Origin of the sequence: Micromonospora sp. NPDC049275 (assembly GCF_043197115.1) — a bacterium.
Classification (GTDB): Bacteria; Actinomycetota; Actinomycetes; order Mycobacteriales; family Micromonosporaceae; genus Micromonospora.
On record NZ_JBICSN010000007.1, the window covers coordinates 285,172 to 327,319 of the forward strand.

Here is a 42,148-nt window from a genome sequence, read left to right on the forward strand (position 1 = left end):
GGAACCCGTGGTCGATGAGCATGCGCTTACGGGAGGCGTCACCCTCGTACATGCCGCCGATCTGCGGGATCGTCACGTGCGACTCGTCGACCACCGTGAGGAAGTCGTCCGGGAAGTAGTCGAGCAGGGCGTGCGGCGGGCTGCCGGGCAGCCGCCCGTCCATGTGCATCGAGTAGTTCTCGATGCCGGAGCAGAAACCCACCTGCCGCATCATCTCGATGTCGTACGTGGTGCGCATCCGCAGCCGCTGCGCCTCCAGCAGCTTGCCCTGCCGCTCCAGCTCGGCCAGCCGCTCGGCCAGCTCCACCTCGATGTCGCGGATCGCCCGCTCCATCCGCTCCGGACCTGCCGCGTAGTGCGTCGCCGGGAAGATCACCAACTGGTCGACCTCACGGACCACGTCACCTGTCAACGGGTTGAGGTAGTAGAGCTTCTCCACCTCGTCGCCGAACAGCTCGATGCGGACCGCCAACTCCTCGTACGCCGGAATGATCTCCAACGTGTCGCCGCGGACCCGGAAGGTGCCCCGCTGGAAGGCCATGTCGTTGCGGGTGTACTGGATGTCGACGAGCCGGCGCAGCAGTTGGTCGCGGTCGAGATCCTGCCCGACCTCGACCCGGACCGCCCGGTTGAGGTATTCCTCCGGGGTGCCCAGACCGTAGATGGCCGAGACGGTCGCCACCACGATCACGTCGCGGCGGGTGAGCAGCGACATCGTCGCCGAGTGCCGCAGCCGCTCGACCTCCTCGTTGATCGAGGAGTCCTTCTCGATGTAGGTGTCGGTCTGCGGAATGTACGCCTCGGGCTGGTAGTAGTCGTAGTACGAGACGAAGTATTCGACCGCGTTGTGCGGCAGCAGCTCGCTGAACTCCTTGGCCAGCTGCGCGCAGAGCGTCTTGTTGGGGGCGAGCACCAGCGTGGGGCGCTGCAGCCGCTCGATCAGCCACGCGGTGGTGGCGCTCTTGCCGGTGCCGGTCGCGCCGAGGAGCACCGTGTTGCGGTCGCCGCGCCGCACCCGGCGCTCAAGGTCGTCGATGGCGGCCGGCTGGTCGCCGGCCGGCTGGAATTCACTGACGACCTGGAAGCGGCCGTCGAGCCGGGGAATGTCGAGCGCCATGACCTCAACGGTACGCCGCAGGTCCGACAGGTTCGGTCGTCGCGCAGGGTGTGTGATCGGCTTCAATATTCCCATTGTGTGGCCCATGTCACCGGGACTACCCTCTCCATGTAGGCCGCTCGCGGCGGCCGACCGGGCCGGAGGCCAGGCCATCATCAGGCCGGCCGCGCCCGGCACAGCGGTCGCAGCACCCGGCTCGTCCGGCGTGCGCACCCGTGTGGTCGCGCTCGAGGCGCAGACCGGCCGCCGCGAGCGCCCCTGCCGCCCCCGCCGCTCCGCCCTCAGCTCGGCGCCCCTCGGCTCGTCCTGCCTCGGCTCGTCACCCGCTGCCGTCCCGCCCGTTTCACATCCGTGGACACCTCCCCGGCACCGGCGCGCGGCCCCTCCCCCGACACCACAGGCGCCGGCGGCCCCGCTCCCGACCCTGGCGGGCGCACGCTCGAGATGGACGCCAACGACAGCCCCGGCCGCTCCCGGGCGAGCCGTCGTCGGCGTACGGTGCTGCTGCTGCTCGCCCTGACCGCTGTGACGTCCGCCACGGCGCTGGTGATCGGGCTGCTGAGCTGGGCTCCCGACCCGCCCGCGCCGGCCCGGCCGCTGACCGTGCCGGAGGCCGAGCGGCTGGCCGCCATGCGGGTCACCAACCTTCGGGACCTGCGCGCCGGCGTCCATGTCACGGCCGGCGCCGGCGCCTCCCGTACCGACCTGGTGGGTTGGGTGGACTGGTCGCGGGCCCTTCTCTACCTGGATGTGGGCGGGCCGGGGGCGGGCGCCGAGCGGGGCCTGCTGCAGAGGGCCGGTCCGGTGCTGGTCACCCGACCGGACCCGGCGGCCGTGCCCACCCCGGCCGCGCCACCGCTGGTGCCACCGGCGGACCGCTGGCGGCTGCGCCACCTGACACCCGGCGCGGGGCTGGCGCCGGTCCTCGACCTGCTTCTCGGCCTCGCCGCCGACCGCCCCGACCCCGCGCTGGACGGCGGCGACGCCCGCTGGGTCGCCTCGGACGTGGTGGCGGCAGGGCCGGTGGACGTCCTCCAGGCGCCGCTGCCCACCGCGAGCCCACCCGCCGCCGGCAGCCCGGCACCGGTCAGCACGGCGGCGACCGGTCGGGACGGGCCGACCAGCTACTGGCTCGACCGGGACGGCCGACTGCACAAGCTCGTGACCCGGTTGCCCGGCGTCGGCCCGGTCACGGTGCTCCTCAACCGGGTCGACCGCCCCACGCTGCGCCCGGTCGACGCGCTCGGCGGCCGCCCCGGACTGCCGCGCGCGCTCACGGACGCCGAGCAGCGCCGGCTGGACCGGCTGCCCGCCCGGCTGCGCGGCCAGCGCGGTGCCACGCTGACGCTTACCGCCCCGGTGGGCACGGACACCAACCTGCGGGGCGCCGGCTGGTTGAGCTGGGCCGCCGGCACCGCGTACGTGGCTGTCGCCGACCTGGGCGTACCGGATCGCCGGACCCTGCTGCGCCGCGACGCCGGCGGTCTGTACCGAACGGATCTGCCGGCCGAGACCGGTGGCGGCGGCACCGCCGAGAGTCCCGGCCGGCCGCCGTTTCCGGTCCCGGCCGGGTCGTGGCGGCCCACCCGGTCCGCCCGCGACGACCTCGACCTACTGGTCGACGCCGCGGTGGCCGCCGCCGGGCCGGTGCGGCAGAGCGGCGCGGCCGTGCGGGTACGTGAGGACCTCGCCGCCGGACGGACAGTGGACGTCGTGGAGCTCCGCACGGCCGACGCGCGGCTGCGCTACTGGATCGACCGGGACGGTTCGCTGCGCCGGGTCGAGCTGCGCACCGCCCCCGGCGCGTGGGCGCAGGTGGACCTCAGTCCCACCGTGGTGCCCCGCCTCGGCCCTCCGCCGCGCGCCACCCCACCGAGCAGCGCGCCCCGGCGCTGACCACGCCTTCCCGCCCGGTGGGCAGGGGGCCTCAGGGCCGCCAGCCGGTCCGCGCGGCCCACTGCTCGGCGCGCAGGTACTCCTCGTCGAACCAGGGGTCGCGGGCCGTGCCGGAGTCGCCGACGGGCGGCGCAGCGTCGACCAGATCCCGCTTGAACAGCAGGTACGCGGCTCGCTGATCCGGATCGGCGCGCAGGTGGTCCCGCATCAGCAGCGCGTACCGCCAACCCGGCGACTCGGCCTCCCGCACGTGCAGGCGGACCGGGCGACCCGGGTCGGCGCTGCCGTGCAGCCGCTTCTCCCACCGACCCCGACCGGCCGGGCGCGGATCGTCCCACCAGTGCCCCGGCACCCGGGGAAACCCCGCGTTCGCCAGCCGGTCGGCCAGCGGCCCGTCGGCGTCGGCGAGGCGGGGCACGGCGATCTGCACGTCGATGACGTCGGCAGCGGCGAGACCGGGCACCGCTGTCGCACCGATGTGGTCGATCCGCAGGTCCGCCGGTGCCAGCGCGTGACGGATCCGGGCGGCCAGCCGCGCGTACTGCTCGGACCGGCCCGGATCGGCCTCCACCTCGTCGCCGCGGCCGAACGGCGGCACGACCCGGCGCTGCCGCAGGTTGTGCTCGTAGGGCTGCAGCCGCTGCCGCCACAGCGTGTCCACCGCGGCGTGCAACGCCACCAGACTTCCGTCATTTGTCAGCACCACATCCGCCGCGGCGCGCCGACGGGCGTCGTCGGCCTGCGCGGCGATCCGCCGCTCCGCCTCCGCGCGATCCATCCCCCGGTCGCGCGTCAGCCGCTCCAACCGGGTCGCCACGGCCGTCTGCACCACGACCACCAGGTGGTACGTCGGGGCGAGCCCCACCTCCACCAGCAGCGGTACGTCGTTGACCACGATCGCGTCCGGGGCCGCCGCGGCGATCAGCTCGGCCGTACGCGCCCGCACCCGGGGATGGGTGATCGCCTCCAGCCGACGGCGGGCGGCCTCGTCGGAGAACACCACCGCCCCCAACGCGGCGCGATCCAGCGCGCCGTCGGCGTCCAGCACCTTCTCGGAGAAGGCGGCGACGATCTCCGCGAGGCCCTCCGTGCCCGGCGCGACGACCTCCCGGGCAACCTGGTCCGCGTCCACGAGCACCGCACCCAACTCCACCAGCCGCGCGGCCACCGCGCTCTTGCCCGACCCGATCCCGCCGGTCAAACCCACCCTCAGCACCCGACCAGTCAACCGGATCATGCGCCTCCCCGCCAAACCCGCGCGCCGCCCGCCCGCAGCTCACCCACCGCCCACCTGTCGCTCGCAGGCGCGGAGCGCGGAGCGCCGGGCGCGGGGCGCGAGGGCTGGCGCGGGGCGCGGGGACTGGCGCGGGGCGCGGAGCGCGGGGCGCGGGTATGGCGAGGGCCCCGCCCCCGGCGATCGTGAGATCGCGGGGACGGGGCCCGTCGTCGTTCAGCGGATCACTTGCCGCCGGCGAGCTTCTCCCGCAGAGCGGCGAGCGCCTCGTCGGTGGCCAGGGTGCCGGCCGGCTCCTCGGCCTGCCGGCTCGGGGCCGGGCTGGACGAGGAGGTGGTGCCGCCACTCGCGGCCGGAACGGCCGGAGTCGGGTTGGCAGCGGCCTCGGCGTCGGCGGCGCGAGAGGTCTGCACCTGCTTGGTGTGGGCCTCCCAACGCTGACGGGCCTCGGCGTACTGGTTCTCCCAGGTCTCGCGCTGCTTGTCGTACCCCTCGAGCCACTCGCCCGTCTCCGGGTCGAAGCCCTCCGGGTAGATGTAGTTGCCCTCGGCGTCGTACGTCGCGGCCATGCCGTAGAGGGTCGGGTCGAAGTGCTCCTCGCCCTCGACGAAGCCCTCGTTGGCCTGCTTGAGCGACAGCGAGATCCGGCGGCGCTCCAGGTCGATGTCGATGACCTTGACCATGACCTCGGAGCCGACCTGGACGACCTGCTCCGGGATCTCCACGTGGCGCTCGGCCAGCTCGGAGATGTGGACCAGGCCCTCGATGCCGTCGTCCACCCGGACGAACGCACCGAACGGCACCAGCTTGGTGACCTTACCCGGCACGATCTGCTGGATCGCGTGGGTGCGGGCGAACTGCCGCCACGGGTCTTCCTGGGTCGCCTTCAGCGACAGCGAGACGCGCTCGCGGTCCAGGTCGACGTCCAGGACCTCGACCTCGACCTCCTGGCCGACCTCGACAACCTCGGACGGGTGGTCGATGTGCTTCCAGGACAGCTCGGAGACGTGCACCAGACCGTCGACGCCGCCGAGGTCCACGAAGGCGCCGAAGTTGACGATCGAGGACACGACGCCCTTGCGGACCTGGCCCTTCTGCAGCTTGTTGAGGAACTCGGTACGCACCTCGGACTGCGTCTGCTCCAGCCAGGCCCGGCGGGACAGGACCACGTTGTTGCGGTTCTTGTCCAGCTCGATGATCTTGGCCTCGAGCTCACGCCCGACGTACGGCTGCAGGTCACGCACGCGCCGCATCTCGACCAGGGACGCGGGCAGGAAGCCGCGCAGCCCGATGTCGAGGATGAGGCCACCCTTGACCACCTCGATGACCGAGCCGCGGACGACACCGTCCTCGTCCTTGATCTTCTCGATCGTGCCCCAGGCCCGCTCGTACTGCGCCCGCTTCTTGGAGAGGATCAGACGACCCTCCTTGTCCTCCTTCTGGAGGACCAGGGCCTCGATGTGGTCACCAACCGTCACAACCTCGGCGGGGTCCACGTCGTGCTTGATCGACAACTCCCGAGAGGGGATGACACCCTCGGTCTTGTAGCCGATGTCGAGCAGGACCTCGTCCCGATCGACCTTGACGACGGTGCCTTCGACAATGTCGCCGTCGTTGAAGTACTTGATGGTCTCGTCGATCGCGGCGAGGAATGCCTCCTCGGAACCGAGATCGTCGTGGGTGACCCGGGTGGCGCTCGAGGGGGCCTCGATGCTGCTCGTCATGTGGGCGGTTGCTCCGGTCGGATGGGTTGTCACAGCAGGCTGGTGTCGCGGTGACCTGTTCGCGCCAGCGGATCCGTCGCCGGGCACACCGAACGATCACCTACTGGGATCATGATGTGCTCCGTCGACCGCGCACCTGCTCCCTGCCGAGACACACGATCCGCGAGCGCATCGTCTAGCCTACCGTGCGCATTACCACAGCGTGCAAGCCCTCCCGACTCGTCGCCGTGTGATGCCCTGCGAAAGCCGAACAATCGCCCGGAAACGACCCCTCCTGTCTCGTACGTCACAGCGGCCCCAGCAACCACCTGGCGCCCCGCGCGCTTGATCGCCTCGATCTCCTGGAAACCGGCGTGTCCCGACGGCCCGGACACCGCGACTTCAGGGAAACCGAGTCGATCGAGCCGCGCCGCCGTCCCCAACCGGATGACCGGGGCCTAGCGTGAGCGCGTGGATGACGACAGCCGGGTGACCCGGCGCCGGGTGGGTGACGCCGAGGCCCGGCGGGCCAACCGCGGCTGGTGGGACACGGACGCCGACGACTACCAGGCCGAGCACGGGCGGTTCCTCGGCGACGTGGACTTCGTCTGGTGCCCGGAGGGGCTGCGGGAGGCCGACGTCCACCTGCTCGGCGACGTGTCGGGGCGGCGGGTGCTGGAGGTCGGTTGCGGCGCCGCGGCCGCCGCCCGCTGGCTCGCCACCCAGGGCGCGCGGCCGGTCGCCTTCGACCTGTCCGCCGGCATGTTGCGGCACGCGGCACAGGCCGCCGACCGCACCGGGGTACGCGTACCGCTGGTGCAGGCCGACGCGCTCGCCCTGCCGTTCGCCGACCGTTCGTTCGACGTGGCCTGCACGGCGTTCGGCGCGATCCCGTTCGTGGACGACTCGGCGGCCCTGCTCGCCGAGGTGCACCGGGTGCTGCGTCCGGGCGGCCGGTGGGTGTTCTCGGTGACCCACCCGATGCGCTGGATCTTCCTCGACGATCCCGGCGAGGGCGGTCTGACGGCCGTGCACTCGTACTTCGACCGCTCCCCCTACGTCGAGCAGGACGACACCGGCGTCGCCACCTACGTCGAGCAGCACCGGACCCTCGGTGACCGCATCCGCGAACTGGTAGGCGCCGGGTTCCGGCTGCTCGACCTGGTGGAGCCGGAGTGGCCGGAGGGGCACGAGGGGATCTGGGGGCAGTGGAGCCCGCTGCGCGGACGACTGTTCCCCGGCACCGCCATCTTCGTCACCGAGAAGCCGGCCCGGTGAGCGCGTCGCACCCGCGGTCCGACGTGCGAGCCATCGATCGCCGGTAGGCTCAGGCCCATGAGCGCCGAGCCCATCCCGACATCACCTGGCCCCTGGTGTCCGGATCCGATGCGGCAGCAGCGTGCCGACTACACGCTGGAGGACCTGCTCACCCTGCCGGACGACGCCCCCCGCGTCGAACTCGTCGACGGAGTTATCCAGGTGACACCCTCCCCCACCCTGGGCCACCAGAACATCTCCAGCCTGCTGTGGCTCTGGCTGCACAGCCACGCACCGCAGTACCTCGGGGCCGCCCAAGCCATCGGTGTCAGGCTCAGCCACAACACGAGCCGACAGCCCGACGTGCTGTTGCACCGCGCCGGTGTCGCGTCCGTCAATTCCATCCTGCGAGCAGAGGACGTCGTGCTCGCCGTGGAGATCGTCTCACCCGGGACGCGACGGATCGACAGGTTCGCGAAGCCCGGCGAGTACGCCGCCGCCGGCATTCCGTTCTACTGGCGGATCGAGCAGGACCCGGTGCACGTGTACGCGTACCGGATCGGCGACCGGGTCGGGCCGGGCGGTGAGCGGCAGTACGAGCTGGTCATCGACGGCGGCGACGTCATCGAGCTGGCCGAACCGTTCGACATCAAGCTGCCCGTCTCCGAGATCACCCCGTAGCCGTTTCGCCTCGGCGGTGTCGGGTAGCCGAGGAGCATGGCCGAGCAGAGGTTCCACAAGGGCGACCATGTCTCCTGGTCGGCCCACGGCAGCCGCGCGTACGGCGTGGTGCGGGAGGAGATCACCGACCGGACGCGGATCCGCGGGCGGGCCGTGAACGCTGCCCCCGACGATCCGCAGTACCGGGTCCGCAGTGACGGTACGGGCCGCGACGTGGCCCACCGACCCGAGGCGCTGCGTCATGAGCAGAGGTGACGAGCAGGGCCGGGACACCTACCGGGAGTTCACCGAGGCCGTGAACATGAAGCCCGGCGAGCTGTCGTCCTGGCTGGAGACCGACGAGTCGAAGCAGGTCGGTTGGCACAAGGGTGGTCGTTCCGGCGGCGGCGAGTCCGTCGGGCACGAGTCCGGCCGGAAGATCATCAACCTGTTGCGCCGCAAGCGCGCCGACCTGTCCGAGGGCGACTACAAGCACATGCGCAAGGTGGTCGGCTACGTCCGCCGGCACATGGCCCAGCGCCCCTCCGGCGACGTCCGCGACACCAAGTGGCGCTGGTCCCTCATGAACTGGGGCCACGACCCCCTGAAGTAGCAGACGATTCGCGCAGGATCCGCGCAACACCGGTGAAGTCGCTGCCTCAGAACGCCCCGACGCAGCACTTTCCCCGAGGTCGCGCCGATCCTGGAGGGGTGCACCCCCACCAGGCCGACGGCCACGACCAGGACGACCAGGTCAGGGGTTCCGGGGCAGCCCGACCCACGCAGGGATCAAGCCTGACCGCCCGGAGTGGGTCGGGCTGCCCCGGAACCCCCCACACCGCAACCACCGCAGGACGACCCGGAACCCCCACACCGCACCCGAGAAATCAGTGGTCAGCAGAATTCCAGTCCCGGCCCAGACCGACCGACACCTCCAGCGGCACGGACAGCGGGTACGCCCCACCCATCTCGCGCCGCACCAACGCCTCCAACGCCTCCCGCTCACCCGGGGCGACCTCGAAGACCAGTTCGTCGTGCACCTGCAACAGCATGCGGGAGCGCAGGCCGGCGTCGCCGAGGGCGGTGTCGACGTGCAGCATCGCCACCTTGATGATGTCGGCGGCCGACCCCTGGATGGGGGCGTTGAGAGCCATCCGCTCGGCGATGTCGCGGCGCTGCCGGTTGTCGCTCACCAGGTCGGGCAGGTAGCGGCGGCGACCCAGGATCGTCGAGGTGTAGCCGTCCTGACGGGCCTTGGCGACGACCTGGTGCAGGTAGTCGCGCACTCCGCCGAAGCCGGCGAAGTAGTTCTCCATCAGGCCGCGCGCCTCTTCGGTGCCGATGCTGAGCTGCTGGGACAGGCCGAACGCGCTGAGCCCGTACGCCAGGCCGTAGTTCATCGCCTTGATCTTGCGCCGCTGGTCCGGGGTGACCTCGTCGACCGGCACGCCGAAGACCGACGAGGCGGTGGCGGCGTGGAAGTCGGCTCCGGAGTTGAACGCCTCGATCAGCGCGTCGTCCGACGACAGGTGCGCCATGATCCGCATTTCGATCTGGCTGTAGTCGGCGGTGAGCAGGCACTCGTACCCCTCGCCCACCACGAAGGCCCGCCGGATGCGCCGGCCCTCCTCGGTGCGGATCGGGATGTTCTGCAGGTTGGGCTCGGTCGAGGAGAGCCGCCCGGTGGCCGCCACCGTCTGGTTGAAGGTGGTGTGGATCCGGCCGTCGTCGGAGACGGACTTGAGCAGGCCGTCCACCGTGGACTTGAGCTTGGCGACGTCGCGGTGGCGCAGCAGGTGGGCCAGCACCGGGTGCGGATTTTGCGCGTAGAGCCACTGGAGGGCGTCGGCGTCGGTGGTGTAGCCGGTCTTGATCTTTTTGGTCTTCGGTAGACCCAGCTCGGTGAAGAGGATCTCCTGGAGCTGCTTGGGCGAGCCGAGGTTGAACTCTCGGCCCACCGCCTCGTACGCGCCCTGCGCGGCGGTCTTGACCTCGCCGGCGAAGTGCGCCTCCAACTCCTGGAGGTAGTCGTTGTCGGCGGCGATGCCGGTGCGCTCCATGCCGGCGAGCACCCGCATCAGCGGCAGCTCCACCCCGGCCATCAGCCGCGCGGACTGCTCACCGTCGCGGGACAGCTCGGCGTCGATCGCGTCGGCGAGGTCGAGGGTGGCGCGGGCCTGGAGCATGAGGTTCTGCTCGGCCACGCCCTCGTCGCCCAGCCCGTCGAGGGTGAGCTGGCCGGTCTCCGGCGCGTCGACCCGCAGCTCGCGGTGCAGGTAGCGCAGGGCCAGGTCGGTCAGGTCGTAGGACCGCTGGTCGGGGCGGGCCAGGTACGCGGCGATCTGCGTGTCGCGGACGATGCCGGCCAGCTCCCAGCCGTGTGCGGCGCAGGCCAGCACCGCCGGCTTGCTGTCGTGCAGCACCTTGGGCCGCTGCGCGTCGGCAAGCCAACCGGCGAGGGCGCCCTCGTCGGTGGCGTCGAGCCCGGTCGGGTCGACCCAGGCGGCCGCGCCACCCGCGCTGGCCAGCGCCAGCCCGGTGATCGAAGCGGTGTGCCGGCGGTTGGGGCCGGTGTCGAGCTTGACGGCGAGCCCGACCGAGGTGCCGGTCGGGGCGTGGGTGCCCAGCCAGGTGGCGAGCCCTCCCGGCTCGGTGAGCACCTCACCGGTGAGGTCGAAGCCCGACTCGGCCTCCGGCTCGACGGCCTCCAGGTACTGGTAGAGGCGGTCGCGCAGGATGCGGAACTCCAGGGTGTCGAAGACCTGGTGGACCGCCTCCCGGTCCCAGCCACCCCAGCGGGTGTCCTCCGGGCGCAGCGGGAGCTCCAGGTCGGAGACGAGGCGGTTGATCTCGTAGTTGCGAATCACGTCGGCGAGCCGCTCGCGCAGGCTGTCACCGGCCTTGCCCTTGATCTCGTCGGCGCGGGCGATCACGCCCTCCACCCCGCCGTACGTGGTGATCCACTTGGCGGCGGTCTTCGGGCCGACGCCCGGAATGCCGGGCAGGTTGTCACTTGTCTCGCCGACAAGCGCGGCGAGGTCCCGGTACTGCTGTGGGCCGACGCCGTACTTCGCCTCGATCGCCGCCGGGTCCATCCGGGCCAGGTCGGAGACGCCCTTGCGCGGGTAGAGGACGGTGATCTGGTCGTCGACCAACTGGAACGCGTCGCGGTCGCCGCTGCTGATCAGCACTGACATGCCCTGGTCACGGGCCTGGCAGGCGAGCGTGGCGATGACGTCGTCGGCCTCGAAGCCCTCCTTCTCGACCACCGGGATCTGCAGCGCCGCCAGGACCTCCTTGACGAGGCTGACCTGGCCCTTGAAGTCGGTAGGGGTCTCGCTGCGGCCCGCCTTGTACTCCGCGTACTTCTCCGTGCGGAAGGACCGGCGGGAGACGTCGAAGGCGACGACGATGTGCGTGGGCTGCTCGTCGCGCAGGACGTTGATCAGCATCGAGGTGAAGCCGTACACCGCGTTGGTCGGCTGACCCGTCGTGGTGGAGAAGTTTTCCACCGGCAGGGCGAAGAACGCCCTGTATGCCAGGGAATGTCCGTCGACGAGGAGCAGGCGCGGCGTCGTAGCTGTCACGGCAGCGACTCTAGTCCGTACCCCTGACAGGTCCGCCAACGCCACGTCCGCGAAACCACCAGGGCCAGGGTGGTGCGCCAGCACCGACGGCCGAGGCGCACCACCCTGGCCTGCCCGCGCTCGCGATCGAGCAGGCGAGCGACCAGAGCGCCGGCCGGCGCGACCGTCCGAGGGCAGCGCCGGCTCGCCGGTTCAGAGCACCTTGGCCAGGAACTCCTTGGTCCGGTCGTGTCGTGGGTTCGCGATCACCTCACGCGGGACGCCGGACTCGACCACCACCCCGCCGTCCATGAACACCAGCGAATCGCCGACCTCCCGGGCGAAGCCGATCTCGTGGGTCACCACGATCATGGTCATGCCGTCCCGGGCCAGGCCCTTCATCACGTCCAGCACCTCGCCGACCAGCTCGGGGTCGAGCGCGCTTGTCGGCTCGTCGAAGAGCATCAGCTTCGGCTGCATCGCGAGGGCGCGGGCGATCGCCACCCGCTGCTGCTGACCACCGGAGAGCTGCCCGGGGTACGCCCCGAGCTTGTCGCCCAGTCCCACCCGTTCCAGCAACTGCGCGCCCCGATCGCGGGCTTGCGCCTTCTTCTCCCGACCCAGCAGCACCGGCGCCTCGATGACGTTCTGCAGCGCGGTCATGTGCGGGAACAGGTTGAACCGCTGGAACACCATGCCGATCGAGCGGCGCTGCGCGGCGATGTCCTTCTCGCGCATCTCGTGCAGCTTCCCGCCGCGCTCGGTGTAACCGATCAGGTCGCCGTCCACCCGGATGCGACCAGCGTTGATCTTCTCCAGGTGGTTGATGCAGCGGAGGAATGTCGACTTTCCCGACCCGGACGGGCCGAGCAGGCAGCAGACCTCGCCGGCGCGCACCTCCAGATCGATGCCCTTGAGCACCTCCAGTGGCCCGAAGGCCTTGTGCACCTGCTCGGCCTGGACCATCACGCCCGACTCCGCCGCCGGGGTGCCCCCCTGTGCGGGGACGATCAGCTCGGTCATGACGGTTCCACCATTCCCGCGTTACCTCCGCCGCCGGTCTCGGCGGTCATGCCGCGCAGCCGCAGCCTGGCCCGTCCGGACGGGCTGTCGCCCTTGCCGAAGTGGCGCTCCAGGAAATACTGGCCGACGAGCAGGATGCTGGTCAGGAACAGGTACCACAGGCAGGCCGCGACGTACATCGGGAAGATCTGGAACGTCCGCTTACCGACCGCGTCCAGTTGGAAGAAGAGTTCCATGCTCACCGGAACGTAGAGCAGCAGCGACGTGTCCTTCAGCATCGCGATGGTCTCGTTGCCGGTCGGCGGGATGATGACCCGCATCGCCTGCGGCAGCACCACCCGCCGCAACGTCTGGCCCCGACTCAGGCCGAGAGCCTGGGCCGCCTCGGTCTGGCCGCCGTCGACCGACTGGATGCCGGCCCGGACGATCTCCGCCATGTACGCCGCCTCGGAGAGCGCCAGGCCGAGCAGGCCGGCCAGGAAGCCGGTCAGGATGTCCCGCGAGGAGAACCCGAACAGCCGCAGGTGCAGGTTGTCGATGCCGAACAGCTGGCCGAGCTGGGTGTCGAACGGCACGCCGAACTCCACCCGACTCCACAGGATGCCGATGTTGCCGAACACCGCCAGCAGCACCAGCCGCGGTACCGCCCGGAAGAACCAGGTGTACAGCCATGCCACGCCCCGCAGGATCGGATTGTCCGACAGGCGCATCACGGCGATCGCCACGCCGAGCGTGACGCCGATCAGCATCGCGCTCACCGTCATCAGCACGGTGCCGCGCAGCAGCCCCTCGATGATCGGGGGTCGGAACATCTTGTCGACCATGAACGCCCACCCGAAGGCGTCGTTCGTGACCAGCAGGTGGACGAACATCGCGGCGAGCACGGCGAGCACGGCCACGGCGAGCCAGCGGCCCGGGTGCCGTACGGGCACGGCCTGGATCGGTTCCGGCCGTGCCCGTACGGGTGTTGCTTCCTCGGTTGTCATGTCTCGTTACGGGTTGATCGCGGGATCCGTGATCGCGCCGTCCCCAACCTTCCACTTGTCGAGCACCGTCTTGTACGACCCGTCGGCGATGAGTGCCTTGGTGGCGTCCCGGACCGCCTCGGCGAACTGCGCCTGGTCCTTGGCCACCACGTAGCCGTACGGCGCCGCCTCGTACTGCTTGTCGAGCAGTTCCAGGGCGCCGTTGGACCGGGTCACCGCGTACACGCCGACCGGGTAGTCGGCGAGCATGGCATCGTCCTTGCCGGACACCACCGCGGCGGTCGCCGCGTCCTGGCCGGGGAACTGCTCGAGGGTGATCGCCGGCTTGCCGGCGGCGGTGCACGCCTTCGAACGCTTGGTCACGTCCTCGACCTGGATGGTGTCCTTCTGCACGGCGATCTTCTTGCCGCAGGCGTTGTCCAGTGCCACTCCGCCCGGGTTGCCCTTCTTGGTCACCCACTGCGTGCCGACCTGGAAGTAGCTGACCATGTTGGCCTGGCCCTTGCGCTCGTCGTTCACCGTGAACGACGAGACGCCGATCTCGTACTTGGCGGAGTTGACACCGGAGATGATGTCGCCGAACGGCGCGGAGACGAACTCGGCCTTCAGACCGAGCTTGGCCGCCACCGCGGTGAACAGCTCCACATCGAAGCCGACGACCGTCTCGCCGTCGATGTCGAGGTACTCCGCCGGCGCGTACGTCGAGTCGGTACCGACGAGGATCTTGCCGTCGGACTTGATCGAGTCCGGCACCTTGGACGTCAGGCTGGCGTCCGCCGACGCCGTGACCGCCGGGCCGGTGCCGGGCTCTTCGTTCTCCTGGTCGCCGCACGCGGTCATCGAGAGAGCCAGCAGCGCCACGCCGGCGGTGCCGATCGCTGCCCGCCGGCCGGCGTTCGTGATGAACATGTCTTTACTCCTTGAGGGGGTGGAGGGTGACGGTCGATCAGGCCACGCCGAGGTACGCCTCTTTGACCGACGAGTCGTGCAGCAGTTCGGTCCCCGTGCCGCTCTTGACGATCCGGCCGGTCTCCAACACGTACGCCCGGTGGGCCCGGGACAGCGCCTGCTGAGCGTTCTGCTCCACCAGCAGGATCGTCGTACCCTGCTCATTGATCGACGTGATGATCGAGAAGATCTGCTGGATGAGCATCGGCGCCAGCCCCATCGACGGCTCGTCGAGCAGCATCAGCTTCGGGCGGCTCATCATCGCGCGACCCACGGCGAGCATCTGCTGCTCACCGCCCGACAGGGTCCCACCCGGCTGCTTGCGCCGTTCCAGAAGGCGGGGGAACAGGCCGAACACCCGCTCCAGGTCGGCCGCGATGCCCGGCTTGTCCCGACGGGTGTAGGCACCCATCTCCAGGTTCTCCAGCACGGTCATTCCGGGGAACACACCGCGGCCCTCGGGCGACTGGCTGATCCCACGGACCACCCGCAGGTCCGCGCGCAGCTTGGTGATGTCCTGCCCGTCGAACCGGATCCGGCCGGCCGACACCGGACGGATACCGGAGATGGCTCGCATGGTGGTGGTCTTGCCGGCGCCGTTGGCCCCGATCAACGCGACGATCTCACCCTCGCCGACGGTCAGCGAAACCTCGTGTAGAGCCTCGATTCGCCCGTACAGCAGGCTGACGTTGTCGATCTCAAGCAGCATCGTCCGGTACCCCCAGGTACGCCGCGATCACCTTCGGGTCGTCCCGCACCTCGGCGGGCAGCCCATCCGCGATCTTCTTGCCGAACTCCAGCACCACGATCCGGTCGGTGACACCCATGACGAGCCGCATGTCGTGCTCGATCAGCAGTACTGTCACTCCGCTGTCGCGGATCTTGCGGATCAGCTGGAGCAGTTCTTCCTTCTCCGCCGGGTTGAAGCCGGCGGCCGGCTCGTCCAGGCAGATCAGAGCCGGTCGGGTGGCCAACGCCCGGGCGATCTCCAGCCGGCGCTGTTCACCGTACGAGAGGTTCCGTGCCAGCTCGCCCGCGCGCCTGCGGATACCGACGAACTCCAGCAGCTCGTACCCCCGATCCCGCCCGTCGCGCTCCTCCCGGCGGTGCCGGGGCAACCGCAGGAGTGCGGACACCACGCTGGTGCGGTGGTGGGCGTCCGCGCCGACCTGGACGTTCTCCATCGCCGTCATCTCGGGGAAGAGCCGCACGTTCTGGAACGTGCGGGCGATGCCCGCCTTGGTGATGGCGTGCTTCTTCTTGCCCGGCAACGACTCGCCACGGAAGCGGATGTCGCCCGACGTCGGCCGGAACACCCCGGTGATGGCGTTGAAGCAGGTGGTCTTGCCCGCACCGTTCGGGCCGATCAGCCCGAGGATCTCACCCTCGCGGATCTGGAACGAGACACCGTCGAGGGCAACCACGCCTCCGAACCGCAGACCCAGGTCGTCGACCTCGAGCAGCGGTGGCCGGTCCGCGGCGGCGACCGGGACGGACTCCGCTCCGCTCCGTTGCGCCGGAGTGACCGCCCCGGTGGTCTCCGGGTTGGTGGCCGGCGTACCGACGTCACTCACCGACGGTCACCTCCTTCTCGCGATCCTTGAGTTCCTGCACCCGTCGTCGATTCGGGATCAGACCCTGCGGACGGAAGATCATGACCAGGATCAGGATCAGCCCGAAGAACAGGAACCGGTACTCGAATGCGTCCTTGCCGGCGATCGAGATGCCGCGCAGCCGCTCCGGCAGATAGGCGATCAGCGCACCACCGACGATCACCCCGACGATGTTGCCGGAGCCGCCCAGCACCACTCCGGCCAGCACCAGGATCGAGAAGAACAGGTCGAAGTTGCGTGAGTTGATGAAGCCCTGCTGCCCAGCGAACATGACGCCGGAGAGCGATCCGATGGCCGCGCCGATCGCGAACGCCCAGAGCTTGAAGCGGAACGTCGGCACGCCCATCGCCTCGGCCGCTTCCTCGTCCTCGCGGACGGCGACCCAGGCCCGGCCGACCCGGCTGCGGTCCAGGTTCCGCACCGCCACGATCACCAGGATGATCAGGCTGAGCCCGAGCCAGTAGTACGGCCGGGCGTCGATCACGCCGAACAGTGGGCTGCCGTCGGCCTTCTCACCGGGCGGGTGCGGAATCTCGCCGAACCCGCGCTGCCCGCGCAGTTCCGGCTTGGCGGTCGCGAACACGCGGATGATCTCCGCGAAGCCGAGGGTGACGATCGCCAGGTAGTCACCGCGCAACCGCAGGGTCGGCCACCCGAGCAGCACCCCGGAGACCATCACGACGGCGACCGCCACCGGCACGGTGGCCAGCCAACTCCACTTCGTACCGAGGCTGCTGTCCGGGGAGGAGAGCAGGGCGGTGGTGTACGCGCCGAGCGCGAAGAAGCCGACGTAGCCCAGATCGAGCATGCCGGCCTTGCCGACCACGACGTTCAGGCCCAGGGCCAGGAGCACGTAGTACGAGACCGTGAACAGGGTGGTGGCCCAGTCGGTCTCGGTGGTGACCAGGCCCGGGATGGCGAGGTTCGGCAACGCGTAGAAGAAGACCGCCACGACGATCAGGCTCACCCAGCGCGCCGGCGCAGGCAGCGAACGCCACCTGTCGCCCACGACGTCCGTTCCGGAACGGAGACGCTCGAAGATCGTCGTCATGCGCGGGACCTCCCCAGCGACTCGCCGAGCAGGCCGGTCGGCCGGAACAGCAGGATCAGGATGAGGACGACGAACGCCACCACGCCGGTCCACTGGGTACCGAGTAGGCCGGAGCCCCAGCCCTCCAGCATTCCCAGCAGCAGACCGCCGATCAGCGCGCCACGCAGGTTGCCGATACCGCCGAGCACGGCGGCCGCGAAGGCCTTGATGCCGAGGTCGAAGCCGGCGAAGAAGTGGGTACCGGTGATCTTGATGTTGTACATCAGCGCCGCGGCGCCGGCCATGATCCCACCGAGCAGGAAGACCAATGCGATGACCCGGTCCTTGTTGACGCCCATGAGGGCGGCCGTGTTCGGGTCCTGGGCGATGGCCCGGACGCCGCGGCCGAGGCGGGTGCGGTTGATGAACAGGTCCAGGGCGATCATCAGCACCACCGCCAGCAGGACGAGGAACACCTGGAGGTTGGTGATCGTCGTGCCGGCGACGGTGAACAACTCGTGCTGGGTGAACAGCCGAGGCGCTGCCTTCGGCTTGCGATTGCTCCAGATGCCCACTGCCTCGGAGATCACCACCGAGGCCCCGATCGCGGTGATCAGGAAGGTCAGCACCGGCGCGTTCCGCTTGCGCAGCGGGCGGTAGGCCACCCGTTCCAGCACGACGGCGGTAACGCCGGAGGTCAGACAGGCCGCCAGCAGACCGACGAGCAGGTAGAGCAGCGCCGGTACGAACGCCGGAACTGGTGAGTTCTGGTCCAGGCCCAGCCAGTTCCAGACGACGATCGCCCCGAACGTGCCGACCATGAAGACCTCGGAGTGGGCAAAGTTGATCAGGCGGAGCACGCCGTACACCATGGTGTAGCCGAGGGCGAACAGCGCGTAGATCGCGCCCTGGGCCAATCCCTGGATGCTCAGGTCTCCAAAATTGGAGAATAATTGGTCGAAATTCACATCGGTCTCCGAACGGGATCGGACAGAGTGCGCGGCCGGGAGGATCCTCCCGGCCGCGCCATCAGTCGGTGGCGGATCGTTACCGTCCTAGAGGGTGACGATCCGACCCCAGGTCACGGCGTCTTGATCGGCTGGTCGGCCTTGATCTCGCCGCCGGCCACCGTGTAGGCCCAGATCTTGAGGAACTGCGGGTCCAGCTCACCCTTGTCGGTGAACTTGTAGGTGTTGGCCACGCCCTCGAAGGTCACGCCCGTGATGAAGCTCTGCATCTTGTCCTTCGTGGTGTTGCCTTCCTCGATGCCCTTGAGGAAGATGCCCGCCACGTCGTAGGCGATGTCGCTGTAGGTGCCGGCCTCCTGGCCCCACTTCGTCTTGTAGTTCGCGGCGAAGTTGCCCTTGGCCTCGGAGGCCGGGGCGCAGGGGCAGGTCAGGACGCTACCCTCGGCGGCCGCGGTGCCAGCACCCTCGACGTAGCCCGGGTCCTTGACACCATCGGCGGCGACCAGCTTCGCGGTGACGCCAGCGGCCCGCATCTGCTTCACCAGCAGACCGGCCTCCTGGTAGTAGCCACCGTAGAAGACCGCGTCGGCACCGGTCGACTTGATCTTGGTGATGACCGGGTTGAAGTCCTTGGTGACGTTGCGCTCGACCTTGTCCTCGCCGACCTTCGTCGCGCCCAGGGCGGTCTTCACGTTGTCGGCCAGCCCGGCGCCGTACGCGGTCTGGTCGTCGATGACGTAGACCTTCTGCGCCTTCATCACGTCCTTGATGTAGGCCGCCGCGGCCGGACCCTGCGAGTCGTCGTTGCCGAGACCCCGGTGGAAGGTCTTCCAGCCCTTGGTGTTGAGGCTGGTCCGCGTGGCCGACGGGGAGATGATGGGAAGCTTGGCTTCCTCCCAGATCGGGCCAGATGCCTCGGTCTCGCCGGAGAAGGCCGGACCGACCACGCCGATCGTCTTCTTGTCCTTGACGATCTCACGGGCCAGACCCGCGGCCTGCTTCTCGTCGCCCTGCGAGTCCTTCTCCAACAGCTCGACCTTGCAGTCGGCGTGCTTGGCGTTGTACTCCTCGATCGCCAGCTTCGCGCCGTTCTTGATGTTGATGCCCAGGTTGGCGGCGTCACCGGTCAGCGCACCGAAGAAGGCGATCTTCAGGCCACACTTGTCGCCGGATGCCGAACCTCCGCCGTCCCCGCTGCTGCTGCAGCCGGCAGCACCTGCCACCAACGCACTAGCGAGGGCGACCCCGCCGATAACCCGCACGAGCTTCTGCCTCAAGGCACGAACCCCTTCTCCCTAACCGCGGTCGAGTCGCGCCATCCCCTGGACGAACCGATGGGGTGGGCGTGATGAAACTAACCACGTACCCAGTCTGGGGCGGGACGTTATCCCACCGGACGATCGGCGGGGTAGACCTGCACGGCGGGGTTGACCTAACCGTTACACGGGAGGGCCGATCGATTGGAGTAGCTGTAAGAACCGGAGGTCATCTCCGCCCTTGACAACGCCCTTGACGAGCGACGATGCGAGCCATCGTTCGATGGCGATCGTCGTCGCTCGTTCGACAGCGGCGAGCCTGTCGATCAGGACTCTGCCGGCAGGGTGACCTCGCCGCCGGCGGTCTCGGCGAGGATCCGCTCGGCGACCTCCTTCATGGTCATCCGGTGGTCCATCGCCGTGCGCTGGATCCACTTGAACGCCTGCGGTTCGGTCATTCCGTACGTCGTCATCAGCGCGCCCTTGGCGCGCTCCACCGTCTTACGGATCTCCAGACGGTCGGTCAGGCTCGCGACCTCGGCCTCCAGGGCCGCGACCTCCGAGTAGCGCGACAGCGCGATCTCCACCGCCGGGACCAGGTCACTCTTCTGGAAGGGCTTCACCAGGTACGCCATCGCGCCCGCGGCCCGCGCCCGCTCCACCAGGTCCCGCTGGCTGAACGCGGTCAGGATGATCACGGGGGCGATCCGGGCGCCGGCGATCCGCTCTGCGGCGGCCAGCCCATCCATGATCGGCATCTTGATGTCGAGGATGACGAGGTCGGGCTTCAACTCCTCGGCGAGGCGCACGGCGGTCTCGCCGTCGCCGGCCTCCCCCACCACCTCGTAGCCCTCTTCGACGAGCATCTCGGCGAGGTCCAGCCGGATCAGCGCCTCGTCCTCGGCGATCAGTACGCGCCTACGCTCGGCATCCGTCGGCATCTCGGCCACCAGCCCTACCCCCACCAGTTAGAACCTGACACCCGCCCAGCCGGGTGTCACCGCCCTCAGCGTAGTGGGTAATCTATCCAGGCCGGGAAACCGACGGCCCCTGTAGTCCAATGGCAGAGACGATGCACTCAAACTGCATATAGTGTGGGTTCGAATCCCACCGGGGGCACCAAACTTGTCGTACGGCTGTTCGAAAATATGCCTGTGCACCCACCTGAACTGCGCTTACAGGCCCACGCTCTCCGCGCTCGCGGACACAACATCCACTCCGTGGCGCGGACGCTCTCCCTGCCGTACGCCACGGTCTGGCACTGGTGCGTCGATCGACCCGAGCCGGCGAAGCGCGGCTCGGAGCTACGGTGCTTCCGCTGCCTCCCCGATGTCGAAGATCCGACCGACCCCGCCGCCTACGCCTACCTGCTCGGTCTCTACCTGGGCGACGGTCACCTGGCCGTCTCACCGAAGGTGCCGGTGCTTCGGATCGCCTGCACGGCGGCCTATCCGAATCTCGTCGACGCGTGCGAGGCGGCCATGCTCGCGGTGCTCGCCGCTCGTGTGCAGCGGGTCCCCAAGCATGGCTGCATCTCGGTCGAGAGCAGCGGAAAGCACTGGCCATGCCTGCTCCCCCAGCACGGGCCCGGCAAGAAGCACGAGCGCCCGATCGTCCTGACCGACTGGCAACGACCGATCGTCGAGAGCCACGCGGGCCACTTTCTGCGCGGGCTGTTCCACTCCGACGGCTGCCGATGCGCCAACCGGATAAGAGTGCGTGGCAAGGAGTACGTCTACCCGCGCTACATGTTCGTCAACGAGTCGAGCGACATCATGGGGCTCTGCCAGTGGGCTCTGGACCTGCTCGACATTCCGTGGCGGATGAACCTCTCCTGGTCGCTGTCGGTGGCGCGACGCGACGCGGTCGCCGCGCTGGACCGGCACGTCGGCCCGAAGTCCTGACCGCCGCGCACGCCGATGACGTGACTCAGGTCGGTCGACGCGGCACCGCGCGGGCAGCGGCGGCCAAGTGGCGCGTGCAAGCCTGACGTGAGGCGGGGGCGGCGTCGACGACAGGAGCGGGTTCTGATGCGGGTGGTCATTTTCGGTGCGACCGGGATGGTCGGCCAGGGCGTGCTGCGGGAGTGCCTGCTCGCCGAGGACGTGCGGGAGGTGGTCACCGTCGGCCGGCGGCCGACCGGTCGGCAGGATCCGAAGCTGCGCGAGCTGACGGTTCCCGACGTGGGTGACCTGGAGGCGGTGCGCGCGGAGTTGACAGGCGTCGACGCGTGCTTCTACTGCCTCGGGGTGTCGTCGCTGGGCCTGGACGAGGCGGCGTACACCCGGATCAGCTACGACTACCCGGTGGCGGCGGCACGGCTGTTGGCCGAGGTGAGTCCGCCTGTCACGTTCATCTACGTCTCGGGTGTGGGGACCGACTCGTCGGAGCGGGGTCGGGTGATGTGGGCGCGGGTCAAGGGGCGTGCCGAGAACGCGATCATCGACCTGCTGCCCAACGGGTACGCGGCGCGACCGGGGTTCATCCAGCCGACGTACGGGGTGGTGTCGAAGACACGGTGGTACCGGTTGGGATACGCGGTCACCCGTCCACTGTTCCCGGTGTTGCGGCGGGCCTTCCCCAACCAGGTCACCACGACGGACGGGATCGGTCGGGCGATGCTGCGGGTGGCCCGCGAGGGGTCACCGACCCGGGTGCTGGGCAACCGCGAGCTGCGCTGATCAGGCGATCGCGTCGAGCGCCTGGGCGAGATCGGCGCGCAGGTCGTCGGGGTCTTCCAGGCCGACGGAGAGGCGCAGCAGCGCGCCGTCGGGCTTCGCGTCGCCCTCGACGGGCCGGTGGGTGAGCGAGGCGGGGTGCTGGATGAGGGTGTCCACGCCGCCGAGGGACACGGCGTGGGTGATCAGCCGGCAGGCGGCGGCGACGGTGGCGGCGGCGGGCGCGCCGCCGCGTACCTCGAAGGCGAGCAGGCTGCCGGGGCCGGCCATCTGCCGGCCGACAAGCGCCGCCGGGTCGTACACCGAGGGGTGGTGCACCCGGTGTACGGCCTGGTGGCCGGCGAGCCAGCCGGCGAGTTTCTCGGCGGTGGCCTGTTGGGCGCGGACCCGCAGCGGCAGGGTCTGCAGGCCGCGGTGCAGGAGGTAGCCGCCGAGCGGGTGCAGGATCGCGCCGGTGACGGCGCGGACCTGCCGTAGTCGGACGGCCCAGTCGGCGTCGCAGGCGACGACCCCGGCGAGGACGTCGCCGTGCCCGCCGATGCTCTTGGTGGCGCTGTGCAGGACGAGGGTGGCGCCGTGCCGGGCGGGTTGTTGGAGCACGGGGGTGGCGACTGTGTTGTCGACGAGCAGGGGCACGTCGCCGGCGGCGGTGGCGAGGGCGGCGATGTCGACGAGGTCGAGGGTGGGGTTCGCGGGCGTCTCGATGACGACGAGCGCGGTGTCGGGGCGGATGGCGGCGGCGACCTGGTCGGGGTGGGTCCAGGTGACGGTGGTGCCGAGCAGGCCGCTGGCGAGGACGTGGTCGGTGCCGCCGTAGAGGGGCCGGACGGCGACGATGTGGCGCTGGCCGTCGCGGGTGGCGGCGAGCAGGGTGGCGGTGAGGGCGGCCATGCCGCTGGCGAAGGCGACGGCCTGGGCGGTGCCCTCCAGCTCGGCGAGGGCGGTTTCGAAGCGGGCGACTGTGGGGTTCCAGAGCCGCTGGTAGACGGCACTGCCGTCGGCGGGGAGCGTGCCGCCGGTGGCGAGTTGTTCGTAGGCGTCGCCGCCGTCGTCGACCGAGGGCAGTGGGTTGGTGGTGGAGAGGTCGATCGGTGGCACGTGCACGCCGAGCGTGCGCAGGTCGTCGCGGCCGGCGTGCACGGCCCGGGTGTCCACCGTCGTCATGGCGGTAGCGTCGAACATCCGGTGCCGGGGAGGCAATGCCTTGGTGGATAATTCTGGATCGAGCGCTGGATTCGTCGAGGCATTCGGTGAAGGATGGTCGGATGCCCCCCGAGCCGAACGAAGTACGGCCGTATCCGGCCCTGGACGAGGTGGACCGCGCGATCCTCGCCGAGTTGGCGGCGGACGGCCGGTTGCCGAACAACGCGCTCGCCGAGCGGGTGGGGGTGGCGCCGTCGACGTGTCTGACGCGGACGCGGGCGTTGCGCGAGCGAGGGGCGATCCGGGGTTTCCACGCGGAGGTGGATCCGGCCGCGCTGGGCCTGCCGTTGCAGGCGTTGGTGTCGGTGCGGTTGACCGCGCACGAGCGGGCGGCGGTGGACGCGTTCCGGGCCCGGTCGGTGCGCCTGCCCGGGGTGGTGTCGGTGTTCCACGTGGCGGGCGCGGAGGATTACGTGCTGCACGTGCGGGCGGCGTCGGGGGACGCGCTGCGGGACTTCGTGCTGGACCATCTCGCGGTCGACCCGGTGGTGCAGCACACACAGACCAGCCTGATCTTCGAGCAGGCCCGCGGGATGGGCTGAGCGCGTGGGCTGAGCGGCGGCACACAGCGTGGGCTGAGCGCCGGTTCGCGGGATGGGCTGAGCGGCGGCCGGAATGAACGGGCAGGTCGGGGAGTTGGCATTGCGTGTGATCACCGTACCGTTGTCTGTTCTTGATCTTGCCCCGGTCGCCAAGGGGACCACCGCCGGCGCCGCGCTGGAGGCCACCACCGAGCTGGCCCGGCGCACCGAGGAGCTGGGCTACCACCGGTTCTGGGTGGCCGAGCACCACAACATGCCGGCGATCGCCAGCTCCGCGCCGGCGGTGCTGCTGGCGCACCTGGCGGCGAACACCTCGACGATCCGCCTCGGGTCGGGCGGCGTGATGCTGCCCAACCACGCGCCGCTGGTGGTGGCCGAGCAGTTCGGCACCCTGGAGGCGCTGCACCCCGGTCGGATCGACCTGGGCATCGGACGTGCGCCGGGCACCGACCAGGTGACCGCGCTGGCATTGCGGCGCACCATGGAGGGCCTGTCGGCGGAGGGTTTCCCGCGCGAGCTGACGGACCTGATGAACTACTTCAGCGGGGAGAAGCCGGGGCAGATCATCGCCACCCCGGGTCGCGGTGAGCAGCCGGCCGTGTGGCTGCTCGGCTCCAGCGGCTTCAGCGCCCAACTGGCCGGCCTGCTGGGTCTGCCGTTCTCCTTCGCGCACCACTTCAGCTCGGCGAACACGCTGCCGGCGCTGGCGCTGTACCGGCAGAACTTCCGGCCGTCGCAGTGGCTGAACAAGCCGTACGCCATGGTGGCCGTCAATGCGGTGTGCGCCGAGACCGACGAGCGGGCGGAGTGGCTGGCCGGGCCGAGCGCGCTGTCGTTCTTGAAGCTGCGTTCCGGTCGACCGGAGCCGCTGTCGACGCCCGACGAGGCGGCGGCGTACCCGTACACGGAGATCGAGCGGGAGTTCGTGCTGCAGCGGCGCGACGGTCAGGCGCTGGGCTCGCCGGAGACGGTGCGCCGGCAGCTGACCGAGTTGCAGGAGCGCACCGGCGCGGACGAGCTGATGCTCACCACCCTGGTCTACGACGTGAAGGACCGGGTGCGGTCGTACGAATTGATCGCCGAGCAGGTGGCGGGGGGTCTGCGCCGGGACGCGTGAAACACGATCTTCACGTCAGCGTCACCCCCGCGACCCCGACGGTGCCTAATGTTGGTGCCGGTGGTGGTACGGCATTCCCGGTCGGGACGGGTCGGGAATGCCGCGGTGTGGAGCACCGGGCCGGAGCTGTGCGGATTCCGCGGCTGCGGCCCGGTGCCTGCCACCTTAGGCGAACCCGATCAGGACCGCCAGAGTTAGATCAGCGTAGGTAGATGTTCGGGGTCGGTGGGCTGGCCATTCCGTCGCCGATGAAGAACCCCGGGTGTGGCGGCTGGTTGTAGGCGGTGTTCTGCCACGCGATCGCCACGCGGTACTGCGGGTCGTGCATCAACGTGTGGATCCGGGTGCTGGTCGGGGTGGGCGTGCTGTAGATGCGCAGCGCCCGACTGTCGGTGGTTCGCCAGATCACCTCCTCCCGCCAGTCACCGAGGATGTCCCCGGAGAGCGCCGGCGTGGACTTGGTCCCGTTGTTGGACGCCACCTGGTCGCCGGTCAGCAGCCGGGTCTCGCCGCCGGTGCCGTACTTGTCGATCTTCGTGCCGTCCAGCAGCTCGCGGACCGGGTCGCCGTCCCACCAGGCGAGGAAGTTCATCGACGACGGCTTGCGCCCCACGTTCTGCCCGCGGGTGTTGGCCAGGCCGGAGACCGACGCCGACCACGACTCCGCGCCGGGGCTGCCCGCCCAGATGTCCGCCGAGACGCCCCGGCCGTTGTCGCCGGAGGCCGGCGTGGACCACAGGATCTGACCGGTACGGGCGTCCGCGAACCAGGAGCTGGGCTTGCTCGCGTCCTCGTCGACCTTGAACACCTCCAGGCCGGCGCGGCCCGGGTCGAGGTCCCCCACGTGCATGGCGTCGCCGTGTCCGTTGCCCGTCGAGTAGAGCAACCGACCGTTGTCGTCGATGGTGGCGGCGCCGTAGACGATCTCCTGGCGGCCGTCGGCGTCGACGTCGGCCACGGAGAGCTGGTGGTTGCCCTGGCCGGCGGCGGCGCCGTTGCCGGACGAGTTCGAGTCGAATGTCCAGCGCTTGGTAAGCGCGCCGTTGCGGAAGTCCCAGGCCGCGATCACCGCGCGGGTGTAGTAACCCCGAGCCATGATGAGCGACGGGCGCTGCCCATCCAGGTAGGCGGTGCCGGCGAGGAACCGGTCCACCCGGTTGCCGTACGAGTCGCCCCAGGACGAGACGGTGCCGCGCGGCGGGTCGTAGTTGACTGTGGAGAGGATCGCGCCGGTCTGGCCGTTGAACATGGTCAGGTACTCCGGGCCGGAGAGCACGTAGCCGCCTGAGTTGCGGTAGTCCGCCGACGACGAGCCGATGAGCTGGCCCGTACCGGAGCGGGTGCCGTCGGCGGTCTTCATGGCCACCTCGGCGCGGCCGTCGCCGTCGTAGTCGTACACCTGGAACTGGGTGTAGTGGGCGCCGGCGCGGATGTTGCGGCCCAGGTCGATCCGCCACAACCGGGTGCCGGTCAGGGTGTACGCGTCGACGTAGACGTTGCCGGTGTAGCCGGACTGGGAGTTGTCCTTGGCGTTCGACGGATCCCACTTGAGCACGATCTCGTAGGTGCCGTCGCCGTTGAGGTCACCGACGGAGGCGTCGTTGGCGCTGTAGGTGTAGCTCTCCCCGCTGGGGGTGGTCCCGCCGGCCGGCACCTGCAACGGTACGTCCAGGTAGCCGTTGCCGAACTGCAGGGCGGGAGCCGACGCCGCCTGCTCGGCGCCGCCCACGACGGCCCGCACGGTGTACGCCGAACCGGCCGCGGCGCCACTGTCGAGGTAGGAGGTGGCGCCGGTGATCGGGTTGGCGTTGATCCTGGTCGAACCCCGGTAGAGGTTGAACGAAACGCCTGAGGTCTCGGTGCCGAGCAGCCGCCAGGACACCAGGTTGCCGCTGCCGGAGCGGACGCTGATCAACCCTCGGTCCAGGTCCTCCATCTGCTTCGCCCCGGCCGGCGGTGTGGTGGGCGGCGGCGTCGTCGGGGGTGGAGTGGTCGGCGGTGGCGTGGTGGGCGGTGCCGTCGTGGGTGGTGGCGTGGTCGGTGGTGGGGTGGTCGGGCCGTCGGTGGCCGGCGCCCCGGTGCAGGTGACGCCGTTGAGCGCGAAGCTGGCCGGCGCCGGGTTGCTGCTCGTCCACGAGGCGTTGAACCCGAACGAGGCGGTGCCGAAGGTGTCGAGGACGCCGTTGTAGTCGACGTTGCGGGCGGTCACCTGGGCGCCGGACTGGGTGACTGTGGCGTTCCACGCCTGCGCGACCTGCTGGCCCGCGGCGTACGACCAGGTGAGGGCCCAGCCGTTGACCTGCTCGCCGAGGTTGGTGATGGTGACGTTGGCGCCGAAGCCGCCCTGCCACGAGTTGGTGACCTGGTAGTCGACGCGACAGCCGACGGCGGCGGCCGAGGCGACGACCGCGCCGACGGTGCCGGCCACGACGGCGGCGGCCGTCGACGCGGCCAGCAGGGTCAGCCGTTGTCTGGACGGGTGCATGAACTGCCTCCGGAGGATCCGGTGATGACCGCTGTGGTCCACCTGCCCTGCCCGGGAAGCACGGTGAACGGCCCGCCGCCACGGCGACGAACGGCGATCTGGTCGGGTGAACGCCCTGGAACTCACGGATCCGGCTCAGCCGCATCGTAGGGCAAGCGCTTTCCGCTGCGCAATATCGACGGCTGTCACACCGTGTGCTCTTGCCCCGCGGTGGGATGCCTGATCAACTCGTACGAATGAGCGCCCCGCACATGGACCCGGACGAGTTCCGCCGCGCCGGCCACGCCGTTGTCGACTGGATCGCCGACTACTGGACGACGCTGCACCAGCGGCCGGTCGCCCCGGCCGACCCGCCCGGGACGGTCGTCGAGGCCCTGCCGAGCATGCCCCCCAGCACCGGCGGCGAACCCGTCGAGGCGGTCCTCGCCGACCTGGACGCGATAGTCCTGCCGGGGCTGACCCACTGGCAGCACCCCGGCTTCTTCGGCTACTTCCCCGCGAACATCTCCGGCCCGAGTGTGCTCGGAGACCTGATCAGTTCCGGCCTCGGTGTGCAGGGCATGCTGTGGGCCACCAGCCCGGCCTGCACCGAGCTGGAGACGGTCATGATGGACTGGCTGGCCGAGCTGCTCGACCTGCCGCAGCGCTTCCGGTCGAGCGGCGCCGGTGGTGGCGTCATCCAGGACTCCGCGTCCTCCGCGACGCTGGTGGCCACCCTGGCCGCGCTGCACCGCGCCAGCGCGGGCCACTGGCGCGTCGCCGGCGTCGACAGGCGCTACCGCGCGTACGCCTCCGTACACGGGCACTCCTCGATCGAGAAGGCCGTGCGGATCGCCGGGCTGGGCGCCGATGGGATCCGATCGATCGACGTGGACCCGGACACCCAGGCGCTGCGCCCGGACGCGCTGCGCGCCGCCATCGAGGCGGACCTGGCCGCCGGGGACGTGCCCGCCATCGTGGTCGCCACCATCGGCACCACGTCCACCACCGCCGTCGACCCGCTGCCCGAGATCGGGGCGATCTGCGCCGAGTACGGGATCTGGCTGCACGTGGACGCCGCGTACGCGGGCTCCGCCGCCGTATGCCCCGAGCTGCGCTGGTCGCACGCCGGCCTGGAGTACGCCGATTCCTACTGCTTCGACCCGCACAAGTGGCTGCTCACCGGCTTCGACTGCGACGCGTTCTGGGTGGCCGACCGGGGCGAGCTGATCGAGGCGCTGACCGTGCTCCCGGAGTTCCTGCGCAACGCTGCCTCCGAATCCGGGGCGGTTATCGACTACCGGGACTGGCAGGTGCCGCTGGGTCGCCGCTTCCGGGCCCTGAAGCTGTGGTTCGTGCTGCGCTGGTACGGCGCCGAAGGGCTGCGGGCGCACATCCGCTCCGGGGTGGCGCTGGCCGCCCGGTTCGCCGATCGGGTCCGCGCCGACGACCGGTTCGAGCTGGCCGCGGCGCACCCGTTCGCGCTTGTCTGCTTCCGGCTGCGCGCCGACGACGACACGAACACCGAGTTGCTGGCCCAGGTGAACGGCACGGGACGGGTGTTGTTGACGCACACCCGGGTGGACGGCCGGTACGTGCTGCGACTGGCGGTGGGCGCACCGCAGACAACCGAGACGCACGTCGACGAGGCCTGGACGCTGCTCGCCGAGGCCGCGGACAAACTGCTCGCCCGCTGACCTCGCGGGCGCTCTTCAGCCCCGGGTCGCCGATGTCGTGGCATCCCGGCCGCCAGATCGCGGCCCGGGTCGCCTGGGGCGCGGACGGGAGATCAGCCTAGGGCTGCCGACCCGGAGTCGATCGTCCGCCGCAGCGCCAGCGGAGCCGGCCCCGACCGGCATGTCAGCGGCCCAGGGCCGGCGCGGTCCGACGGCAGGTCACAGGTGACGGCCGGTCACGAGTCGCGGGTGGCGGGTGGCGGGTGGCGGGTGGCGGGTGGCGACCACCATCAGGCTGATGGGGCCGGCGGTCAGAGCAGCGTGCCGGCGCACGGGCACGAAGACTCGGTTGAGCGGTATACCTGTGAGTCACATTTTTGACCCACAGGTATACCGCTCGCAAGGGAGAGGGTGCCCAGCCTCAGCGGGCAGCCGGCGTGGCGGCAACGGTGAGGCCAACCCGCGCCTCGTCGTCGGCAGCGTCCGGATTGGCAGCGCCCGTCTCAGGGGCACTGGCCAACGGCCCGGTGCCGGTGGCCGCGGTGGTCGCGGCGCCGGTGGCGGCCGCGACTGGGGTGCGGGCTCGACGGGTACGGCGCAGGGCCCGCACGGCGAAGAGCAGTGCGGTCAGCCAGCCGGCGGCCAGCAGGGCGTACAGGATGGGGCGGAGCGGGCCGTCCAGCTCGGCCGACCGGATCAGCGTGCGGGCGTTGCTCAGCACGATCACGCCGCCGACCGCCGCGCCCAGCAGTTGGGCGGGCACGATGCGGACCAGCCAGGCGGCCAGCGGAGCGGCGATGAGCCCACCGATCAGCAGGGCCACGACGGTGGGGAGAAGGAATCCCTCAGTGCCCAGCCCGATCAGGAAGCCGACGCTGGCGGCGCTCGCCACCACGAACTCGGCGGTGTCGACCGAGCCGATCACCTTGCGCGGCTCCAGGCGGCCGGAGACCAGCAGCGCCGGGGTGGCCACCGGGCCCCAACCTCCGCCGCCGGTGGCGTCGACGAAGCCCGCGACCAGGCCGAGCGGGCCGAGGAAGCGGCCGCGCAGCCGCCCGCCGATCCGGTCGGTACGCAGCGGTCGGGCGAAGCGGACCAGCAGGTACGCGCCGAGCGTGAAGAGGATGCAGGCCATCCACGGCGCGGCCGCCTCGGTGGAGATCGAGCTGAGGAGGGTGGCCCCGGCGAACGCGCCTATCGCGCCGGGCAGGGCGATGCGGGTCACCACCCGCCAGTCGACGTTGCCGAACCGCCAGTGCGCGACGCCAGCCGCGAGCGTGGTGCCGATCTCGGCCAGGTGCACCGACGCCGAGGCGGCGGCGGGAGCGACCCCGACGACCAGCAGCAACGTGGACGAGGTCAACCCGTACGCCATACCGAGCGAACCATCGATCAACTGCGCGACGAGCCCGACCAGAGCGAGAACCAGCAGCTTGCGCACGAGCGCCCCCTGACTTTTCGGTATCTCCTATCGACTTGGTCGACAATGCGCCACGGGGCAACCGGGGTCAAGACCCCGACCGGGGGATGGGACGCCACCACGAGGCGCAGCCGAGCCGACCGCCGCGCGACGCACGTCGGCAATTGCGACGCATCCCCGCAGACCAACGCCCGGACGCACCCACGCGCGGGTGCGTCGCGACCGCGCAGGCTCCACCGCTGCGAGATCTTGGACAGTTTCCGTTCAGCGCGGACGGAAACTGTCCAAGATCTCGCGCAGGCCGCGCCTCGGCAGAGCATGAGGCTGCGCATGAGGCCGCACCGCGGCACAGCATGAGGCCGCACCGCGGCACAGCATGAAGCAGCGCATGAACCAGCGCGCGGCAGAGCATGAGCCCGCGCCGCGGCAGAGCGTGAAGCCGCGCTGGGGTTGTCACGGCCGGGATCGGCCGCTCGGACCCGCTCGGGCTCAGATCCAGGCGCGCGGGTCGGCGGCCAGCTCGGTGACCCGGGCCGGCAACGTGCCAGCGGCCACGTCGGCGACGCTCACCAGTTCGAGGATCTCCCGCTCGCTGGCGCGCAGCGCGATCCAGACCTCCTGCAGGGCACGGGCCGGACCGTGGTAGCCGAGCTGCTCGGGGCGCTGCCCCCGCACGTGCGCCAGCGGCCCGTCGATCACCCGGATCACCTCCGCCAGGGAGATCTCCTCGGCCGGGCGGGCCAACCAGTAGCCGCCCTCCGGACCGCGCTGGGCGTGCACGATGCCACCCCGACGCAGTTGCAGCAGGATGCTCTCCAGGAACTTCGGCGGGATCTCCTGCGCACGCGCGATCTGGTCGGCGGTGACCGGCCGCCCCCGCCCGGGGCCACTGGCCGTCGCGGCGAGTTCGGCGGCCGCGCGGAGGGCGTAATCGACCCGGGCGGAGAGACGCATGCCGGCAAGGTTAGCCCGCAGGTCATCCGGCCGGGTCGGCGACCCTCGGCCGATCGGTCACGCATCGACGAATAGCCGATAGCGTCGTACGCCGTTATCCACCGACAGGTGGGGCCCGGAAAGCTGATTCGGAGCGTCCTTATGCTGGGCGGGCGGTATGACTGCCGGAGCGGTTACGAGGGCTCGGGCAGCACATTGATGAACACCCGGTTCCATCCGGGGGGAGGGCACCACGATGACCGATGTCGCCACACGCACCTGGGACGGCATGACGATCCCGATCGCCGGCACCTACCGCCTCGATCAGGCGCACAAGCGGATCGGTTTCCTGTCCCGCCACATGATGGTGAGCCCCGTCCGCGGCGAGTTCGCCGAGGCGACCGCGGAGATCTTCGTGGCGGAGGATCCGCTGCGCTCCGGGGTGACCGCCACCATCCAGGCGGCGAGTATCTCCACCGGGAGTGTCGACCGGGACACCCACCTGAAAAGCGCCGACTTCCTCGACGTGGAGAGTTATCCCACGCTCGAATATCGAAGCACGGGCATCAGCTGGCAGAACAATGAGGACCCGATTTTCTACTGGGCCCGGCTGCGAAACCACCGACTCGGCGGACGAGGCAGAAGTCACAATCCCCCGCCGCAGTCCGAGCCCGGTCGATTCGTGCTCACCGGTGAGTTGACCGTAAAGGGGATCACCCGTGCCGTGGACCTTCAGGTGAATTTCGGCGGCGCCCGTCGTGATCCGTACGGGCAGAACATCTTCGGATTCAGCGCGACGGCCGAGATCAACCGGGAGGACTACGGCCTGCTCTGGAATGTCGCGCTGGAGAGCGGCGGCGTTCTGGTCGGGAAGACCGTGCAGATCGAGATCGCCGGCGAGGCCATCCACGAGGCGTGACCGCCCGAGGGCCCGTCTCCGCGACGAGGCGTCCCGAACCCGGGCCGGGGCGGGTCAGGCGCCGACGCGGCGCAGCAGACCCTCCTGCACGGCGCTGGCGATCTGCCGGCCCTCGGTGGTGAACATCCGGCCGGTGGCCAGGCCCCGCGCGCCGGACGCCGACGGGCTCCAGCAGTCGTAGAGGAACCACTCGTCGGCGCGGAACGGCCTGTGGAACCACAGCGCGTGGTCCAGGCTCGCGCCGACCACACCGCCCGGCCCCCACACCTCGCCGTGCACGGAGAGCACCGAGTCGAGCAGGGTGAGATCCGAGGCGTACGTGAGGGCGCACGCGTGCAGCAGCGGGTCGTCGGGCAGTTTGCCGTCGATGCGCATCCAGACCCGCTGGTGCGGGTCGGCCGGCCGGTCGCCGGGGCGGACCCAGCCGGGCTCCCCCACGTAGCGCACGTCGATCGGGCGGGGGATCTGCCCCCAGATGCCCAGGCGCTCGGGGTAGCGGGAGAGCCGATCGGACATCGTCGGCACGTCCTGCGGAGCGGGCACGTCCAGCGGCGCGGGGGCCTGGTGGTCCAGCCCCTCCTCGGCCCGCTGGAAGGACGCCGACATGAAGAAGATCGGCTTGTCGTGCTGGAGGGCGACCGCTCGGCGCACCGAGAAGGACCTGCCGTCGCGGATGTTCTCCACCTGGTACTCGATCGGCTCGACCGGGTCGCCGGGGCGGACGAAGTAGCCGTGCAGCGAGTGCACGAACCGCTCCGGGTCCACCGTGCGGCCGGCGGCGACCAGGGCCTGACCGGCAACCTGGCCGCCGTACACCCGTTGTGGGCCGACCGGGGGGCTCATCCCCCGGAAGGTCATGTCACCGGTCGGGTCGAGGTCCAGCACTTCCAGCAGCTGGTCGACCGCTGCCTGGCCGACCGCGACCCGACCGTCGCTCACTGCAGCGCCCGCGCCGACGCCGCGTCGACCAGCGAGCCGAGCTGGTGTACGCGCAGCGTGTTGGTCGAGCCGGGGGTGCCGGGCGGGCTGCCCGCCACGATCACCACGTAGTCACCGGGGTTGGCCCGGTCGAGACCGAGCAGCGCCTGGTCGACCTGGCGGAACATGTCGTCGGTGTGCTGCACGAACGGCATGAGGAAGGTCTCCACGCCCCAGGTCAGGGCGAGCTGGTCGCGCACCTCGGGGACCGGGGTGAACGCCAGCAGCGGCAGGTCGCAGTGCAGGCGGGAGAGCCGCCGGACGGTGTCGCCGGTCTGCGAGAAGGCGACAAGCGCCTTGGCGTTGATGGCCCGGGCGATCGACGAGGCGGCCACGGTGAGCGCGCCGCCGTGGGTACGCGGGTCGTGCTGCAACCGGGGCACGCCGATCGAGCCGGCCTCGGTGGTCGTCACGATCTTGGCCATGGTGCTGACGGTCAGCACCGGGTACTTGCCGACGCTTGTCTCGCCGGAGAGCATCACCGCGTCCGCGCCGTCGAGCACCGCGTTGGCGACGTCGGAGGCCTCCGCCCGGGTGGGGCGCGAGTTCTCGATCATGGAGTCGAGCATCTGGGTGGCCACGATGACGGGCTTGGCGTTCTCCCGGCACAGCTGCACGGCCCGCTTCTGCACCAGCGGGACCTCGTCCAGCGGCATCTCCACGCCGAGGTCGCCGCGCGCGACCATGACGCCGTCGAAGGCCAGCACGATGGCCTCCAGGTGCTCCACGGCCTCCGGCTTCTCGACCTTGGCCAGCACCGGGCGGTACACGCCCTCCTCGGCCATGATGTTGTGGACGAGCTTGATGTCCTCGGCCGAGCGCACGAAGGACAGGGCGACCAGGTCGACGCCGAGCCCCAGGGAGAAGCGCAGGTCCTCGGCGTCCTTGTCCGACATGGCGGGCACGCTGACCGCCACGTTGGGCAGCGACACGCCCTTGTTGTTGGAGACCGGGCCGCCCTCGGTGACCAGGCAGCGGATGTCGTTGCCGGTGACGTCGGTGACCTCGACGGCGACGCGGCCGTCGTCGATCAGCAGCCGGTCGCCGGGCTTCACCTCGTGCGGGAGCTTCGTGTAGGTGCAGGAGACCCGCTCCTTGGTGCCGATGACGTCGTCGCCGGTGATCACGACGGAGTCACCGGTGCGCCACTCGTGCGGGCCGTCGGCGAACTTACCGAGCCGAATCTTGGGGCCCTGCAGGTCGGCGAGGATGGCGACCGGCTTGCCGGCCGCCTCGGACGCCTCCCGGACCAGTCGGTAGACCGCCTCGTGGTCGGCGTGGCTGCCGTGGCTGAAGTTGAGCCTCGCCACGTTCATGCCGGCCTCGACAAGACCCCGGATGCGCTCCGGGGACGAGGTGGCGGGACCCAGAGTGCAGACGATCTTTACGCGGCGTGTCACGCCCATCAGGCTAGTCTCTCCTTCAGGTCGGACTCGGGGCCGACCCCTTGCAGGCAGCGGAACAGGTGTCCAACAACGCGCGGCGCGCGTCGGACCGGCGGGCGGAACCGCACCGGGAACGTTGTGGCGACGGGCAACGGCGACCGCGCGCCGGGAATCGTACGCCTGTCGTGGCGGGCGGTGTCGGGGCGCTCCCGGCCCCGGCTCATTCCGGGTGCCCCGACGGGGGCAGCGTGGGCACGGCGGTGAGCAGGTCACGGCTGTCGTAGTGCCGCTTGGCCCGGCGCAGACGCGCCCAGTTCGCGCCGTACGCCAGCCGGACGCGTTCGGTCTCGGTCGGGGCGAGCAGGTTCGGATAGCCCCCGGGCAGGGCCAGCGGGGCGAGCGCCGCCGACGTGCGCTCGGCCCACGCGTGGTGCGGCGAGGCGTCCCCGCCCGGCGGCCACGCCGCGATGATCTCGGTCAGCAGGTGCTCGGCGCGCAGGCCGAACGCCGTGTCGCCGAGCCGGACCCGGGTGGCCGCGCCGTGGAAGTGGTGCAGGGCCAGCGCGGAGAACGGCGAGGTGACCTGCCGGGCGGCGTCGACAAGCGCGTCCACCGCGCCGTCGGCGAGCGGGGACGGCAGCCAGCGGGTGCGCAGCAGATAGTGGTTTCCGTCGACCATTCCGCCGTCGAACATCCGCAACGCGTCCGCGTACGGCAGCGGGTCGACCTGGTCGACAAGCGGGGTGCCCAGCGCCCGCAGCCGGTCCAGCCACGGCCGCCCGGCGTCGAGGTCCGGGCCGCTGTAGAAGGGGCAGACGAAGACCACCGGTTCGCCGGCCGGGCCGGGCAGGAAACCGGCCATCACCGTCAACTCGTCCGGGGCGTCGGCGATCAGCGCCGCGTACCCGCGCAGCACGGCCGGCGCCTCGGCCAGCGCGAACATGATCATGCCGGCGAGCACGGCGGGCAGCCGGTGCGCCCGGTACCGCAGCTCGGTGACCACGCCGACGTTCCCGCCGCCGCCGCGCAGCGCCCAGTACAACTCGGCGTCGTGGCGCGGATCGGCGGTGACCCGACGACCGTCGGGAAGGACGACCTCCGCGCCGAGCAGGTTGTCCAGGGCCAGGCCGAACCGCCCGCAGAGCGGCCCGTACCCGCCGGCCAGGGTCAGCCCGGCCATGCCCACGTCCCGGACCACACCGGTGGGCACCACCAGGTCGTCCGGGGCGGCGGCGGCGAGCAGGTCTGCTGCGGTGGCTCCGCCGGCCACCGTCACCGTGCCCCGCTCCGCGTCGACCCGGACCGCGCGCAGGCCGGTCAGGTCGAGCACCAGGCCACCGTCGCGCAGCGCCCGGCCGGCCCAGTCGTGGCCGCCGGAGCGGACCGACACCGGCAGGTGGCACCGGGCGGCGACGCGGATCGCCGCGGCCACCTCGTCGGCGTCCAGGCAGCGGGCGACCAGGGCGGGCACACGGTCGACGGCGGCGTTCCACAGGTGGGTGGCGGTGTCGAACCCGGGTTCGCCCGGCTCGTGCAGGCGGTCGCCGAGCAGGGCGCGCAGCCGCGCGGCGGCGGACGCGACATCTCCGGTGGCGGCGGAGCTCATGGCGTCTCCTCGACCGGGTCCCGCCGATGACGCCGGGTGCGCCCCGACTGCGGTCCTCGGTGCGCGCGACCGTAGCACCGGCGGACGGCTGATCGCCGTCACCATCACGACACCCGTCGCTGAACCGACCGTCAGCTCTCGGCCTTGACCAGCGGAAACTCCAACGAGCCGGCCGGGCAGAGGAAGGTCAGCACGTCCACCCGGTAGAGGCCGGCCTGCACCGAGGGATCGGCCTCCAGCACGCTGCGCACGTCCTCGACGCTGCCCGTGCGGGCCAGCCCGAAGCCGATCGGCGGCTCCGGTTCACGGGCCGGGCCGTCGACCGAGCCGGCGACCAGGATGATCCCGCTGCGCTGCAACGCCTGCATGTGCTCGGTGTGCTCGGCCTGCAACCGCTGCACCGTCTCCGGGGGCAGCGCCCGTGCGGCCGCGCCGGGATAGAGCACGATGCACTCGTACGTGTCGAGCGCGAAGTCGACCTGCGGCGTTCCCGCCATGGTGCTCCCTCCGCCGTCGCGCCGGCACGCGCCGGGCCGGCCGCCCGAGCCGGCGTCACCGGCCCGCGCCCAGCGTCGCACGCCGACGACTGCGGTACCTGTCGCTCCGCGCAACTGGCCCCGCCGCGGTGGGGGGTGACCCGGTCCGCCCCACCCCACCGCCGTGACGGGTCCGTCAGGGGCCGAGGTGGGCGTAGCCGGCCCACACCTCGGGTAGGCCGGGCAGGCGGGCGCGGAGCCGGCGGACCGCCCGGTGCAGGGCCACCGCCGCCCGGTCGGGTGCGATCCCGTCGGGCACCGCCAGACCGTCGTACACGTCGGCGCAGAGCCGCACGGTCATCGCGTCCGAGATGGACCACAGCGCGCCGATGACCTGCCGGAAACCGGCGAGCTGGAACGCGGTGCCGAGGGTGAGCGCCTCGTCGGGCAGGGCCGCCCCGCCGCGTACCGTCTCGCAGGCGGAGAGGACGGCCAGCGCGGCCGGGTTGCCGGCGGGTAGCCACAGGTCCCTGACGTGCAGCGCGCCTCCGGCCAACGCGAGACGCCCCCACGCCGGGGCGTGCAGGTCCTGCGTGCCGTGGCAGCACAGGTGGACGACCGGCTGGTCGGGTAGCGCGGCCAGCACCGCCGCCGGGGTGGCCGCCGGGCCGAGCAGCGAACGGACCCGGGGCACATGCCGGCGGACGATCTTCTCCTCCCGCCCGACGCCTGGCAGGTCGGCCAGGCCCGGGGTCTGCGGCATGCCGACCACAAGCGCCGAGTCGACCGGTTCGGGTCGGGCCGGCACACCGCGCCGGGCGTGCGTCAGCGCCCGCAACGAGGCCGTGTACGACGGCACCACCCGGTCCAGAACCCCCTCGCCGCCGTCCGATGGCGCGGCGGCGTGCAACGGCAGCAGGGTGAGCAGCCCGGTGGGGCACCACCACAGACGTGGCCAGTCCGGGTCGGAGGGCGCCGGATCGGGCAGGGCCGTGTCGAGCACCGGCGCCGCGACCGTCCGCCACAGCCAGTCCAGGGTGTCGCCGACGGTGGCCCGCGCCGCCTCAAGGCGGCTCTGTGTCTCCGGCTCGGAGGCGTTCGCCGCCGCCGGGCCGGTGAGCACCGCGATCGCGGTGAGGAAGGCCGCCGTCCGGGTGACCAGCTCGGCAAGGGTCAGGTCGGGCAGGGGCACCGGGTCGACCCGACCGTCGACGACGACGAGCGCGTCGCAGCGCCGGGCGGCAACGTTGACAAGCACCACGGGACCACCCGCGGCGGCCTTGGCCAGCGTGGCGAACGGCGGCGGGCGGAGAAAGTCGGCGAACCCGGGCTGGTCGCGGATCTCGGTAAGCAGGTCGCGTCGGCGTACGGCGAGGTCGTACCGCCGCTCCGGCGCGGGCCCGGCCACGCCGACAGGTGACAGCGCACCGGCCGAGGGGACGGCGAAGTCGTCGAGGGCGCCCTGCACCTCGGCGAGCTGGGCTGCCAGCCGGGGTGCCCGTGCGCGCAGCGCGGCCAGGTCGGCGCCCGCGTCGTGGGCCCGGGTCAGCAGGACGCCCCGGCCGTACTCCAGCAGCTCGACCGCGCGCTCCAGGTCGTCGACGGCAATGGCGACCGCCGCCGCGTCGGTGGCCAGCCCGGAGAACAGCCCGAGCAGGCGGGCCTGGTCGTCGTGGTCCATCCCGTGCCAGGCCACCAGGTCGATCAGCCCGATCGTGTCGGCGTACCCGTCGAGCGCCGCCGTCAGATCACCTGCCGCGGCGGCGCGTGTCGCGTACCGCGCGGCCGTCCTGGCGCGCAGCAACGACGGGGCGGACTCCACCTGGGCGGCGAGGCGCAGCGCCTCGGTCGCCTCGGTCGACGCCGCGGACCCGTCGGCCGCGACGTCGGCGACCGCTTCGAGGGCGGTGGCGAGGTTGTTCAGGCACATGGTGCGGGCCGGATGCTCGTCGGCCAGCACGTCGACGGCCCCCCGGTACGCGGCCAGCATGGCGTCGGCGTCGGCCTCGGCGTGTCCCGCCTGAAAGCGCAGCAGCAGCGCGTTGCCGAGGTTCGTGCGGATGCGGTGCCTGTCGATGTCGGCCATCTGCCGATCGTTCAACAGCTCCAACAGGTCGATCGCCTCGTCCAGTGCCGCCGGGTCGTCGCGCAGCCGGTGCCGCAGCAGGTGGGCCAGGGCGAGGGTGGCGACCGTCTGGGCGTACTCGACCGGGCCGGCCTCCCGTTCGGCCAGCTCGGCGGCCTCGCGCAGCGCGGCCACCGCGGCGTCGGAGTCCGCGGCGATGCCAGCCGCGACCTGCTCGGCGGGCTGGCCGCCGACGGGCAGCGCGTCGTCCAGGAAGAGCTCGACCCGGCGGTTCAGGGCGGCGCCGTAGTTGGTAAGCGCCGGCAGCCGGTCCGGGTGACCCGGTGGGGTGGTGTCGGTCACCTGCGCCAGCACCTGGACGGCCTCGGTCAGGGTCGCGAGCTGCTGGGTCGAGGCGAACAGCGCCTGCAGCACCAGGCCGAGGTTCGAGCGGTACCGGGGCAGGAGCGTGGCGTCCGGCCCGGCGGCGGCCACGGCGGCCCGCAGCGCGACCGCGGCCGGCTCCAGCAGTGCCGGTTCCCCGGCCTGGTCGGAGAGTTCCCGCAGGGTGTTGCCGAGGTTGTTGAGCACCTGGTGGCGCAGCGGGTCGGTACGGGGCAACAGCCGTTCCGCCTCGGTCAGCGCGTCCCGACCGGCGCGCAGCGCGCGTACGCCTCCCAGGTCGGCGTGGCCGGCGGCGAGCGCGTGGCCGAGGTCGGCGAGCCGGCGCGCCCGCCTCTCGGGGTTCGGGGCGGCGGCCACGCCGTCGCGCAGCAGCCGCACCGCCTCGGTGACGTCGTCGGGGCGTCGCCGCCGCTCGTGGCGGGTCACCAGAAGGCTGGCCAGGGCATGGCGCAGCTCGTCGAGGTCGGTTCCGCCGGGAGTCGGCCCGGCACCGAGCGTCGCCCGGTAGGCGTCGATCGCCGCGTCGAGGTCGACCGGGTCGCCGTCGGCCCGGTGCCGTTCGGCCAGCAGAGCGGCGAGCCCGACCTGGGCGCTGCCGGCCAGCTCCGGGTCGAGCCCGCCGAACCCGGTCAGCGCCGACCGGTACGCCTCGATGGCGGCATTCCGGTCGGCGGGCGTCCGGTCGCGCAGGAATCGCTCGGCGAGCACGGTGCCGCGCAGCGCGGCGACGCGGGGGTCGTCGCTGTCCCGGGCCGCGCCGAGGACGTCGACCGCCTCGTCGAGGTCGCTCGGCCGCCCGTGCAGCCGCCACCTGTCGCGCAGCCGCTGGCCGAGGTTCATCCGCGCCATCGTTCGCACCGGCGTGCCCGTGGCGGCGGCCCGGACGGCGTCGCGCAGCGACGTGATCGACTCGTCGAGCGCGGCCGGGTCGCGGTCGACGTCGTACGTGTCGCCCAGGACGTTGGCGAGGTTGAACAGCCGTACCGGACGTTCCGGGTCGCCGACCGCGGTGGCCTCCAGGCTCTCCCGGTGTGCCGCGACGGCCGCCGGGAGGGCCCGCCGCCGGCCGAGGTGCTGGAACTGGTCGCGGTGGACCTTGCCGAGGGCGGACAGGAAGTGCACCCGCTCCGGCGCCCCCGGCGGCGTACCCGAAATCGCCTGTCGCAGCAGTGATTCGGCCTGGTCGGCCGCCCGGTAGTCGCGGCTGGTCTCCGCGGCGGCCATCAGCAGGACCGCCTCGACGTAGTAGGCGCCGGCGGTGTCGGCGCCCGGGCCGGCCGAGCGTGGGCCGGGCCGGGTCGGCGGCGCGGCGGCGGGTGGGGCGCCGCCGTCCGGCGCGCGATGCGCGTGCAGCAGGGCCCGCATCGCCGGCGGGACCCGCTCCGGGGCGAAGCGCAGCAGGAACTCGGTGAGCCCGAGCGCCTGGCCGAGGTCGTCGGCGTCCTCGCCGGCGGGCAGCAGGTGGTAGCGGTACCAGTGCAGGCTGGCCAGGAGGAACACGCCCTCGGCGACCCGCTCGGGCAGCGGCCCGTCCGTGGGCGTGGCGGTCACCAGGTCGATGACCGCCTCGGCGTCGCGGATCGCGCCGGAGTCGAGGACCGCCCGGGGGTCGCGGGTGGCGTCGAAGCGGTCCAGCCGCTCCCCCAGCCGACTTACCGGGTCGGGTCTGAACCGTCGCCACATCGCGCCTCCCCCGGCCGGCCGTACCGACTCGGATCAGGCGTAGCAGACCGGACAGGACGGACGCCAGAGCCTGTGTCAAAGTCCTCGGTCGAGCCGGTGGCGGCATGACGGGCGTTTTCCGGGGGATGATCACGAGGTGGTGGGTTGTCCTTCTCCCCCGCCGCGACGAAGACGATTGGGGATGCGCGTATGGCGACCGACATCAGCAAGCAGCCCGCGAAGGCGTCCGGCACGTACCGGATCGGGGGCGACGTCACCGTCAACCGGCTCGGTTACGGGGCGATGCAGATCACCGGGCCGGGCGTGTGGGGTGATCCGAAGGACCCGGCCGAGGCGCTGCGCGTGCTGCGCCGGGCGGTCGAGCTGGGCGTGACGTTCATCGACACCGCCGACTCGTACGGCCCGTTCGTGTCCGAGATGCTGATCCGCGAGGCTCTGCACCCGTACGCCGACGACCTGGTCATCGCCACAAAGGCCGGGCTGACCCGCTCCGGCCCGGGCGACTGGCGTCCGGTGGGCCGTCCGGAGTACCTGCGTCAGCAGTGTGAGCTGAGCCTGCGTCACCTGGGTCTGGACAGCATCCCGCTCTACCAGCTGCACCGGATCGACCCGCAGGTCCCGCTGGCCGACCAGTTGGGTGAGCTGGCCCTGCTGCGGCAGGAGGGCAAGATCCGCCACATCGGGTTGTCCGAGGTGAGCGTCGAGCAGATCGAGCAGGCCCGCGCGATCACCACCATCGCCTCGGTGCAGAACCTGTACAACCTCGCCAACCGCAGCGCCGAGGACGTCCTGGAGTACTGCGAGCGCAACGACCTCGCGTTCATCCCGTGGTTCCCGATCGCCACCGGTGAGCTGGCCCGACCGGGTGGCCCGCTGGACGCGATCTCCACCGGGCACGGGGCGACGCCCGCGCAGCTCGCGCTGGCCTGGCTGCTGCGCCGCTCGCCGGTGATGCTGCCGATCCCCGGCACGTCCTCGGTGGCGCACCTGGAGGAGAACGTGGCCGCGGCCGACGTGCGGCTCACCGACGACGAGTTCGAGTCGCTGGCCAAGGCGAGCTGAGCGGGGCCGGGGGGGGGGGGGGGGGGGGGGGGGGGGGGGGGGGGCCGGCCGCCCCCCCCCCCCGCGCGGGGGGGGGGGCGGGCGGGGGGGGGCCCCCCCCGCGGCGGCCCCCCGCGCGCGCGGGCCCGGGGGTGGGCGCCGCCGGCCCCGTGGACGCGCTGTGGGGGGCGGGCCGCTAACGGGTACGCGGTCGCCCAGAGCCGCACCGGAACCCGCAGCGCCCCGGAACTGTCGGCGGTGAACCGGCCGGGCGTGACCCGGACCAGCCCGTCGCACACG

At 71.4% G+C, this 42,148-nt stretch carries 33 protein-coding genes, 1 tRNA gene and 1 pseudogene (1 of these 35 cut by a window edge); 13 read left to right on the plus strand and 22 right to left on the minus strand.

The window, feature by feature from the left end; genetic code table 11:
• Positions 1-1,117, minus strand: partial view of an excinuclease ABC subunit UvrB gene (gene uvrB / locus ACGFIE_RS22575; RefSeq protein WP_393297412.1) — the 5' portion only. Its footprint begins 992 nt before the window's first position; the window shows 1,117 of its 2,109 coding nt (coding positions 1-1,117); the start codon lies at positions 1,115-1,117; the stop codon falls past the left edge of the window.
• Positions 1,118-1,561: 444 nt separating this feature from the next.
• On the opposite strand from uvrB, the gene ACGFIE_RS22580 reads away from it, so the two are divergent.
• The gene (locus ACGFIE_RS22580) at positions 1,562-3,013 is read left to right on the plus strand and encodes a hypothetical protein (RefSeq protein ID WP_393297415.1); all 1,452 of its coding nucleotides are present in this window, start codon (positions 1,562-1,564) and stop codon (positions 3,011-3,013) included.
• A gap of 31 nt (positions 3,014-3,044) precedes the next feature.
• On the opposite strand, the gene coaE is transcribed toward ACGFIE_RS22580, so the two are convergent.
• Both coaE and rpsA read right to left on the minus strand, forming a co-directional pair.
• Positions 3,045-4,229, minus strand: a complete 1,185-nt coding sequence (gene coaE, locus ACGFIE_RS22585; RefSeq protein ID WP_393297521.1) for a dephospho-CoA kinase — start codon at positions 4,227-4,229, stop codon at positions 3,045-3,047.
• A 242-nt stretch (positions 4,230-4,471) separates the two neighbouring features.
• Positions 4,472-5,971 (minus strand): 30S ribosomal protein S1, encoded by a 1,500-nt coding sequence (gene rpsA, locus ACGFIE_RS22590; RefSeq protein ID WP_007462801.1) that lies wholly within the window; start codon positions 5,969-5,971, stop codon positions 4,472-4,474.
• Between the two features lie 450 nt (positions 5,972-6,421).
• Between rpsA and ACGFIE_RS22595 the strand changes: the two genes are divergently transcribed.
• The 4 genes and pseudogenes from ACGFIE_RS22595 to ACGFIE_RS22610 all read left to right on the plus strand — a co-directional run.
• Entirely contained in the window at positions 6,422-7,228 is an 807-nt protein-coding gene (locus tag ACGFIE_RS22595; RefSeq protein ID WP_393297418.1) for a class I SAM-dependent methyltransferase, read from the plus strand.
• Positions 7,229-7,285: 57 nt separating this feature from the next.
• A complete protein-coding gene (locus ACGFIE_RS22600; protein WP_393297421.1) occupies positions 7,286-7,888 on the plus strand; it encodes a Uma2 family endonuclease in 603 nt (200 codons plus the stop codon).
• A 36-nt stretch (positions 7,889-7,924) separates the two neighbouring features.
• Complete coding sequence (locus tag ACGFIE_RS22605) at positions 7,925-8,143, plus strand: DUF2945 domain-containing protein (RefSeq protein ID WP_393297424.1); 219 nt, start codon at positions 7,925-7,927, stop codon at positions 8,141-8,143.
• Positions 8,130-8,477: pseudogene (locus ACGFIE_RS22610) on the plus strand (DUF3140 domain-containing protein); the annotation flags it as partial. The gene ACGFIE_RS22605 and the pseudogene ACGFIE_RS22610, both read left to right, overlap by 14 nt.
• Positions 8,478-8,754: 277 nt before the next feature.
• Here ACGFIE_RS22610 and polA read toward each other — a convergent pair.
• The 10 genes from polA to ACGFIE_RS22660 form a co-directional block, all read right to left on the minus strand.
• Positions 8,755-11,454 (minus strand): DNA polymerase I, encoded by a 2,700-nt coding sequence (polA, locus tag ACGFIE_RS22615; RefSeq protein ID WP_393297427.1) that lies wholly within the window; start codon positions 11,452-11,454, stop codon positions 8,755-8,757.
• Between the two features lie 192 nt (positions 11,455-11,646).
• Positions 11,647-12,399: an amino acid ABC transporter ATP-binding protein gene (locus ACGFIE_RS22620; protein WP_393297524.1), complete on the minus strand. Its 753-nt coding sequence runs from the start codon at positions 12,397-12,399 to the stop codon at positions 11,647-11,649.
• Between the two features lie 53 nt (positions 12,400-12,452).
• Positions 12,453-13,442: an amino acid ABC transporter permease gene (locus ACGFIE_RS22625; protein WP_363688793.1), complete on the minus strand. Its 990-nt coding sequence runs from the start codon at positions 13,440-13,442 to the stop codon at positions 12,453-12,455.
• A 6-nt stretch (positions 13,443-13,448) separates the two neighbouring features.
• Positions 13,449-14,351 carry an ABC transporter substrate-binding protein gene (locus tag ACGFIE_RS22630; RefSeq protein WP_393297430.1) on the minus strand — a complete coding sequence of 301 codons (903 nt, stop codon included), beginning with the start codon at positions 14,349-14,351 and terminating at the stop codon, positions 13,449-13,451.
• 37 nt (positions 14,352-14,388) lie between these two features.
• A complete protein-coding gene (locus ACGFIE_RS22635) occupies positions 14,389-15,099 on the minus strand; it encodes an ABC transporter ATP-binding protein (RefSeq protein ID WP_363688789.1) in 711 nt (236 codons plus the stop codon).
• Positions 15,089-15,964 (minus strand): ABC transporter ATP-binding protein, encoded by an 876-nt coding sequence (locus tag ACGFIE_RS22640; RefSeq protein WP_393297433.1) that lies wholly within the window; start codon positions 15,962-15,964, stop codon positions 15,089-15,091. Before ACGFIE_RS22640 ends, ACGFIE_RS22635 begins: the two co-directional genes overlap by 11 nt.
• A complete protein-coding gene (locus ACGFIE_RS22645) occupies positions 15,957-17,012 on the minus strand; it encodes a branched-chain amino acid ABC transporter permease (RefSeq protein WP_363688862.1) in 1,056 nt (351 codons plus the stop codon). The genes ACGFIE_RS22640 and ACGFIE_RS22645 overlap by 8 nt, the downstream gene beginning before the upstream one ends.
• A gap of 38 nt (positions 17,013-17,050) precedes the next feature.
• Positions 17,051-18,001: a branched-chain amino acid ABC transporter permease gene (locus ACGFIE_RS22650; protein ID WP_393297436.1), complete on the minus strand. Its 951-nt coding sequence runs from the start codon at positions 17,999-18,001 to the stop codon at positions 17,051-17,053.
• Between the two features lie 113 nt (positions 18,002-18,114).
• Positions 18,115-19,278 (minus strand): branched-chain amino acid ABC transporter substrate-binding protein, encoded by a 1,164-nt coding sequence (locus ACGFIE_RS22655; protein ID WP_393297439.1) that lies wholly within the window; start codon positions 19,276-19,278, stop codon positions 18,115-18,117.
• Between the two features lie 305 nt (positions 19,279-19,583).
• Positions 19,584-20,207 carry a response regulator gene (locus ACGFIE_RS22660; RefSeq protein ID WP_363688860.1) on the minus strand — a complete coding sequence of 208 codons (624 nt, stop codon included), beginning with the start codon at positions 20,205-20,207 and terminating at the stop codon, positions 19,584-19,586.
• Between the two features lie 96 nt (positions 20,208-20,303).
• Between ACGFIE_RS22660 and ACGFIE_RS22665 the strand changes: the two genes are divergently transcribed.
• The 3 genes from ACGFIE_RS22665 (at position 20,304) to ACGFIE_RS22675 (ending at position 21,938) form a co-directional block, all read left to right on the plus strand.
• Positions 20,304-20,379 (plus strand) — tRNA-Leu (locus tag ACGFIE_RS22665).
• A gap of 98 nt (positions 20,380-20,477) precedes the next feature.
• The gene (locus ACGFIE_RS22670) at positions 20,478-21,161 is read left to right on the plus strand and encodes a transcriptional regulator (protein WP_393297442.1); all 684 of its coding nucleotides are present in this window, start codon (positions 20,478-20,480) and stop codon (positions 21,159-21,161) included.
• 126 nt (positions 21,162-21,287) lie between these two features.
• Positions 21,288-21,938 carry an NAD-dependent epimerase/dehydratase family protein gene (locus ACGFIE_RS22675; RefSeq protein ID WP_393297445.1) on the plus strand — a complete coding sequence of 217 codons (651 nt, stop codon included), beginning with the start codon at positions 21,288-21,290 and terminating at the stop codon, positions 21,936-21,938.
• On the opposite strand, the gene ACGFIE_RS22680 is transcribed toward ACGFIE_RS22675, so the two are convergent.
• The gene (locus ACGFIE_RS22680; protein WP_393297448.1) at positions 21,939-23,117 is read right to left on the minus strand and encodes a trans-sulfuration enzyme family protein; all 1,179 of its coding nucleotides are present in this window, start codon (positions 23,115-23,117) and stop codon (positions 21,939-21,941) included.
• An 83-nt stretch (positions 23,118-23,200) separates the two neighbouring features.
• Between ACGFIE_RS22680 and ACGFIE_RS22685 the strand changes: the two genes are divergently transcribed.
• Together ACGFIE_RS22685 and ACGFIE_RS22690 are read left to right on the plus strand one after the other, a co-directional pair.
• Positions 23,201-23,680: an Lrp/AsnC family transcriptional regulator gene (locus tag ACGFIE_RS22685; RefSeq protein ID WP_007462834.1), complete on the plus strand. Its 480-nt coding sequence runs from the start codon at positions 23,201-23,203 to the stop codon at positions 23,678-23,680.
• A 94-nt stretch (positions 23,681-23,774) separates the two neighbouring features.
• Positions 23,775-24,797 carry an LLM class flavin-dependent oxidoreductase gene (locus ACGFIE_RS22690; protein WP_393297451.1) on the plus strand — a complete coding sequence of 341 codons (1,023 nt, stop codon included), beginning with the start codon at positions 23,775-23,777 and terminating at the stop codon, positions 24,795-24,797.
• Positions 24,798-24,996: 199 nt separating this feature from the next.
• Here the strand turns inward: ACGFIE_RS22690 and ACGFIE_RS22695 are convergent, their stop codons facing one another.
• Entirely contained in the window at positions 24,997-27,282 is a 2,286-nt protein-coding gene (locus ACGFIE_RS22695; RefSeq protein ID WP_393297454.1) for a cellulose binding domain-containing protein, read from the minus strand.
• A 236-nt stretch (positions 27,283-27,518) separates the two neighbouring features.
• On the opposite strand from ACGFIE_RS22695, the gene ACGFIE_RS22700 reads away from it, so the two are divergent.
• Positions 27,519-28,958, plus strand: coding sequence for a pyridoxal-dependent decarboxylase (locus ACGFIE_RS22700; RefSeq protein WP_393297457.1), 1,440 nt, complete (start codon positions 27,519-27,521; stop codon positions 28,956-28,958).
• Between the two features lie 400 nt (positions 28,959-29,358).
• On the opposite strand, the gene ACGFIE_RS22705 is transcribed toward ACGFIE_RS22700, so the two are convergent.
• Together ACGFIE_RS22705 and ACGFIE_RS22710 are read right to left on the minus strand one after the other, a co-directional pair.
• Entirely contained in the window at positions 29,359-30,378 is a 1,020-nt protein-coding gene (locus ACGFIE_RS22705) for a sulfite exporter TauE/SafE family protein (RefSeq protein ID WP_393297460.1), read from the minus strand.
• A gap of 468 nt (positions 30,379-30,846) precedes the next feature.
• On the minus strand, positions 30,847-31,311 hold the full coding sequence (locus ACGFIE_RS22710) for an Rrf2 family transcriptional regulator (protein WP_007462839.1): 465 nt from the start codon (positions 31,309-31,311) through the stop codon (positions 30,847-30,849).
• A gap of 235 nt (positions 31,312-31,546) precedes the next feature.
• Here ACGFIE_RS22710 and ACGFIE_RS22715 point away from each other — a divergent pair, with 235 nt between their 5' ends.
• A complete protein-coding gene (locus ACGFIE_RS22715) occupies positions 31,547-32,209 on the plus strand; it encodes a YceI family protein (RefSeq protein ID WP_393297463.1) in 663 nt (220 codons plus the stop codon).
• A 54-nt stretch (positions 32,210-32,263) separates the two neighbouring features.
• Here ACGFIE_RS22715 and ACGFIE_RS22720 read toward each other — a convergent pair whose 3' ends face one another.
• The 5 genes from ACGFIE_RS22720 to ACGFIE_RS22740 form a co-directional block, all read right to left on the minus strand.
• Positions 32,264-33,148 (minus strand): acyl-CoA thioesterase, encoded by an 885-nt coding sequence (locus ACGFIE_RS22720; protein ID WP_393297466.1) that lies wholly within the window; start codon positions 33,146-33,148, stop codon positions 32,264-32,266.
• A complete protein-coding gene (pyk, locus tag ACGFIE_RS22725; protein ID WP_363688765.1) occupies positions 33,145-34,593 on the minus strand; it encodes a pyruvate kinase in 1,449 nt (482 codons plus the stop codon). The genes ACGFIE_RS22720 and pyk overlap by 4 nt, the downstream gene beginning before the upstream one ends.
• Positions 34,594-34,792: 199 nt before the next feature.
• Entirely contained in the window at positions 34,793-36,178 is a 1,386-nt protein-coding gene (locus tag ACGFIE_RS22730; protein WP_393297469.1) for an FAD-binding oxidoreductase, read from the minus strand.
• Positions 36,179-36,309: 131 nt separating this feature from the next.
• Positions 36,310-36,675: a YciI family protein gene (locus tag ACGFIE_RS22735; protein ID WP_393297472.1), complete on the minus strand. Its 366-nt coding sequence runs from the start codon at positions 36,673-36,675 to the stop codon at positions 36,310-36,312.
• A gap of 175 nt (positions 36,676-36,850) precedes the next feature.
• Complete coding sequence (locus ACGFIE_RS22740) at positions 36,851-40,807, minus strand: CHAT domain-containing protein (RefSeq protein ID WP_393297475.1); 3,957 nt, start codon at positions 40,805-40,807, stop codon at positions 36,851-36,853.
• Positions 40,808-40,996: 189 nt separating this feature from the next.
• Here ACGFIE_RS22740 and ACGFIE_RS22745 point away from each other — a divergent pair, with 189 nt between their 5' ends.
• Entirely contained in the window at positions 40,997-41,869 is an 873-nt protein-coding gene (locus tag ACGFIE_RS22745; protein WP_363688757.1) for an aldo/keto reductase, read from the plus strand.
• Positions 41,870-42,148 lie beyond the last annotated feature (279 nt).

Bases quoted from the DNA above. Each gene is read 5' to 3' on its own strand.
- ACGFIE_RS22580 (WP_393297415.1), top strand. From the start codon at position 1,562: ATGGACGCCAACGACAGCCCCGGCCGCTCCCGGGCGAGCCGTCGTCGG.
- rpsA (WP_007462801.1), bottom strand. From the start codon at position 5,971: ATGACGAGCAGCATCGAGGCCCCCTCGAGCGCCACCCGGGTCACCCAC.
- ACGFIE_RS22600 (WP_393297421.1), top strand. From the start codon at position 7,286: ATGAGCGCCGAGCCCATCCCGACATCACCTGGCCCCTGGTGTCCGGAT.
- ACGFIE_RS22605 (WP_393297424.1), top strand. From the start codon at position 7,925: ATGGCCGAGCAGAGGTTCCACAAGGGCGACCATGTCTCCTGGTCGGCC.
- ACGFIE_RS22620 (WP_393297524.1), bottom strand. From the start codon at position 12,399: ATGGTCCAGGCCGAGCAGGTGCACAAGGCCTTCGGGCCACTGGAGGTG.
- ACGFIE_RS22625 (WP_363688793.1), bottom strand. From the start codon at position 13,442: ATGACAACCGAGGAAGCAACACCCGTACGGGCACGGCCGGAACCGATC.
- ACGFIE_RS22630 (WP_393297430.1), bottom strand. From the start codon at position 14,351: ATGTTCATCACGAACGCCGGCCGGCGGGCAGCGATCGGCACCGCCGGC.
- ACGFIE_RS22635 (WP_363688789.1), bottom strand. From the start codon at position 15,099: ATGCTGCTTGAGATCGACAACGTCAGCCTGCTGTACGGGCGAATCGAG.
- ACGFIE_RS22675 (WP_393297445.1), top strand. From the start codon at position 21,288: ATGCGGGTGGTCATTTTCGGTGCGACCGGGATGGTCGGCCAGGGCGTG.
- ACGFIE_RS22680 (WP_393297448.1), bottom strand. From the start codon at position 23,117: ATGTTCGACGCTACCGCCATGACGACGGTGGACACCCGGGCCGTGCAC.
- ACGFIE_RS22685 (WP_007462834.1), top strand. From the start codon at position 23,201: ATGCCCCCCGAGCCGAACGAAGTACGGCCGTATCCGGCCCTGGACGAG.
- ACGFIE_RS22695 (WP_393297454.1), bottom strand. From the start codon at position 27,282: ATGCACCCGTCCAGACAACGGCTGACCCTGCTGGCCGCGTCGACGGCC.
- ACGFIE_RS22700 (WP_393297457.1), top strand. From the start codon at position 27,519: ATGAGCGCCCCGCACATGGACCCGGACGAGTTCCGCCGCGCCGGCCAC.
- ACGFIE_RS22710 (WP_007462839.1), bottom strand. From the start codon at position 31,311: ATGCGTCTCTCCGCCCGGGTCGATTACGCCCTCCGCGCGGCCGCCGAA.
- ACGFIE_RS22715 (WP_393297463.1), top strand. From the start codon at position 31,547: ATGACCGATGTCGCCACACGCACCTGGGACGGCATGACGATCCCGATC.
- pyk (WP_363688765.1), bottom strand. From the start codon at position 34,593: ATGGGCGTGACACGCCGCGTAAAGATCGTCTGCACTCTGGGTCCCGCC.
- ACGFIE_RS22730 (WP_393297469.1), bottom strand. From the start codon at position 36,178: ATGAGCTCCGCCGCCACCGGAGATGTCGCGTCCGCCGCCGCGCGGCTG.
- ACGFIE_RS22735 (WP_393297472.1), bottom strand. From the start codon at position 36,675: ATGGCGGGAACGCCGCAGGTCGACTTCGCGCTCGACACGTACGAGTGC.
- ACGFIE_RS22740 (WP_393297475.1), bottom strand. From the start codon at position 40,807: ATGTGGCGACGGTTCAGACCCGACCCGGTAAGTCGGCTGGGGGAGCGG.
- ACGFIE_RS22745 (WP_363688757.1), top strand. From the start codon at position 40,997: ATGGCGACCGACATCAGCAAGCAGCCCGCGAAGGCGTCCGGCACGTAC.